The organism is Actinomyces sp. S4-C9 (assembly GCF_000758775.1).
GTDB lineage: Bacteria > Actinomycetota > Actinomycetes > Actinomycetales > Actinomycetaceae > Gleimia > Gleimia europaea.
Window position 1 is genome coordinate 115,343 of the sequence record NZ_JRMU01000004.1, and the last position, 48,657, is coordinate 163,999.

The window sequence follows — 48,657 nt, forward strand, 5'->3', positions numbered from 1 at the left end:
CTTCTGCGAGCATGCCTTTCACTGACCTTTACCGCAAGATGAAACACCAAATCCACAAACAACGCCAGCAAAATCACCAGGATAGCGCCGCCCAGCATCTCGTCATAACGCCGAGCCGACAAGCCCGAAAAGATGAACCGGCCCAAACCCGCATCCGCCACGTACGCAGCCAACGTTGCCGTAGCCACCACCTGTACCGCCGCTGAGCCAACACCGCCCATAATCACCGGGCTAGCCAACGGTAGCTCAACCTCGCGCACAATCTGCCACTCCGACATGCCCAGCGCGCGAGCCGCCTTCACCGCAGTCACATCAACATTTGCCACACCCGAATACGCGCCAGCCAACAAAGGCGGGATAGCCAGCACCACCAACACAATCACCGGCGCCTTCAAACCGATTCCCATCAAAAGGCCGAGCAGCGTCAGCAAACCGAGAGTTGGCACCGCCCTAGCAGCGCCGGCAATCGCAGCCACCACGCCCTGTCCCTTGCGCGTATGCCCCACTGCCACGCCTGCCGGCAGAGCCACCGCACTAGCAATCAACAGCACCACGAGCGCGATAGCCAGATGTTGGCCCAGGCGCACCCAGATCCCGGACGCACCCAACCAGTTGCCCGGATCCGCCACCCACGCAAGCGCATCAACCAACAAGTTCATCGTGCGCCCTCCTCATCGGCCGGCTCATCCTGCGTCACGCCCGCAACCACCAGCGGCCCCGGCCCGGGCCGCTCCGCCCTCTTCCACGGGAACAGTAGCCAACCAGCCAACACCGTCAGAGCATCCAACGCGAGCGCCAGCACAATCGTGAGCAGCAAACCCGTCACGACCTCGGCAATGATTCCACGCTGGAAACCATCCGTGAACAGCGTGCCGATACTTTGGATACCAATCACCGCGCCAACCGTTACCAAACTGACCGTGTTCACCACAACCACGCGCAGGCCCGCAATGATGATCGAACCGGCAAGCGGCAACTCAATACGCCAAAACTTCTGCCAAGATGAATAACCCATGGCCGTGGCGCTATCCAGCACTTCTTGCGGCACGGCTGCGAAGGCGTCCGCAGCCGTGCGTTGCAGCAGAGCAACGCCGTAGATGCTCAAAACGATCACAACCGCCGCTGCAGACCGGATCGAAACGCCCGTAATCGCCGGAATCACGATAAACATCGGCAAAGACGGCACCGCATAAATCACGCTGATCAGCGCAATCAAAGCCTCGCGCGTCAGCTTGTGACGATTCACCAGCCAACCCACCGGCACCGCGATCAGCACACTAACCAAAATCGCACTCACCGACAGCCACAGATGAAGCCAAACTAGCTGCGCAATCCACTGCGCGTTATTAGCCACCCAAGTCATTCAAGCGCCCCAAGCAGCCGGCCCGTAGCGTCCTCCACAATCCTCGAATCACCCCGCACACGCAACCTGCGCGCACCGGACGTGAGGCCAATAAATGACGCCACAAAATCGCTAGCTGGATTCGTAAGCAACTCATCGGGGGTACCCCGCTGGGCTATCTGCCCGCCCGAGCCCAACACAATCACGTCATCAGCCAGCGTGAACGCCTCGTCAATATCGTGGGTTACGAACAGAACCGTCTTGCCCAGCTCACGCTGCAACCGCGAAACCTCATCTTGCAACTCGCGGCGAACAATCGGATCAACCGCAGAAAACGGCTCGTCCATAAGCAAAATATCGGGATCGGCGGCAAGTGCCCTGGCCACCCCCACGCGCTGCTGCTGTCCGCCCGAGAGCTGCGCCGGGTAGCGATTAGCCAACTGCGCCTCCAGGCCCATCAGATCCATCAGTTCACGGGAGCGCTCATACGCCTTAGAACGAGACACGTCGCCCAGCAATGGAACCGTTGAAATGTTGTCGATGATCGTGCGATGCGGTAGCAGACCGCCCGCCTGCATCACGTAGCCGATAGAGCGACGCAACTTCACCGGATTAACCGTAGCTACGTCAACCCCATCGATAAGAACCCGCCCCTTCGTAGGCTCAATCATGCGATTGACCATCGACAACAGGGTGGACTTACCCGACCCCGATGATCCCACAAGCACCGTGGTTGAATGACTTGGCACAGTAAACGACACGTCAGAAACGGCCTGCGTGCCCCCGGGGTAGGTTTTTGACACGTCGTCGAACTCGATCATCGGTTCTCCTAGCTTCGTTTGCCCTAATCGTATGTAAAACCGCGCCGGACCCTGACGTTGAATCAGACAAACTCTGCCATAAAGCGCCGAAAGTCACATATAGATATCCCGAGGACGCCGCGGGGCATCCTCGGGATTGGTGATAATGCGGACCTGACCGCTAGAAAACCTTCCGGCCCTTCACCCGCGAAGAAGCGTTCTCCATCAGCACCTCTTGAATATCAGTGAGCTTGCGGCCCTTCTTACCGTGCGTGTGACGAACCCAAGAGCCATCGCCGCGCAAATGCCACGAAGTCACATCGTCAGAGGCCTCCGTGCGCAACAACTTCGACAAGTACGCAACCTGGCCCTCATCTGTGATTCGCACCAGGGCCTCCACGCGCCTATCCAAGTTGCGATGCATGAGGTCGGCCGAGCCGATCCACACCTCCTCGCTACCTTCTGGCCCGAAACAGTAGATACGCGAATGCTCCAGGTAGCGGCCCAGAATGGAGCGAACCCGAATGTTTTCTGACAGATCCTTAACACCTGCGCGGATCCCGCAAATACCGCGGACCACCAGATCGACGGGCACACCCGCCCTCGAGGCCCGATACAACGCGTCAATCACGGCCTCGTCAACAATCGAGTTAACCTTGATTCCAATGTAGGCTTCCTCGCCGCGCTTCTTGCGCTCAATCTGTTCATCAATGCGCTCAATCAGGCCCGAGCGGATCGACATTGGAGCAACCAGCAGGCGGTGGAACGTGGTGCGCGGAGCATAACCGGACAGTTGGTTGAACAAACGCGTGAGGTCCTGGCCAACTTCGCGGTCACAGGTAAGCAGGCCCAGGTCCTCATATCCACGAGCCGTCTTGGGGTGATAGTTGCCCGTGCCCACGTGGCAGTAGCGGCGCAAACCATCGGATTCTTCCCGAACAACCATTGACAGCTTGCAGTGCGTCTTCAGCCCAACCATTCCATAAACCACGTGCACACCCGCGCGTTCAAGCTTGCGCGCCCACGAAATGTTCGCTTCCTCATCAAAACGCGCCTTGATCTCCACGATAGCCACAACCTGTTTGCCGGCGTGGGCGGCATCGATTAGGGCCTTCACAATCGGGGAATCACCCGACGTGCGATACAGAGTTTGCTTAATCGCCAAAACCTTCGGGTCGGCCGCAGCGGTAGCCACAAAATGCTGCACCGACGTTGCGAAAGAATCATACGGGTGGTGGAGTAGCACGTCGTGATTGCGGATGGACGAAAAGATATCCCCCGCCCTCGCAGACTCGTATTCCGCCAGCCCCTTCGGCGTTACCGGCACGTACTTGGGATACTTCAAATGCGGCAAATCCAAATCATGCAGGTCGTTAAGCGCGGTCAGATCAAGCGGCTCTGGCAGGCGCAACACGTCTTGATCTGAAATCTCCAACCGGTCGATCAAGAAATCCAGCACCGTCTGCGAAATATCCTCCGCCACCTCCAGGCGCACCACCGGGCCAAAACGACGCCGAAGTAGCTCTTGCTCCATCGCGGTTAGCAGGTTCTCCGCATCATCCTCTTCGACTTCCAAATCCTCATTACGGGTCACGCGGAACGTGTGCGACTCCAGCACCTTCATTCCGGGGAATAGCGTATCCAAATGCGCGGCTATTACCTCTTCGAGGGGAACAAAGTTTGTGCCGGCCTTCGTGGCCGCGAGGTCTTCCGTAGCTACGCCCTCAAAATCTGGCATAACAGACTCGACATTAACAAGGCGCGGCAGCGACTGCGGCACCTTAACCCGCGCGAAATACGTCTTATCCGTGGCTTCGTTTAGAACCACCACAGCAAGGTTCAATGATAGGCCCGAAATGTATGGGAACGGGTGCGAGGGGTCGACCGCGAGCGGCGTCAACACGGGGAAAACGCGCTTTTGGAAGTACTTCGACAATGCGTCTTGCTGCGCGGAATCGAGTTCGCTCCACGAACGCAAGTGCAGACCTTCTTCATGGAGGAGGGGCAGGAGATCCTCGTGGAACGACTTCACCTGGCGGGCTGTAAGCTCACGCGTCAACTGCGTAATACCGTCCAGGATCTGACGCGGGGTCAGCCCCGATGCCGCGACCTTTGCGATGCCTGCCGCAATGCGGCGCTTCAAACCGGCAACGCGCACCATGTAAAACTCGTCTAAGTTCGACGAAAAAATGGTGGAGAACCAGGCGCGCTCAAGTAGTGGGAGTTCGGTGTCTTCAGACTGCTCGAGGACGCGGCGGTTGAAGCTCATCCATGAAAGTTCGCGGTCAGCAAACCTCTCTTTTGGTAACTCATCTACAGCTTCTGGAGCCTTCTTTTTGACGAGCAGGAACATGTCCTTTTGCTCTGCAGATGCGAAAGGCGCACCAGCCTGGTCCGTGTTTTCAAGGGCCTGCGGCTGCCTGCTGGACGAAATGTTTTCAGCCATCGTTTCTCGGTCTCACTTTTCTATTCAGAACCCAAGGGGCATCAGATTAGCCGGCCATTTTCCGATCTTATCGCCGCTTCATCCAGTTCTTTAGCGGTTTCAATCAGGGCGCGAGCACGACGGGTCACCATATTCGCGAGCCTGTCTTTGTCTGTGCGAATCCAGGTGGTGCCAAACGTTGCGCCCGATGCGAGGATCCTCATCACTAGGGCCGCGTCGCGCAAGAGCTTAGATAAATCTGCGCATCCGCCTCCCGTCATCAGCGCATTCAGTCGTTCAAAAAACTCGGCATCATCCGGCATTTGCGGCCGCGGATCTGCGTCATCCACTCCTGCGGTAAACGGGGCATTCAGGCCCTCCACGAACCTCTCGTGAACCTTGATTGAGTCGCGCTGGTACCACTCGTTCAGCAAATACAGACGCCACAGCGCGCCGGGGAGCGTGAACGCGGGGCTGCGTTCCCACAGGTCAGAAACTATGTCCACACCCTCTTCTTGGATTGCCGCAACCAGCTTCTGCACCGCGTTGTCACCAAACTCGTCATCAGCGAGGCCCAGCAGGGCGCGCGCGGACGTCATTGCTACCAAAGCCGCAGCTGCCGGATCTGAATCACCTTCGATTTTCTCAGCGTCTTCGAAACTAAGCATTGCGGGACGGTGGAACCTTGGCTGACTCATGATTTCAACCCCTTACATTAAAAACTGCTAACCCCATTGTCTCGCAAAACTAGCTTTCAAGCGCTCCAGCCGGGAAATAGGTAACAACACCATCCGGCTAGGGTCGCTTGACTCCTGCGCCATTCGTCCATGAATATGCGGGAGCCTGCCGTATACTTGTTTACATGAGTAGTAATGTTCTTAGTTTGCGCCTGCCGAAAGCCACGAAAGAGCGCCTCGACAACCTCAGCGCCCAAACTCGCCGCCCCGCCTCCGTTTACGTTCGCGAGGCGCTCGAAGAATACCTAGATGATCTAGAAGACTACTACCTGGCTGCAGAAGAACTAGAAGCGATCCGTGCCGGCAGGTCGAAGACCTACTCGCTTGGGGAAGTAAAGGCTGACCTTGGCCTGGACGATTAGAGTCTCTAAGGACGCGTTAAAGGAACTACGAAAGATTGACCGCGCCGACTCAAAACGCATCCTGAACTATATGGAGCAAATCAGCAGGCTCGGAAATCCGCACGCACGCGGAAAAGCTCTAACCGGCAACTTCGGAGGACTGTGGCGCTACAGAGTGGGCAACTACCGCGTAATTTGTGACGTGCAATCTGACGTGCTCACGGTACTCGTCCTGCGTGTAGGACATCGTCGTGAGGTCTACAAATAACGCGTTGGATGTCCAGCGTGTCAGGATTCGTAGCTTCGGAACATGCGGAAGCCCCTGCTCTCGCAGGGGCTTCCGACGGGTGGGCCCACCGGGAATCGAACCCGGGACCCACGGATTAAAAGTCCGTTGCTCTGCCAATTGAGCTATAGGCCCGTGCAGATCATTTTAACGCCTAGCAGGGCAACTGCCAAAACCTAAACCCATAACCGCAGCAACAAAAAGAGGAGGGAGCCAGCGGCTCCCTCCTCAACAATGCGAAAACTAGTTCTTCTTAGCCGCGAAGCTCAAGTACAAGCTAATCAAGCCCATCGCAACCAGAATCGAAATGACCCACTCAAGAACAGATCCAACGCCAATCGCACCCGCGATCCAGCCGCCAATACCTGCACCAAGCGCGCCAAGAATAATCGTCCACACAATACCCAGCGGCTGCTCACCCTTCATGAACAAGCGAGCAAGCGCGCCAATAATCGCGCCAACAACGATATACCAAATGATAGCTCCCATTATGGAAAACCCCTTTTCAATGTCTCAACAAGCCTCGCGTACGCCAGGCCTGACACTTTCCAACCTTTCAGAAAGCGCGCCAGACTTCACGCGCTAAACCCAAATGAGCGACGATTCGCACAAAAATAGGGCAACCAAGACTACAGAAGTAATGTTTCAATAAAGGTTCGGTCAGGTTTTCTTAATCTTTAATGCTCTCTTTTGCCTAGGCGTAGGAGGCCTCGACGCCATCCACACGGCAATCGACACAAACACCAAACCTGCAACCGCGGGCCACGCGGGGAACTGCCGCAACACCACAGCCCCCACAACCAAGGAGGTTGCTGGGAGCAATGCGTTTAACAACGCGAATGTTGGCGCATCGATCCAGCTCATAATGACCTGCTCAATGGAATACGGAACCACAGTAGACAAGAACGCTACGCCCACCACCGTCCAAAAGATTTGCGCAGACTCGAACGCCGATAAGAAGTCCCCCGCCACCACCGGGAAATACACCAGCGAACCCGTGGCCGCTGCAATCGAGAGTGAAGTAAGGCCCGACCTTGCCCTCGCGATCCGGCGCCCAATCAGGATATAGCCCGCCCACAAGCCGCCCGCCAACATCGCCCACAAGAACCCGGACACTCCAGCGGAGCTAGTCCTGTCAATACCGAATCCGGAGATCAGCACCACCCCTGCGAAAGCCACCAGGCCCGCAAGTTTACTCAGCCACCCTCGCCCAAAAATCACTGCAACCACCACGGGGCCGAGGAACTCTAGCGAAACAGCAACACCTAAATCTAAGCGAGCTACAGCCTCATAAAACGCTATATTCATTCCGGACATGACCACGCCAAACAGAGCTGACGCGCCCACTTCGCGAGGCGTCAAATGCTCCCGCCACGGCCTGCGCCATGCCAGCAACACCAGTGCAGCAATCGTGACTCGCCACCACGCCACCATCGTGGGAGCCATAACCGAAAACAACACCACCGCAAACGCGGCACCCGTGTACTGGGTTGTCCCGGACGCAATAAACAGCGCCGGCGCTAACGCGCGCCTTCCCGAACTATTCACCCGCAGTATGCTCAAACGAAAGCGACACGGAGTTCATGCAGTAACGCTGCCCCGTAGGAGTCTGCGGCGCGTCATCAAACAAGTGTCCCAAGTGAGAATCGCAATTCGCGCAACGCACCTCCGTGCGTACCATTCCATGCGAAGTGTCCTCAACATACTTCACCGCGGCGTCCTCGGACTTATAGAACGAGGGCCACCCGCATCCAGCATCAAACTTCGTCTGCGAGCGGAACAATTGCGCGCCGCACGCGCGGCAACGGTAGATCCCCTCGCGGTCCTCATTCAACAATTCGCCAGTGAAGGGACGCTCCGTGCCCGCCTCACGCAAGACGTGGTATTCCATCGGATTCAAGATCTCACGCCATTGCGCCTGCGTACGGGCCGCCGCATTCACATCAACCTTAGGAGTTTCCATAACTATTCCTGCTCCTCATCTTGAATCCGCTTCATCTCCGCCTCCACCAACTGCCGGGCAGGCTCATCGCCACCAAGCTTATTGATCGCGGTTTCCTCAGAAATATCACCAAGGCGAAGCGCCCGCAAAGTCTGCGTCTCAACCCGCTTGCGCTGCATCTCTTCGGAGGGGCCCTCCAGCTTCTTCGACCGCGCCTCGGCCTCTTCACTTCCCGAATACAAACGATCCCCAACCGTTGACGTCACCGCGCTATCATCCGCGCCCCGGGCATCATCATTAGCGGGAACTTCCGCGCTCGTGCCCTGCTGGATCGCAAGGAGTTCTGCGGGCGACAACACGCGCGTAGACTCCGGCTCGGCCAGCACTTTCGTAGTCACCTTGCGATCACGCAACCGCTTGCGACGCACCTTACTAGCCCGGTTCTTCGCCGCACGCATACGAGCCTCCTGCTTTGTTTGCGCCGGCGGCTCCTCAGGGTCAGGGCGCACCGCACTCTTCTCTCCCTCACGCTCGATATCGCGCAACTCGTTAGCGAGCTCCACAATCTCACGCTCGGAGCGATCCAGGTTAACTTCAACCACGTCCTCTTTTTGCACGCGAGTACGAGTCAGAGCGTAAGGAGCATTTTGAACCACCCAATCGATCAAATGCTCACGCATATAACAACGCAAATCCCACAGGTCACCAGAATTCCTGGCCGTCAGCGCAACGCGAACGAGCATCCACCCATCTGTTGCATCCGTAACCTGCACGCTAGAACTGCGCCTATCCCACAGGTCCGTTTCCTCAAGCAGCCGCTCAACTTCCCTACGAATCAAAGGAACGGGCGCACGCCAATCCAACTTCAGCTCCACAGTGCCGGCAAGCTTCGTATTAGCGCGCGTCCAGTTCTCAAACTTATTCTGCGTGAAATGGGTGGACGGAACAATGAAGCGCCGATCATCCCACGCCGCCAGCACAACGTAGGTCAGCGTGATCTCCTCAATCGTTCCGAACTGGTCATCAACCACCACCACGTCGCCCACACGAATCGCGTCTGTAAACGTGATCTGCAAACCCGCGAACGTGTTCGACAGCGAATCTTGCGCCGCAATGCCAGCGACCAAAGAAATCACACCGGCCGACGCCAAAATCGAGCCCATCGCTATTCGAGCCGACGGGAACGTCAAAATCACCGCAACCGCACCCAAAATCACGACAATCAACTGCACGAATCGGCGCAACATCTGAGCCTGCGTAGCTAGACGACGCGAGCCCGTTGCCTCCTTACGCTGCTTCGCGATGTCCTCAATCACGTACGCACTGGCGTAACACATCCAACTGACCATCACGATTGTGATAATCAGCAGCGTATGTTGCAGGGGCGGGATCCATGTAGCCGCATCTGTTGGAAGCACCTGCACCGTGTAATTCAGGCCAACCCATGCGCCCGCAACCAAGAACAGCGCGAAGAACGGGATCTTCACACGTCTTGCAAGCCAAGCAAAGTTCTCCGACTTGCGCGACACCACCCGCAGCGCGGCCCACGCCAGCATCGCTATCACCAGCGAAACCAGCACGCCAACCGCCACACCCGCAAAAAGTTGGAGTAGGTTCAGCGCATCCTGCACAGCTTCTTCAGCGTTACCATCCATACTTAAAGAGTAGGGGCTGGGGCGGACATTTTCTTTTCGGCGCGGCATACCCGCAACAACTTGATCGCCGGTGAGAGGCTTCACAACTTCACACTTTGCCAACATGAAGGTAAGTCGCGTAGACTTTGACGAGTCTGATCGCACGCATTGCGAGCAGAGGCCCCCATCGTCTAGCGGCCTAGGACACCGCCCTTTCACGGCGGCGGCACGGGTTCGAATCCCGTTGGGGGTACGTTGGCCCCGTAGCGCAGTTGGTTAGCGCGCCGCCCTGTCACGGCGGAGGTCGCCGGTTCGAGCCCGGTCGGGGTCGCTCGGTCAAGGAATCTTGACCAGAGCCTCTGTAGCTCAGTTGGTAGAGCGTTCGACTGAAAATCGAAAGGTCACCGGATCGACGCCGGTCGGAGGCACAGGTAACCCTCGGAAATCCGAGGGTTTTTCTGTACTCAAGCCTCTAGCGCTAGCACTAAATCAGAATCAGCGTGAATGGATATTCGCGTGCACATCGCAAACCGCGACCATTTCAACGACAATAGACACATGAGTGTACTCCAAGCCCTAACCACACCCACCGAACCCGCCATCATTGCCCGCGGCCTCACCAAAACCTACGGCAAAGGCAACGCCGCCGTCACCGCCCTCAAATCCGTAGACGTCACCATCGGACGCGGCGAGTTCACCGCCATCATGGGCCCATCCGGATCAGGCAAATCCACACTCATGCACTGCCTAGCCGGCCTCGACTCCATCACAAGCGGAGACGTAACCCTGGACGGCAACACGATCTCTAACATGTCCGAACGTAAACTCACCAAACTACGGCGCGAACAAATAGGGTTCATCTTCCAATCCTTCAACCTCATCCCCACACTCACTGCGCGAGAAAACATCACTCTGCCAGCAGACATCGCCAAGAAGACCGTCTCCAAAGAACGCTTCGACACCATCGTTGACGCCGTTGGCCTGCGCGACCGCCTGACCCACCGGCCCGCCGAAATGTCTGGTGGACAACAGCAGCGCGTTGCCTGTGCCCGCGCCCTCATTACCGAACCAACCGTTGTGTTCGCCGATGAACCAACCGGAAACCTAGACTCCAAATCTTCCACTCAAGTACTCAAATTCCTGCGTGAAGCCGTGGACGCCTTTGAGCAAACCGTCGTCATGGTCACCCACGACCCAACCGCCGCGTCACACGCCGATCGCATCCTCTTTCTTGTAGACGGACGCATCGTTGCCGAACTGCGCCAGCCCACACCTGGCAGCGTTCTAGATGCCCTGCGCGAACTCGACACCCTGCGTGAAACCGATCCGCAAGACGAGGACAACCCTGGCGCGTACCCCGTGCCGAGCGAGGATTCCACCCCCGCGCCCGAGCCTGCGCCCGGCGAGCACGAAGCGGTCCTCGAAAATCAAACCACGCCCGCCAAATCCGAAAGCTTTCAAGACGCCGAACGCCAACCCGGCGAAACCCTCGATGAAGCGCTACGGCGCATTGCTCCAACCGGTGAACTCGACGCCGAAACGCAAGACCTTCTTATCCGCGCGCAGAAGCTGCTGCATGACCTTCCCGGATCCGTCATTCCCGAGGACGACCTCGAACTGACCGGCCAAATCCCCATCGTCAAACGCGTTAAACCCGAACAAAACAACGCGCAAAACGGCAAGGAGCAGGCGTGATCAAAATAGCCCTGCGCGACGTCTGGGCGCACGCCACCCGGTTCCTCATGACAATCTTGTCAGTGGTGCTCGGCGTTGCATTCCTCTCCGGCACACTCGCCCTGCGAACCAGCCTCGAAGACACTTTTGTGCAATCCTTTGCCTCCACCACATTCGGCACCATTCAGGTGGAAGGCAACCCGATCTCCGACGACTCGAGCCAGCGCGCGCGAATCGACGTCGGTGCGGCTGACACAATCCGAAGCATTAACGGCGTTAAAGACGCCCAGCCCGTGTACATGAGTCCCATCACCGTGCTTCAAGACGGATCACCCGCCACCGGCGTAGGCACCGTCACCCTTGCCACCGGCGCGCTCACCGGCTTCACCCCCTGGACGATTGAAGGCAAAACACCGCGCAGCGAAAACGAAATCGCGTTCGAAGCAGCCGCCTTGAAACGCTACGACCTTGCCGCTGGCGACCGGATCGAATACATCGCCGGGGGCGAAAAGCACCACGCCCAAATCGTAGGCATCGTGCACCTGGCCGCGGAAGTCTCGCCCATCAACATCATTGCTTTCGACCAGGAGACCGCGCGTTCGCTCAGTCAAACGCCCGAGCTGGTGAATGCCATCGCCGTACAAACCGAAACCGACACGGACCTGGGCACCGCCATTCGCGACATCAAGAACAACCTTGGAGCGGACTACACCGTCAGGTCCAGCGATGACGCGATCGAGGAAGCCGCCGACAATGTCAAAGACACCCTTGGATTCGTCACCACCTTCCTGCTCGTATTCGTTGTTCTTGCCCTCGGCGTCTCCACATTCATCATCGCCAACACCTTCCACATGGCCGTTAAAGCTCGGCAAAAAGAGTTTGCCTACCTGCGTGCCGTTGGGGCCTCTCCCCTGCAAATCTTCCTCCAAGTTGCCATCCAGGCCCTAGTTATCGGGATCGTTGGATCCGCGCTCGGAATCGCTGCCGGCACCGGCCTACTAGCCCTCGCATCATTCGGTCTCCTCAAAGCCGGAATGGTCACCTCCCTTATCACCGCGCTGCCCCGCGACGTCATCATTACCGCGCTGATTGTGGGCATCGCAGTAACCCTTGTTGGAGCGATCCTTCCCGCCCGCGCCGCCGCGCACACCCCGCCAGTAGAAGCCATGCGGGAAGTCTCCGGCGTGCGTGAAGCACCGCTTTGGCCGCGCGCTCTCATGGGCGGCGCACTCATCACAGGCGGAGCTGTAGGCGTCTACCTTGGCGCGAAGCAGGTCGTTGACTGGGCGGGCACCTCCCTAGGACTTGGCGCCGGGGCCGTAGTCATTGGCGCGCTCATTGCCTCGCCAGCCCTCGCCAAAGGGATCCTCACCCTACCTGCCCTCGCGTTGCGCAAAACCCGGCTCGTAGCGCTGCGCATCGGCACCAAGAACGCCGTTCGCAACCCGCGACGCACCGGCGCCACCGCCGGCGCCCTTATCATCGGCATGGGCCTCGTAACCCTTGGAACCGTACTGGCATCGTCCGTGCAGGCTTCCACCACCGAAGCCATCCAATCCGAGCTACACGCCGACCTCACCATCACCCCCATCAGCCCCGGAGAATCCATCACCGATGAGGCCATCGCCAAAATCCGAGCCACCAAGGGCGTGAAATCCGTAGGGGACTCCTACACCAGCGCATTCGCGCCCACCACCGTAGATGGCGAAACCTTCCCCCTTGCGCTCACCACCGTGGACACCACCCGCCTCGCCACAGACTTCAAAGTACCCATGGCCAGCGGCGGCCTCTCTAACATAAACCGCGGCCAAATCCTGCTATCCAAGAACAGCGCGCAAGCACTGGGCCTAACCGTTGGCGACGAGCTCACCGTCCTTGGCAACCTTGGGCCAAAAACCATAACCATCGGCGGAATCCACGACTCCACAATCCTCACCACGACCTCCCTAATCTCACCCGATACACTCGAGGAACTGGGCCTGACCGCACTGGGGCGTTCCTTCGTCACCGTCTTCAAAACCGACCTGCCCCTAGACGAAGTGCAAGAAAATGTTCGCGCGGCTCTCGCTGACCAACCCACCATCGCCGTATACACCAAAACCGACCTGGTCTCCGAGATCGGTAACACCATCAACACGGTGCTTGCCATCCTCTACGCCCTGCTAGGCCTCTCCATCGTCGTGGCAATCGTCGGCATCATCAACACACTCGGACTGGCTGTCAACGAGCGCACCACCGAAATCGCACTCATGCGAGCCATCGGCACCAGCAAACTCCAAATCGCCGGGACGATCATCACCGAAGCGATCCTCACCTCCCTATACGGCACCATCATCGGCATCCTCATCGGGCTTGGCACAGGCATCGGCCTGGTCGCCTACACCAAAGAAGTAGGCATCTCCGTTCTCTCAGTCCCCTGGGCAACCCTGCTTGCGCTACTCACCGGAACCATCATCATTGGGATCCTCGCCGCCGTCGGCCCCGCCCGGCGCGCCGCACGTGCACCAATTCTCGAATCTATCGCCTCCGAATGAGCATGTGAGTTTTAGCTAGAAAGCACCGCTATTTCAAGCGACCAACACCGTTTCGTGACAAACTAGGAGCAGTGTGCCCTGCGCACAAGTATTCGCAGCCAACAAGGCCGCAACACAACCGACCCACTCGAGGAGTTCAAGATGGCAGTCGACAGGTCCAAACCGGCCACGCCAGTAATTGTGGAGACAACGCAGTCTCGCCCCAACACAAGCATCGGGCAGCTAGTCAACGAACTGTCCAACCAGATCACCACCCTGATCCGCGGCGAGATCGAACTAACCAAGGTCAAAGCAACCACGCTTGCCAAGAAAGCCGGCGTTGGCGGCGTCCTCCTTGCAGGTGCGGGCGTATTTGCCCTCTACCTACTCGGATGGATCTTCCGCACCATCGAGCTTGGCTTCGCAAACGTTGTAGCGCCCTGGCTTGCAGCCCTCATCACCGCGGGCATCCTCCTGCTCATCGTTATCATCCTGGCAGCAGTTGGAGCCCTCCTCCTCAAGAAAGGCCTGGAAGACAAGCCGAACCCGGGCGACAACATGAAGCTAAACGTCGCCGCAGCAAAGAAGGGATTGAAAAAGTGAGCGAAACCCCTCGCACCGTCGAAGAGATCGAAGCTGAAATCCTGCGCACACGCCTTGCGATGCAGTCCACCGTCAACGAGCTCAGCAGCCGCCTAAACCCGCGCGAACAAGCCAAAGCTGTTGCCACGCGTGCCGGCGAAAAAGCCGCTCAGTTTGGTCAAGATACGGCAGATGAAGCCAAAGCTGCCCTCAAGGGTGATCCGCGCGCACTTGCCAAGTTTGCATCGGTTGGCGTAGCGCTCGGCCTACTCGCCGGACTCAAGAAACTGCGCAAATAGATCCACTATTTGAAATCCAAACGCCGAACAACCGCGGAAAACCCGCAGAAAATCCCCAAGACGTTTCTAGACGTTAGGATAATCTGTCCGATTTTCGTTAGAATAGGCGCTTGAAAGACCATTAGACGCTCAGGATTCCCACGGGAATCCGCAAGACACTGTGGAGGGGGTCGACGCCAATGGGGCGCGGCCGTCAGAAGGCCAAGCAAACAAAGGTGGCTCGGAAGCTAAAGTACACTTCGCCCGAGACCGACTTTGACGCTCTGCAGCGTGAACTCGCTGCTGAGCGAGGCGAATCGAACGATCCGTACGGGGATATTCCCCCGGCAACCGACGAAGACAACTGGGATGACTACGACAACTACAAATGAGTCGTAAAACCCAAAACAAATAGTCAAACGAAAATCGGGAGGGCAACAGCCCTCCCGATTCGTTATGCTTCAGCCACCTGTGAGCAGGCAGTTTCTAGAGTCGATAGCTTCCCGTCAGCAGAGCCGCTCCCGCCTGCACTCCCTTAGCGCCCTGTACCAAGCGATCCGAATCCGCTACCCGCAGCGAGGATGAAGAGAGCTCGACCTCGCCCAGCACCCACGGCTCGCCGCCAATAGCCATCAAGAATCCCAGCGCTTCATCAGCTGCGGCCTCATCCACAATCGCGACCATGCCAACGCCCAAGTTGAACGTCTGCTCCATCGCGTCCCAACTTACTCCGCCCAGCTTAGAAAGCGTTGAAAATACCGGCGGCATGGCCCAAGATGAACGATCCACTCGCGCAATAAAACCAGTAGGGATAACGCGCGAAATGTTCGCGCCTAAACCGCCACCCGTAATGTGGGACAAAGCCTTCACCCCGCCGCGAGGAAGCGACTCGATCATCGATAGCATCTGCTTGGTGTACAAACGTGTGGGCTCAAGAAGCTCCTCGCCGAGCGTGCGGCCAAACTCCGGCACTTCCCGATCAAGCTTCCACGTAGAATCAGCCACAATCTTGCGAACCAGCGAGTAGCCATTCGAATGCAATCCCGAAGACGAAATACCGATCAAGACATCGCCAACCGTCACGCGGTGAGCGCCAAGCATCTCATCCGCATCAACCACGCCCGTTGCGGCTCCCGCAATGTCGTAGTCCTGAGGATCCATCAAGCCGGGATGCTCCGCGGTCTCGCCACCAATCAAGGGGCAATCCACCTGCGCACAAGCCTGCGCCACCCCGCGTACGATATCTGCAATCTTCTGCGGCTCCACACGACCCGTTGCAATGTAATCCGTCATCAGCAACGGCCTCGCACCCATCACCACCAGGTCATCCACAACCATCGCCACAAGATCCTGACCGATCGTGTCATGGATCCCCATTGCTTGCGCGATCGCGATCTTTGTTCCAACGCCGTCCGTAGACGAGGCGAGCAGGGGCCTCTTCATCCCCTTCAACGCCGACGCGTCGATCATCCCGGCGAAACCACCCGATTCACCAAACACCGTGGCATTATGCGACTTTGCAACAGCGGCCTTCATCAGCTCAACCGCGCGGTCACCCGCCTCAATATCAACACCCGCAGCAGCGTAATCAACCATCAAAACCTCACTTAGTCACGCCAGGTGTACCCGGAATCGGAGTTCCCGGCGGAACCGGCACCGGATACTGTCCATTAAAACAAGCCAAACACAAGCTATCGGCCGGCTGCCCCGACGCGGCAACCATGTCTTCCAGCGACAGATACCCCAAGGAATCCGCGCCAATCCACTCACAAATCGCATCTACGTCCATAACCGAAGAAATCAGTTCCGCCCGCGTTGGGAAATCAATGCCAAAGAAACACGGCCAACCCACCGGCGGCGATGAAATACGCACGTGAATCTCGCTTGCCCCGGCCTCGCGAAGCATCCTCACAATCTGCCTTTGCGTATTGCCCCGCACAATCGAATCATCCACCACAACCAGGCGTTTGCCCTGCACAATGTCGCGTAACGGATTCAACTTGAGCCGAATACCACGCTGACGCAAACTCTGCGTAGGTTGAATAAACGTGCGGCCCACGTAACTGTTCTTCACAAAACCCTGCGCGTACGGGATACCGGACTGTTGCGCGTAGCCAATCGCTGCGGGCGTGCCAGACTCTGGCGTTGCAATCACATAATCGGCATCCACAGGATGCTCACGAGCCAGCGCCGCGCCCATCTCTTGACGCGCCAAACTAATGGATCTGCCCGCAATCCTCGTATCCGGCCTAGCGATATACACGTATTCAAACACGCAGCCGTGCGGAGTAGCCTTACCGAACTTAAACGAGCGCATACCGTCCGAATCAATCGCGATCAGTTCACCCGGCTCCACCTCGCGAATAAACGACGCGCCCACAATGTCGAGCGCAGCTGTCTCGGACGCAAGCACCCAACCCGTATCCAAACGGCCCAAAACCAGCGGGCGTAAACCATGCGGATCACGCGCGCCATACAGCGTGCGCTCATCCATAAACACCATCGAGAAACCACCCTGAAGACGCGGCAACACGTTCTTCGCTGCCTCAATCAGCGAACCGCGTTCAGTTTGTAGCCCCTCCCCCAAATGCTGTTCACAGCCCTTCTCAGTGCCGTACCCACCCAGTAGCGCCGTAATAATCTGCGTGCCCGTCGCATCATCGTCAATCGGGCGATGCGAAACCTTACTTGCCAAATCGCGCAGCTGGGCCGCATTCGTCACGTTTCCGTTATTACCAAGCGCAATCGAACCCGTAGCAGTAGGCCCCAACATCGGCTGCGAATGCCTCCACTCAGCCGCCGCCTTCGTTGCGTACCGCACGTGCCCGATAGCCAGATGCCCCTCAAGCGTTGAAAGAGCCTCGTCATTAAACACCTGCGAAACGAGCCCCATGTCCTTATAAACCATGATGCTCTTACCATCGGAAGCAGCAATACCCGCCGACTGCTGACCCCTATGCTGGAGGGCGTACAACCCGAAATACGTTAAGCGAGATACTTCCTCGCCCGGCGCCCACACCCCAAAAACGCCACATTCATCTTTAGGTTTATCCGAATCAGAAACGTCTGCATCCAGCAGTTCATCTTCACGCACGCCCTCATCATTACACATTCATAAAACGAGTTGCGGGGCGCTTCAAAAAATGGACTCAACCGGCCTCAGTTGTGGACGAATCCAAATCTGGATAATCCCTTGGCCTAGCAAAACCATCGCGCGAACGCGGGTGCTTAATCGCGATTGCCTCCGCCTGCTCGTTATCAACCAGCAACTCATCAACCACCAGGTCAGCTGCCTCAAACTCCTGATTGCGATACGTTGCGCGCGCCATCAACTGCGAACCGATCGGCGACGACACCGTCTGCAACGCAACAATCAACAACGCCGCCGCAACCCACTGCCACGAACGCATCGACACAGCCGCACCCGCAGTCATCAAGAACACGCCCAACCACTGAGTTTTTGCCGAAGCGTGCATACGCGAATACGTATCGCGCAAACGGAGCAACCCCACGCCACTCACAAACATGAACGAAGCACCGCCGAGCAGAAGCAATGCGCCCAGCAGATCCCACACGGCCTCGAGACTAATCATGCTTCTCACTCGCCTTCTTCGATGCCTTCTTCGCGCGCTCGCCCGCATCGGCGATGCTCTTAGCCGACTGTTTCGAAGCCTGCGCCTCGCGGGCCGCCTTGATTGCCTCACGCTCCTCCGCGTGTAGCTCGCTTTGCGCCTCACGCATCAAACGCGCCTCCTGCGCGCGCAACTGCTCCGGCGTAGTAGCGGCGTCCGTAGTATCGCGCGGGCGCTCCGAAAAACGTCCCAGCGTTACCGAATACATGAATCCAACCATCGAGAACATGATGGCGAGCACCAGCACATCCGTGCGATCCGTTCGCACCGCAAGCACCAGCGTTATTCCTGCAGCCGCCACCGCAAGCACATCCGAGGCAACCGCCCGATCCATAATGCTCGGCCCCAATGTCAGCCGCACCAGAGTCATAAACGCGGTTGCAATCATTGCCATCAGAGCAACAAACAAAATCACCGTTATCAAAGTGCTCACAGCTTCACCCCCACGGTGTCCAATGTCTGCGCAGAAGCCAATGCCTTCAACACGCGTTCCTCCTGCGCCAGAGAAGCCTCCCTCACGCCTTCAACGCCGCCCTGGGCCTCAAGATCGAACACGTGTAGGTAAATGATGCCCTCGCGGCGTTTCAACTCAACCACGATTGTGCCCGGCACCAAATTGATCATCGCCGCGGTAACCGCCATCGTAATATCCGCGCTACTGCGCAAATCGATTCGCACAACCCCACACTCATAATCGCGACCCGTCACAACTACGCTTGCAACGTGAACAGCCGCCTTCACCATGTCCGCCAAGAACACGCCAGCAAGAATCAAACCCTGACGGAACCGGAAATGCTCGAAGAACCGCGAGCGCGGCAACGGGAAAATCAGCTGGATGAAGAGCGCTACCAGCAGGCCGCTCAGCAACACCAGCGGATCAAACTTCGCGAACAGTAACGTCCACAAGACCAGCAACCATAACGTCATAAACAGCGACAGCCGCCTCGATACGAAAGCTTTCACCCTACTCATGTGCCAGCCCCGTCCTCGGGAACGCGGCCGAATAATCCCGCGCCAACTTCATACCCAAAATATGGCTTTGAATGTGCTCATTATCCTCGTCAAAAATGAACGGCGCATGCCACTGGTAACGCCATAGCTCCTGTCCGGTCTGGCGCTTCTCTGGCTCCAGCTCGCGCCCGTCACGGCTGTAGTCCCGAATCAAATCCTCCTGCGCCGACTTCGCATAATCTTGCAAAATCTTTGGCGCATCCGCGGCGGCGAACTTCGACTTACCTGCCCCGCGGCCATCGTCTTGCAATACCGCGTGCAAGTAGGCGGAGCGCTCCATCTGATCAAGCGCAGCATTCGAAGCATACGCGTAGATCGGACCCGCCCCCGCAGTCATCGCAAACATAACCAAGATTAGCGAGGCCGCCGAGGCATACATCAAGCGCGTAACAGCCGACCCCTCCATCTCTCTTCGGGTACGAGAGTGGACCTGCATGCGGTCATCTGAATCAGCAATCCGCGAGATGGCTTCGGCAGCCCGTAGCGTTGCCCTCTGATACCTAGCTCCGCGCACTTGAGCAAAATCCGTATCTGTCACGTGCGTATCTGACTTGGGCTGCCAAAACGCGAAATTCCACACCTTAATAAGCGCATACAGTGTCAGGAACGACGTGATGATTCCGGCGGCGAGGAGCGCGTAGCCCTCCCACTGGCCCTGCAACACCGACGACTGCGCAAGCCCCACCTTGCCAATGAAACCCGTAAACGGAGGCACGCCCACTAGGTTCAGCCCCGCAATCATGAACATGATCGCAAGCATCGGATGAGTTTTTGCCAGACCCCCAAGAGCGCGCAAAGACGTGGTGCCCTCGTGACGCTCAATCAACCCGATAATCAAGAACAGCGTGGTCTGAACCAAAATGTGGTTAGCCGCGTAGAAGATCGCCGCCGCAAGCCCCACCTTGTTCACCACAGCCAGGCCCCAAATCATGAAGCCAATGTGAGACACCAACACAAACGACAGCAAACGCCTCATATCGTGCTGCGCGATCGCGCCCAAAATACCGACGATCATTGTCGCTATACCCACGACCATTAGGAGCACCGACACGCCCTCGCCGGGGAACAACAACACCTGCAAACGAATCAGCGCGTAAATGCCCACCTTGGTTAGCAAGCCCGCAAACACCGCGGTTACCGGCGCTGGAGCCGTCGGGTACGAATTGGGAAGCCAAGCGGCCAGCGGGAACACTGCCGCCTTAATCCCAAACGCCACCAGCAAAACCAGCTGGATAGTAAGTGCAACGCTTGGATCGATCTCGCGAAGCCTCGTGGAAAGCTGCGCCATATTAGCCGTGCCCGTAGCCGCATACGTCAGGCCAATACCAATCAGGAACAGCACCGACGAAACCAGCGAAACCACCACGTACACTGTGCCCGCACGAATACGACCTCGCGTACCACCAATCGTGATCAACACAAAGGAGGCGGCAAGAAGAATCTCAAAACCCACGTACAGGTTGAAAAGATCACCCGTTAGAAACGAGTTTGAAACGCCCGCAATCAAAATCAAATACGTGGGGTGGTAGATCGCAACCGGCACATCCGGATCTTCATCCGCAAGATTCTGCGCCAGTGAATACACAAGCACCGCGAGCGTCACGATCTGCGAAACCACGAGCATCAGCGAAGACAAGCGGTCTGCCACCAGCGTAATACCCACAGGCGCCGCCCACGAACCCACGTCGAGCACCACCGGACCGGAGTTTGCCGCTACCGCTAGCATGATGCCAACCACCAGCACCGTTGTCAGCGTCACCAGCGAAATCAGCTGCTGCAACTTCGGGCGGCGCACAAACACGAGGGCAAAGCCCGCCGCCAATAGCGGCAGCAACACGGGGATAGGGAGCATCCAGTTCATCGGGCGTCCTCCCCTCGGCTAGGTCCGCTCTCAGACGCCTGCGCGGAGTCCTCTACGGCCTCCGCATCGTAGAAGCGATGCGGATCTTCCTCGCCGGTAACCTCATCTACCCCGTACTCATCCACGCGGTCCTTCGCCAACCTGCGCGCAAGCCGGCGATCCTCAACGTCATCAACAACCTCGTCATGGCCAGACAAACGCCACGACCGGTACGCGAGCGCCATGCCAAACGCAGTAGTACCCAGGCCAATCACAATCGCGGTCAGCATCATCGCCTGCGGGAGCGGGTCTGCCATGATCGTTGGATCCACGTCCTCGCCAAGCAAAGCCGGACGCGCTGAACGGCCACTCGCCGCGAGGAACAGCACGTTCACGCCGTGGCCCATCAGTGCCAAACCAATCAGGATGCGCGTTAGCGTGCGCTCCATAACCAGGTAAGCGCCCACCGCAACCAGCACGCCCGCAAGAATCACCACAACCAGGGAAGGAGTGCTCACTTCGGCTCCCTCCTCACGTCGCTAAGCGCGCCCGCAGGCATCTTGTTCTTCACCTGCGCCTGCTCGGTCTCCGCGCGATCCTTATCCACCTGGCCACCAAGGGCCGTCACCAAATCCAAAACAACCGCCACAACCAGTAGGTACACGCCCACGTCCACAATCAGTGCCGACGTGAAGTGAACATTGCCGAGCACGCCGAAACTGAGGTCAATCTCCGTAGACTCCAAAACCGTGTTCCCATATGCCAGCGGCATCACCGCACCAACCGTTGCAGTGAACAAACCAAAGCCCAGCAGCGCACCTGGATTCACGCGGCTGGCCTCACGCAGCTCGAACCGGCCTCCTGCCATATAGCGCAACGTGAACGCAATGCCTGCGAGGACACCGCCCGCAAAACCGCCACCCGGATTGTTGTGGCCCACCCAGAGCAACCACAGGGATGCGACCAGCATCGTGGGGAACAAAACCCGCGTGCCAACCTCTAGAAGCAGCGAGCGCGAACGCGCGGACAGCATCGAAATTGCCGGCAACCACGCGCCGGGCGTCTTAGGCCTCTCGCGTTCCAGCGTTGAGCTACGACGCACCAGATAAATCATCGACGCCACACCCGTAGCGGTCACGAGCAGGACCGAAAGCTCGCCAACCGTATCCCACGCGCGCGTGTCCACCAAGATCACGTTCACCACGTTCTTACCCGCACCAAACGAGTAAGCTTCCGCAGGAATCAAGTTAGAAATAGGCTCCGCAACGCGGGCCTGAGTAGCCACGATAGTTGCGCCCGTGACCACGATTCCCAAAACGCCGGCCAGACCTATGCGAGCCCAACGGGAAATCGCGAACGAACGCACCGAGAAGTTCTGCGGCAAGGAACGCAACACCAGAACGAACACAACCAGGGAGACAACCTCGACCAGCATCTGCGTAAGCGCCAAATCCGGGGCGCCATACGTCATGTAAAGCAGCGAAATCGCGGTGCCCACCACGCCGAGCGCCAACACCGCGTTAATACGCGAACGCGACCTCGCCGCCACAAACGCAGCCACACCTGCGAGCGCCACAATTCCGACCTGCGTAGCCGAATCCCATAAACGCAGATTGAGTTCGGACTGGCCCACCTCGACCAGGCCAAAACCAACTGCCGCTGCGAATACCGCGAAAATCGTGGTTATATCCCACGGCAAAGAACCGCGGTGGAACAAAGAGGTGATGAGCGACGCGAAGTGTTCCAACTCCAACATTAGCCACCTGTAGATTTCGCTAATATGCAGGTGCTTAGGAGCCAGACGCCTCTGAATACGGGCAATGCGGGGACGTTGCCATGCCATCCACACACCTCCGGCCAGAATCACGGCCGTTATCAGTGCGGCCCCAGGCCCGGACCAGAGCGCGATGTGTGGCTCGCCCACTCCTCCCTCGGTAATGTACTCCGTCAAAGTCTGGAGCCACGCCGGCTGGATTGCGGCGAAGGAAGCCACCGCCAGCCCCACCACCGGGATCAGCGTGAGGGCGGGTAGCTGCGAGTTATCCATCTCAATCTTGATACGTTTGCGTCCAAATGCGCCCCACCAGTAGCGCCACGAGTACGCGACAGTAAGCACCGAACCGAGCGTTAAAATCACCAAGGCAGCAACATCAAGGCTCGCTCCTGCCGAATGAGGCGCGAGGCTTGCAGCCCAGCCGGCACCAGTTCCCTCAAACAAACTGGTAATAAACGCCTCTTTACCCAAGAAACCCAGCAGAGGCGGCACGCCAGCCATTGAAAGCGCGAGCACCGCGGCGGACGTTGCCAGCACCGGCTGATGCTTGTACAGACAGTTAAGCTCACGCAAATCGCGCGTGCCCGTGGCCTTCTCTACCAAACCAACGCTCATGAACAACGCCGACTTAAATACGGCGTGCGCCACCAACATCGCAATGCCCGCCGCGTAAGTTGCGGCCGTGCCGTAAGCCATTGCCGCGCTCATCAAACCCAGCTGAGACACCGTGCCATAGGCCAGCACCAGCTTCAGATCGAACTGCCGCAACGCGCGATACGAGCCAAGGAGCATAGTGGCAAGACCGAGCGCCACTATTATCGGGGACCAGCCCGGCACATTTGTAAAGCCCGGCGTCAAACGCGCAATCAAATACACGCCGGCCTTCACCATCGCAGCCGCGTGCAAGTACGCAGACACAGGCGTGGGGGCTGCCATCGCGCCCGGGAGCCAAAAATGATGCGGCACCAATGCCGACTTGGTGCTCGCACCCAAAATGATCAGCAAGGCAGCCACAATCACCTGTGCCGAACCGACATCGAGCACACCAGTGCGAGCATTTTCTACCAGCACGTGAACCGCGTAAGAGCCACCCGGGGCCTCTGCCACCATCACAAAACCGGCAAACATCGCGAGGCCGCCAAAGCCGGTGACTTGAATAGATTGGCGGGCAGCCGCACGAGCGGGACGATTATCAAAATGGTGACCGATCAGCAGGTAAGAAAATACCGTGGTCAGTTCCCAAAATAAATAAATAATAAGCAAGTGGTCAGCCGTCACAAGGCCGAGCATCGCCGCCGCGAACGCTGTGAAAATCGCAGAAAAGCGGCCCAAACTAGCCGCATTAGAACTGAAATAACGCGCCGCATACAGCATCACCAGCGTGCCAACGCCGCTCACAATCAGCGTCATCAACCACGACAGTGGATCCAGCCTGAACACCACTGCCAAAGAGAGCTCGCCCACCCAATTCCACACAAACTGCGGAGGAGAAGTGAACACCTCCCTCGTGTACGAAAGCGCCCACACCACCGCACTAAGCGGCGCCAAAGCGGTTAGGAACAGGACATTTCGCCCCAACTTTCGCCCGAGCAACGGGGCAAGACAAGCCGCCAACGCATGAAGAAGCAAAATCGTGACCAAAACTGTCCTCACTCGCAACGAAAGCGGCTAACTGGCTTACAGCCAGAATCAGACTAACGAATTTTTGAGACGGCGGCGCAATAAAGCGATAATACGGACAGGCCCTAAACCGTGAAGGAGCGAAGGCCATGACCCCTGCAACCTTGCGCGTAACCCTTTTTGCGATCGCCGTCATCGCGACCATCGTCGCGATCTTGACCTTCGTTCGCGCCCTCATAGTCATGTACCAGCGCGTTGCCACCGGTCAGAGCGCACCCGGCCGTCTCCGCCCGATTGGCCCGCGCCTGTGGATGACCATCAAAACCGTGCTGAGCCACCGCGAGTTCCGTGGCCGGCCCGGCGTTCGCATCGCGCACTGGTTCGTCATGCTCTCCTTCCCTATCCTGGCGCTCACTCTTGCTACCGGCATGGGTAAACTTCGCGCACCCGCATTCTCCTTGGGCGCAATCGACCATTTCCCCCTGTGGGAATGGATCGTTGAACTGTTCGCGTGGACCAGCCTCATTGGCATCATCGGCCTTATCACCTTGCGTCTTGTGTCCGGCTCCGGCCGTAAAAAGGAAGCCGAAGGCGAAACCCGCACCGGCCGAGCCACCTCACTAGCATCGAGGTTCCTTGGATCCACGCGCTGGCAGGCATACTTCGTTGAGTTAGTAGTGCTAACCGTAGTGCTGGCAGTTATCGGACTGCGCGCCCTAGACTACGCGGCCGCAATCAACGGCGTAACCGACGAGGGCGGCCAACTAATCCTGAACCCCGCCTACGCCACGGCCCTGCACTACCCCACCACCGCATGGCTCGGAAACGCCCTGGCCGGCATGTCCAGCGCCGCCCTCCTCAACTCGATAGCCGTACTGTCATTCCTCAAAGTCATGATCTCCATGGCGTGGATGACCGTAGTTGGCGTGCAGACCAGCATGGGCGTGGCGTGGCACCGCTTCCTCGCCCTCATCAATATCTATGCGCGCCGCAACGTCGACGGTTCCAAAACCCTGGGTGTGGCTTCGCCACTCATTGTGGAGGGGGCTCCGCTTCTGAGCGAAGAACAGCTTGATGAGCTAGATGATGACGCGACGCTCGGCACCGGCACTCTTGCAGACCTAACGTGGAAGCAGCGCCTAGACTTCATGACCTGCACCGAATGCGGCCGCTGCCAAGAGCTTTGCCCCGCGTGGAACACCGGCAAACCCCTATCTCCGAAGCTTCTCACCCTGTCCCTGCGCGACCACGTGGCCGCCGTCGAACAGATGGAAGCCCTAGGAGACAATGCCTACACAAAAGACGAGGAAGGCAACGTCCTCGTCAATTCAAACGTTCCCAACACCGCGCACACCCCCGACGTTTTAGAAGCCCTAATCGCGTCTGGAAACACGGGCGAAACCGGCGTTTCAATGGAAGCCGGCCCGCTGGTTGGCGACGTAGTTTGCGAGGACGCGCTGTGGGACTGCACGATGTGCGGCGCGTGCGTAGACCAGTGCCCCGTTGACATTGAGCACCTCGATACGATCCTGGGAATGCGCCGCCACCAGGTGCTGATGGAATCTGCCTTCCCGCGTGAACTCGCGCGCCCGTTCCGTTCGCTAGAGACTAAGGCTAACCCGTACAACCAAGCGCCGCGCAAGCGCCTGGAATGGGCTAAGGACCTAGAGTTTGACGTGCCCGTCATAGGCGAGGACGTGGAGGACGCCAGCGAAGTTGACTGGGTATTTTGGGTTGGTTGCGCGGGTGCCTACGACTATCAGGCGAAGAAAACCACGCGAGCAATCGCAGAGCTGCTGCACGTTGCGGGAGTAAAGTTCGCGGTGCTAGGAAACGCGGAGACGTGTACGGGCGATCCGGCGCGCCGAGCCGGCAACGAGCTGCTGTTCCAAATGCTCGCGCAACAGGCTATCGAGACGCTTAATGAGGCTAACGTGAAGAAAATCGTGGTCTCTTGCGCGCACTGCTTTAACACGATCGCTAACGAATACCCCGAACTTGGCGGCACATTCGAAGTTGTACACCACACGCAACTGTTGAACCGCCTGGTTCGCGAAGGCGCCCTCACTCCCGTGCCGCCAAAGCCGGGCGAAGAAAGCCGCAAAATCACCTATCACGATCCATGCTTCTTGGGCCGTCACAACCAGATTTACGAGGCGCCGCGCACTCTTCTCGGTTCTGATCCCGCTCTTGAGATGGTGGAAATGCCGCGTTCGGGCGAGCGCGCAATGTGTTGCGGTGCGGGCGGCGCCAGGGCATGGATGGAAGAAACCCGGGGCGTGCGTATCTCGCAGGCGCGCGTGGACGAGGCCGGGCAGACGGGTGCAGAGGTTATTGCGACGGCATGCCCATTCTGTTCACAAATGCTGGGCTCCACACCCACTCCCGCAGGCGCACAGCAGGGCATTGAGATTAAGGACGTTGCTGTGCTGATGCTAGATGCCGTGCGCAGGGGCGAGACCGAAGAGGCGACCAAGTAACCTCGCCCGCGAGCGCCCCTATTCGCGAACGCCCCTACTCTGGGTCGGAGATCAAGAACTGGTCTTCGTCCAGCATGTATCCGGCAGTAGACCTTGCGATAAGGCTGGCGATCAGCTCAATCTGGTCCTTGACGCGGTTGCGTTCAAAGCGTAGCGCGCGGCCAGGTCGCATGAGTTTATCCCGGTAAACCTCGGGCATGATCCAGCGGACCCCGTACTCGATGGCGTTGCCCTGCGGCCACTGCTCAAAGCGCAGAACGGAGGGCGTGAAGTCTGCGGGTGCAACGGTAATGTGCACTCGCGAGGTATTCCCCACGGATGCAATCAGCGAGTACCCGCGCACAACAAACCCCTCGACCGCAGCCTTACTATCGGCTTTCTGCGCGATTTCAGCGATGCGCACCAACTCGTCTTCAGAAATGTTGATCTTTTTCGCGATTTCTTCCCGCGTTTGCACGCGCTGCGCCGAATCGATGGGCGCCAGCTTCGCTTCTTCCAACCCGTTCACGATGTCGGGCAGATACGGACGCAGCAGCGCGGTGAGGTCTTCCTCATCCACCCACCTGGGCGCGTAAACCATCATGTCCACCGCACTGTCCGCGTCAGGTTCGATGTTGATTCGCGAGGGAGCGGCGTTCACAGCTCCGGCAAGGCGCCTGGCGATGCGGATAAGACCGGCGAGAACCTCGAACTCTTTACCCGCCGGCATGCCGTCCGGGAAGGCGCGCGCAAGTGGGTCCGTGTGCATGAGGAAGTCCGGGGCGGCGCTGGTGCGAACAGCGGGCACGTCTACGATCCACGCCTGCTCCATGCGGGCGGGCGTGTTAAGCAGTGCGCGTTCTGTTTTGGTGATGCGCCAGGGGCCTGCCAGGGTGGCACCTTCGGTGAGGCGGAGCAGGCCGGGCGCAAGCCAGCCGGCATCCTCGGAAATAGAAACGGCTAGGGCCTCAAGCTCGCGCGGGTCCACGTCATCCCCGGTGACCAGAAGGTGTTTGCCTTCCGCGTCTTTGGGGCTCAGGATTTTGGCGTCCTCGAACGTGATAACAGGCATGTCAACGGATGCGCCGTGTTCGACGGCGTTGAGCTCGCCCGCCGCCGTGACGGTTAGGGCGCGGGCCCGTGTGGCGTTCACTTGGGTGGCGAGGTCTGGCATTGCCTGCGTGGCAAGGGAATCCGCCGACGTGGGTTTGGTTTCGCGCGGAAGCGTGTTGGATTGGTTTAGTTGCGCGAGCCGTTCGGCGATTGGGACACGCTCAGACTTGCTCATAGAACCTGCACGTCCCCTTCAATGTGGGGGCTTTGCGCGATCTGCACGCGTTCGAAGTTTTTATGCGACCGGGAGGCGGTGGGGCCGCGCTGGCCCTGGTAGCGTGATCCGCGTGCGCCCTTGCCGTATGGGGCTTCGGCCGGCGAGGACAGTTGGAAGAAGCAGAGTTGGCCAACCTTCATGCCCGGGTAGAGCAGGATAGGCATGGTTGCGGTGTTGGAAAGTTCCAGGGTGACGTGCCCGGTGAATCCGGGGTCGATGAACCCTGCTGTGGAGTGCGTTAGCAACCCCAGGCGGCCAAGTGATGATTTGCCTTCGAGACGTGCGGCGATGTCATCGGCAAGCGTGACCTGCTCGTAGGTTGCGCCAAGTACGAATTCGCCGGGGTGGAGAACGAAGGGCTCGTTACCCACGTCCACGAGGCTGGTGAGCTCCGATTGGTCTGCGGCCGGGTCGATTACCGGGTACTTGTGGTTGTTGAACAGCCTGAAGTAGCGGTCCAGCCGAACGTCGATGGAGGCTGGTTGCACCATGTTTGGGTCCCACGGGTCGAGGGCAATTTTGCCGGCGTCAATGTGGGCTCGAATGTCGCGATCACTTAGCAGCATGCGTTCATTTTCCCATGAAAACGAGGCGGCGTGGTAGCACTTAGATCTTCTGCGCCTTTTGCCGGGTGGAACTAGGATGTATGGTGTGTATTTCGTTACAGTTTGAGTTGAAGGAAGGGATAGACGATGACTGAGTACGCTGGCCAGTTTGATGATCAGGGCAAGAAGCCTTACGTGATCGATATTGAGAAGGAAACTCTTGATAACACGAATTTCCGCACAACCATGTGGACGGGTGAGCACATTCAGCTGACCGTCATGGAGATTCCGGTTGGCGGCGACATTGGCCTTGAAGTTCACGAGGACACGGACCAGTTCCTGCGCATCGAGCAGGGTAAGGGCCGTTGCGAGATGGGCCCGTCCAAGGACGACCTGAACTTTGTGAAGGAAGTTGAGGACGACTTCGCGATTTTTGTTCCGGCAGGAGCTTGGCACAACGTGACAAACATTGGCAAGGAGCCGTTGAAGCTGTACACCATTTATGGCCCGGCAGATCATTTGCCCGGTACGGTGCACAAGACGCAGGCGGATGCCGAGGCGGATCCGCACGAGCACTGAGTTGATTCGTGAGGACGTTGGTAACGCTTGATCGTTTCTGTTGAGGGGCGCGGACCCAGTTTTGGGTTCGCGCCTCGCCTTTTCCTGGCAACGCGGCGGGACATTCCGTAAGAATCGCTTTTGCAAGCTCCTGCTTATGCGCGTACAGATTTCGTTCGATTAATGAGGTAGACATGACAAACAGCGTCCTTTCGCAAACCTCCACTAGGGCTTCTGAAAACGTCGCCTCCCTGAATCCGAAACTCGCGGAACTCGCTGGAATAGCGGCAGCCAAAGGAGCCACGCTCCTGCGTAACAACGCAGTTTTACCCTTGGAGGAAGGCAAGCCGATGGCAGTTTTTGGGCGCGTGGCCCGCGATTGGATTGCGGTCGGTTACGGCTCGGGCGGCGACGTAAACCCGCCCTACGTTACGAATCTGACGGAGTCGCTGCGCGAACTTGGAGTTGCTGTGGACGCTGACCTGGCCGGCCAGTATGAGGAGTGGTGCACGGCGAACCCCGTAGATCCGGGCGAAGAGTGGGGGAAGTGGCCGCTCTCGTTTGACGAGATGCCTATGTCGGATACGGAGATCGAGGTCGCAGCATCGCACTGTAGCACGGCCCTGGTGGTTATCGGACGCGCAGCCGGTGAGGACCGCGACTCTTTGCTACAGGAGGGCTCCTACTACCTCACTAATGACGAGAGATCCCTACTAGAGCGGGTGAATAAGGCGTTCGCTCGTACCGTTGCAATCGTCGTGACCGGCAACGTCATGGACTTGGCGTGGGCGGAAGAGCTGGATGTTGATGGCCTGCTACTCGCGTGGGCTGGAGGGCAAGAAGGGGCGCGTGCAATCGCGAAAATCTTGGTTGGTGAGCTGGAGCCGGGCGGGCGTCTAACCGACACGATCGCATACCGCTACGAGGACTATCCCAGCCACGAACACTTTGGCGACCTGGATGCGAACACCTACGTTGAGGACATTTACGTTGGCTACCGCTACTTTGAAACGTTTGCCAAAGAAAAAGTGCAGTACCCGTTTGGATTCGGCTTGGGGTATTCACCGCATGAGTATTCCGGCCAAACTGTTCAGATTTGCGACGAGGGCGTGAGCGTATCCGCAACCGTTACGAACACTGGATCAGCGAGATCCTCCGCAGTGGCGCAACTGTACGTGCACAAACCGGGCCTACTGAACGGGGCGCCCGAGCGGGAACTCGTAGGATTTTGGCGCTCCCCCGACCTCGCTCCGGGCGAGAGCGCGCAGTTCACCATCACCGCGGCGCTACGCAACCTCGCGGTTTACGATGACCGGGCGGGCCGGGACACCAGCCACTGTTGGGTTTTGGAGGAAGGTAACTACGCCCTCTTCCTCGGAAATGATGTGCGTGAGGCTCGCGAGATCGGCAACGTGCAGTTCGACCGTAAGGTTTTGGAGCGGTTGGAGCAGGCCGCGGCTCCCGTCGTTGCGTTTGACCGCTACGTTCGCGAGGCGGGCGCGGATGCTGTAAAGTCGGAGCCCGTTCCGATGAGTGAGGTTGATCTGGCCGGACGCATCACGCAGCGATTGCCGAAATCCTCTGGCAATCCCGCGAGCGCCGAAAATGCGCGTTTCGAGGACGTCTTGGCCGGGCGCGTTTCTACCGCTGATTTTGCGGCGTCCCTGTCTAATCGAAACCTCGCTGATCTGACTTACGGTGACGTGACCATGAACTCGCCGCTGGGGGCGCCGGGCAACGCGGGGGCTTTAGGAGGAGTGACGAAGGCTTTGCGCGCTAAGGGCGTTCCTCCCGCAATCACCACGGACGGTCCCTCCGGGCTGCGTTTGAATGCAACCGCCACGCTACTGCCATGTGGGACGGCGCTTGCCTCCACCTGGGATCCGCAGCTGATTGAGCAAATGGCGGCTTTGCATGGCGAAGAAATGGCTCTGTTGGGATCGGACATCATTTTGAGCCCGGGCATGAACATTCACCGCGATCCGCTGTGCGGGCGAAACTTTGAGTACTATTCGGAAGACCCACTGATCACGGGCAGCTTTGGCGCCGCGAATGTGCTGGGTGTTCAAAGTCGGGGACGCAGCGCATGTCCGAAGCATTTTGCGGTCAACAACCAAGAAACTAACCGCATTTACAACGATTCACGTCTGTCCGAACGCGCGCTGCGCGAAATCTATTTGCGCGGTTTTGAGATGGTGGTGAAGGACGCCAGCCCGCATTTCATCATGACGTCCTATAACAAGATCAATGGGGTGTGGGGCCACTACCATTACGATCTGGTGCAGACCGTGCTTTTTGGCGAGTGGGGTTACCGCGGAGCAGTGATGACGGACTGGTGGATGAGGATGGCTCCGGACCCGAACTTTGCGGGCGTGTACGATTCGGCGTATCGCGTGCGGGCGGGCGTGGACGTGCTAATGCCCGGAGGTGACGTGCACCAAGGCACCACGCGAGAGGACTCCCTATTCGAATGCTTGGAGGCCGGTACTATGACGCGCGGTGAGGCCGAACGCAGCGCGGTGCGAGTGCTCGACTTCCTCAAGATGCGTTACGCAACCCTGAGCTCAAAATAGGAAACTCTGTGCCGGCCCCGGAAGTAAGGGCCGGCACAGAGTTTCACAGAACCACCGCAGCCGAAGTTGAGGATCAGCGCAGCCTCACAACCCCTCGCCTACCAATTTGCGTGCAGAGGCGGCAGCCTCTTCGATGGAATCGAACAGGTAGGTGGGCGAGGTTAGCGCATCGATTATGCCCACGCTTTGCGCGGCCTTCAGATGCTCGGGGCGCAGGCCCTTGATCATCGTTGTTATGCCGCGTTCGTTGAGCTCCACGAACACGTCCGCAAGTTGCTTCGCGCCCGACGCGTCCAAAATCCCCACGTGCGACATTGACAAGATCACGACTTCGGTGGAGCGGTGAACGTCGGAAAGCTCGGTGACGATGCGCTCTGCCGCGCCGAAGAACATTGAGCCGTCCAAACGGAAGTAGGCGATCTTGTCATCCACTTGCTGGCGTTCGCCCGGCAGCGGCAACTCCACCACACCCGACAGGCGGGACAGGTGGTAGACCGCCCACAACACCGCGATCGCAACGCCGAAACGGATTGCAACCACCAAGTCGAACACGACCGTGATCAGTGCAGTAATCCAGAACACGAGGCTATCGCCACGCGTTGAGCCCAAAATCTTGCGCACACTGGACGTAGAAACCATGCGGAATGCGATTACAAACAGAACTCCGGCTAATGCTGCGAGCGGAATATGGCTCACGAGGCCAGCCGCGAGATACACCACCGCGCCCAGAACGACGGCATGCACGATTGCGGACACTCGGCTGGTAGCTCCCGACTTCACGTTCACTGCCGTGCGCGCAATCGCGCCCGTTGCCGGCATTCCGCCAAAAATACCCGAGCCGATTGACACCAGCCCCTGGCCCATCAACTCCCGGTCCGGCTGGTACGAGCCCTGACCCGGCATTCCAGCCGCAACACGTGCCGACAGTAGCGACTCGATTGCCGCCAGCATTGCCACCGCGAACGCGGCAGGCAGCAACTGCCTCACCAATGAAAAATCAACGTGTGGAAGGCTTGGCGCCGGGAGGGAACTGGGGAGCTGCCCAATAGTTGGAACCGCAAGATTGCCAAAGAATGCCGCCAGTGACACCACGACCACTGCGACGAGTGAGGCCGGGAAAGTTGTTGATATGCGTGAGGTTCCCACAATCACCAACACAGTAACTAGGACAATGCCCAGAGTGAATGCAGAAACCGCCCAGTCCGCTGCCTGCACGGCCAAGAAAGCGCCATGCAGCGAATTCACGCCCGCCGGGATTTCTACCCCCATCGCCATCGGCACCTGCTGAAGCGCGATTAACGTGGCGATTCCCAGCGTGAAACCCTCCACCACGGACCAAGGGATCAGGGAGATAGCCTTGCCCAGGCCCAACAATCCGAACGCAAACACCATCAGGCCTGCCATCACCGACAGCAACATGATCGAACTTGCCCCATGCTGCGCAACTATTGGCGCCAGGATCACAACCATCGCGCCCGTTGGCCCCGACACCTGCACGTGTGAGCCGCCAAAAACCGCTGCAATCAGGCCCGTAACTATTGCCGTTACCAAACCGGCGGCTGCGCCCACTCCAGACGAAACCCCAAATGCCAACGCCAACGGCAGTGCAACAATACCCACCGTCACGCCTGCAACCAGGTCGCGGCGCCAATTCGCCTCGCGATAATCATCTGCGGACGGTAACAAAAACTTCAAGTGATCAGCTATCGAAGAAGACAACCGCACGTATTTATCCCAACCCGTTCAAGCCAAGAATTTTCATCAACACGCGCGAAATACAAGGAAAAACTAAACGGCGCGTGGACTCACCATGGTATCACGGCACAGAATTGATCTGAGGATACAATCCGGTTCGTATTCCGCACTGGTGAACAGGTGAGTATGGCCTTGAAAGGGTGATGCTCGTATCGGTTTACGTGCACGGTTAGGTACATCTTCCAGAATTTAGATAAGGTTAGCCTTGCCTAATAAGGATGGTGTTTGCATGGACGATAGTGCAATGGATCAGGTTGTTGACGGCGAGTATGGGTCCGCGAAGGAAAAATCTGTCGCTGGCCAGAACGCGATCCGTCAACTATCGCAGCCAGTGAAAGGCAAGCTGTTCGTCGCGCAGGTTTTGGCTTTTCTCTCTGGCGTGTTGGCTATTGCCCCGTATGTGGCTCTGGTGGAGCTTGGCAGAGAACTTATGCAAGACCAGGTGGACCCGGCGCGGGTGAACTGGATCGTCATACTCCTCGTCAGCGCATACATGGCCCGGTTGAGCTTATATTTTGTTGCATTGGGCGTGACGCATTTTATTGACCTGTCGTTGCGTAACCAGATGCGTCGGCAAATTGCCGCCCGAATGTCGGCTGCTCCGCTGTCGTGGTTTACCCGCGAGGGTGAGGGGAAGATCCGCAAGACCATTCAGGATGATACGGCCACGGTGCACACAGTAATCGCGCACGGGCCGATAGAGAAACTGAACGCGATCGTATCCCCGCTCGCCTTGTTGATGTATGCGTTTGTGGTGGATTGGCGACTCGCGTTGCTGTCGATTGCGACGATCCCGCTCTATGTGGGCATGTATGGCATGTCGATGCGTGGGATGAATGAGAAGACCGCGCAAATGGATACCAAGCTCGCTCAGGTTTCGGCAACGATGGCCGAGTTCGTTGCCGGTATCTCAGTGGTGAAAGCATTCGGCAAGGTCGGCCAAGCACATAAAGCCTATTTAGATGCAGCTAACGAGTTTTCTAAGTTCTACCGAGCGTGGTGTATGCCGCTGGTGTCGATGTCGGTCGCCTCATTTTCGTGGGTGTCGATCCCGGTGTTGTTGATCGTGAACCTTGGCGGTGGCGCGTTGATGATGAACGCCGGTTGGGTGAGCATCTACGAGGTGATAACGACGACGTTGATCGCCTTGGTGCTGCCGGGAGCGTTGATGACAGTCGCAACCATCGCCTGGTCTTACCAGCTTGCGGGATCGGCTGCGGTGCGCCTCGTTGCGGTGATGGAGCTACCGGCATTGAGCCAACCCGATGCACCACAGACACCACACGGTCATGATATCGAGATTCGGGGTGTGTCGTATACCTATGACGACACCCAGGCATTAGACGAGGTAAGCCTGAGCATTCCGGCAGGCACGGTGACCGCGCTGGTTGGCCCGTCGGGTGCGGGGAAGTCGACGTTGGCGAGTTTGATGGCCCGCTTTGATGACCCGGACGCTGGCACGATCACCATCGGCGGGGTTGATCTAAAGAGCATTTCCCAGGACGTGTTGTATTCGACGGTCGCATTCGTCCTGCAAGATGCACAGCTTATTCGCGACACCATCCACAACAACATTGCCCTGGGCGCGCCAGACGCAACCTTAGATCAGGTGCGGCAGGCGGCGAGAGCAGCGCAGATCGACGAGTTCATCATGAGCCTGCCAGATGGTTACGACACCGTGTTGGGAGAGGACACCCACGTTTCGGGCGGACAGGCAGCCCGTATCGCGATCGCCCGCGCGCTCATGGTTGATGCCCCAGTGTTGGTGCTGGACGAGGCGACGGCGATGGCGGACCCGGAATCGGAATCGAAAATCCAACAAGCTCTCTCGACTCTTGCCAAAGGCAGAACCGTGATTGTGATCGCCCACCGACTGGCCTCGATCAGGGGCGCGGATCAGATTGTCGTCATGGAACGCGGGCGCATTGCTGTGGTCGGTAAACACGACGAGTTGTTGGGTAATGCGCACTATCAGGCACTTCTTGCCCAAGGTGCATGCGAGGAGATGACACGATGAATCAACTATTGCTGCCACGCTTTAAGCGTTTGATGGAACCCGCCTCGTGGCGAGACCTTTCGGTTGGTCAAGCGTGGGGTGCGGTCTCAGGACTGTGTCACGGCTTTGCCCTGCTGACTCTGCTTCCCGCCGCAAGTGCCCTAGCAACCGGAATGCCGGTGTGGGGGCTGTCGTTTTCGGGCTGGCTCATCGCCTTGGCGGTGATCGCGGTGCTGGGCGTGGGCACGGAGTTTTATGGCATGCGCACCGGCTATATCGGCGCGCTCGGATTCATTCACGACGTCCATCAAGCGGTCGGCAACAAGGTAGCCCGCCTACCGTTGGGAGTGTTCGATTCGGGTAGCTCTGGACGGCTGTCGCGCATGGTCACCCAGGAAATGATGAACTTGGGCGAGTCGGCGGCACATTTCATTTTCTCTCTCGTCCAAAAACTCTCGGCCGTGCTGGTGATCACTGTGGGAACCTGGTTCTGGGATTGGCGACTGGGACTGACCTTGACGATCGCGTTCCCGATCATGCTTGCCTTCCTCCATATTTCCCGTGTGCTTCTTGATAAAGGTAAGCAGGTTTCCGAACCAGCCGAATCGGAGCTGGCGGCTCGCATGGTCGAATTCGCCACCTGCCAAGGCGCGCTGCGCTCCTGCCATGTCGCCGACGACTACCCGGCCCTTGATCAGGCTTTCGACCAGGCTGACCGCAAGGGTCGCAAAGCATTGTGGATCGAAACATTAGCGAACCTGATTAATGGGATGTTCGTTCAAGCGCTCATTGTGGTGATGATCTGGCTGACCGCCCAACTCGCCCTCGGCGGGCAGGTGAGCGCGTTGAACGCTGTGGTCACCATCGGCATGTGTCTGCGGTTCACCACTATGCTCCAAGACATCGGCGGATGTATGTCTGGGCTGGAAGAACGCCGCCAGCAGATGAACCACGTCGACAAGGTCATGGATGCCCCCGAACTGTCCGAACCCGATGCCTCTACACCGATAAACGCCCCTGGTGATGTTCGTTTCGAGGACGTCACCTTCGGCTACGATCCGGACACCCCGGTTCTCCGTGATATTTCCTTCCATGTCCCGCAAGGTGGCATGTGTTCCCTGGTTGGTCCATCTGGGTGCGGGAAGACGACGATCGCCCGGTTGGTTGCACGTTTCTGGGATGTGCAGTCCGGCAGCGTGCGCGTTGGCGGAGTGGACGTGCGCGAGCAGACCACCGAAGATTTGATGCGCCAGGTGTCTCTTGTCTTCCAAGACGTCTACTTATTCAACGACACTCTCGAAGCCAACATTCGCCTTGGCAACCCAGAAGCCACCGATGAAGAAATCAGGTGGGCCGCTGACCTGTCGGGCGTGACGGAAATCGTCAACCGCCTCCCAGACGGCTGGAATTCATTGGCGGGTTCTGGCGGGCGTGCACTGTCGGGTGGGGAACGGCAACGCGTCTCTATCGCCCGCGCTTTGGTGAAGAAGGCCCCGATCGTGCTTTTCGATGAGGCCACTAGCGCGTTGGACGCGGAAAATGAAGCCAATATTGTTGCGGCGATGAATGAGCTACGCAAACACTCCACACTGATTGTCATCGCCCACAAACTTGAAACCATTCGACAAGCTGACCAAATCATTGTGCTCTCCCACGGTGGGCGTATCGCTCAGCGCGGGTGCCACGACGAGCTGGTCAACCAGCCAGGTCAATACCGCGATTTCTGGCAAGAACGCATCAACGCAGCCGGATGGCAACTCGTCTAAAACACAGCACGTATAAGCACATGAAAGGAAAAACTATGTCCACACCCACATCCTCGCGCCTCAACGCGCGCGACTTCATCAACATTGGCGTCTTCACCGCCTTGATGTTCGTCATCGTGTTTGCATTCGGAATGCTCGGGTTCATCCCCGCCGCCATGTATGCCGGTTTCCTGCTTTCTATCCTCGTTAACGGCATCGTCTTTGCGCTGTTCACAGCACGCACTCCGAAGATGGGGGCGTTGACAATCATGCTGATTATCATCGAAATCCTCTTTTTCGTGACCGGCCACTGGGTGGGAGGCATCGCGGTGGCCGCTGTATTCGGCCTGCTCGCCGACCTAGTCATCACCAAGGGACCGAAGAACGTTAAGGTTCGCGTTCCGCTGGCATACGCACTGTTTATTCTGCCGATCTACGTGTCACCGTGGATGCCGCTATTTATGAACCAAGACGCATATATGTCGCAAATCGCCGAACAAATGGGTGCCGAGTATGCCGCCAAGATGGCACAGGTCGTCACGATTCCGATTCTGCTGGGCTTCTTCGGCGTGATGCTCATCGTGGGCTGGCTTGCTGGTCTGTTGGGAACCAGGGTCGCGCGCAAACACTTTGAACGGGCCGGTCTTGTCTAAACTTCCCGACCCGCGCACCATTATCGCAGCGCTCGTCATCGTCTCCACCACGATCTACAGTGCCTACTCGCCGTGGTTCGTGTGTACTCTGGGCGGATTCGCCGCCGTGATGCTGACGAGCGCTGCGATCAACCCCAACACGCTCGTGCGCCCGAGCTGGGTGGCCGTCTACCTGGCCACGTTTGCGGTCCTCAGCGGGCTCGTCTTCGTGATACCACTGGTCTGGAAATCAACAGCCAGCGCGTTCCTCGTGCTGTTTCTGCAGTGGATGTGGCGATTCAGCGTCAGCGCAGGAATGGGAGCCTACGCGATCGGCGTAATCCGACCCGCCACCTTGCAAAAAGCACTCGCCAGCTCACGGATCCCGACCTGTTTCACGATCCCAATCTCGGTTGCCTTACGTGTGCTGCCCGTGATCGGCCACGAAGTTAAAGCGATCTCAGATGCCATGAAACTACGCGGCATGTCCGCGCTTTCCCTGCGTGCGGCGCAATACTTCACAATCCCGCTGCTATCGACCGTGGTACGCAGCGGGGACGAACTGGCATCGGCTGCCCTCGTGCGCGGACTGGGCGGAACCGCAAAGCCCACCTCAGTCACGGTCGTGAAATTCCGTGTGATCGACGCAGTCATTCTGCTCGTCGTTATCGGCTTCGCGATATGGAGAATCGTCCTATGACAATAGCCCAAGCAACTGGGGTCACCTTCACCTATCGAGGAGCAGACCACCCCTCAATCAATGGCGCCAACCTCACTATTTGGCAGGGAACTGTCACCTTGCTGTGTGGCGCGTCAGGGTCAGGAAAAACCACCGCACTACGGCTATTTAACGGGCTCATCCCGCACTTCCACGACGGCGACCTTACCGGAAACGTCACAGTCGACGACATTGACGTGGCACGAGTAGATCTATCAGAGCTTGCCCACCACTGTTCGACAGTGTTTCAAAACCCGCGCACCCAGTTCTACACCACCCACGTGCGCCAAGAACTCGCCTTCGGCCCAGAAAATCTCGGCCGCGACCCGCAGGAGATCTGTGCCCGCATTGACGAGGTTGCAGCCGAGTTAGGTATCGCCGACCTGTTGGAATCCCGCGTCACACAACTGTCGGGTGGGCAGATGCAACGCGTGGCCTGCGCCGTCGCCATGTGCAACAACACGTCGATGATCGTCTTTGACGAGCCAACCGCGAACTTGTCCGCTGACGTTATCGACCAACTCGCCACACTCATCGCCAGGCTCAAAGCTGATGGACACACCATCATCATTGCTGAACACCGGCTAAGTTTCCTTTCCGGGATCGCTGACCGTGTCTACTGTTTCGACAAAGGCAAGATAGCCCTCACCGCAACCGGCGAAGAGTTCTACGCCACGCCAGAGGCGGAACGCAAACACCTTGGACTACGGTCCCTTGTTCCCGTGCCCATTCCACAACTCCCGCCACCGGCAGGGAACGGGCTCACGATCGACAACCTCACCTTTGCCTACCGTCATGGAAACACAGTCCTCAATATTAACCACGTGTTGTTTCCGGCGGGGAAAATCACGGCGCTCCTCGGCCCGTGCGGTTCAGGGAAATCAACTCTGGCACGCATTGTTTGCGGACTAGAAAAAGCCAAACATGCATCCATCACACTCGGCGGACAAAAATTCGCCAGCCGAGACGCATATCTCGTCATGCAAGACCCCACCCGACAGTTGTTCTCAGATACCGTCATCGACGAAGTCACGCTCGGCACGACCAAAGCCGAAAAGCAACACATCGATGCCCACGCGATCCTTGAAGAACTCGACCTTGCCGACCACGAGGCTGATCATCCGCAAGCACTCTCTGGCGGGCAACGTCAACGTCTGGTTATTGCTACAGCGCTTGCTGCGAACAAGAAAGTTTACATCTTCGACGAGCCCACGTCCGGTGTTGGCTACAAACACCTTGTCGCGATTTCCCGAGTAATGCGTAAACTCGCTGACACTGGTGCCGTCGTCATTGTCATCACCCACGACGCTGAACTCGTTACCGAGGTCGCCGACCATAGCGTCCGCCTTGACCAAATCAACGCCTGCTAACGCAAACGCTCACTCAGCCGAAAGAGAGGAAAGTGTTTGTACAGGTCAGAGTTAACGCGCTATACACTCGCTAACGCAAGCGATTTTCTTGGCCCCCTTGGGGCATACTCGCTAACGCAAACGCCTACTTATCATTTTCGACGTCTAAGTGGAGCGGGTGACGGGAATCGAACCCGCGTTCTCAGCTTGGGAAGCTGATGTTCTACCATTGAACTACACCCGCAAGCACCAGAAACCAGGCATATCTGGCGTCTAGTTGCCCGATCAGTATATAGCCGGGCCCTCGCACGCGCCAAAACCATCCAGCCCGCGCGCATACAGTTTGAAAGCAGCCTCCACAATCGGCACATCCGGCTCTATCCACGCGATCTCATGCAAGTCGCTGGCAGCCACCCATCGCGCCTCCAAGTGACCTTCACCCACCTGCGGGGATCCAATCGGGCGAGCCAGCCACACCAGCATTCGCCGCCCGCCCAGAACCGGCCACGCTCCGTCCTCGTCCTCCGACAACACCGGCTGGCCAAGCTCGATGTCGCACCCTAGCTCCTCGCGGATTTCACGAACGAGGGCATCGCTGGGCCGCTCCCCCGGTTCAACCTTGCCGCCGGGCAGCTCAAACAAACCGCGAAGTTCTTGCGGATACGCCCGCGCGGCCGCAAACACCTGCGCCTCGGTACCCTCGCCGCGCATGAAAGCCGCTGCCACTACAAGTTTCTTCACGCCCTCGAGTCTACCCAAAACGATTTTGCGACACTTACGGGAAAAATGTCACAATACATCTATGCCGAAAATCTCTGGGACAAACCTTGCCGAACACCGCGAAAATACCCGCGACGCTCTGTTTGCCGCGCTCGCGTCGCTCATGCGCGAATACTCCTTCGAGCAAATCTCGATCGCCCAAATCTCGCGGCGCGCAGGCATCGGCCGAACCGTTTTTTACAACCACTACGAAGACAAAGAAAGCCTACTGGTGGCACTCACCCTTGAGACCACAAAGCGCTTCACCAGGGCGCTCGGCGAAACTCTCAGCATCATCAACGATCCGATTCAACAGCTGCGCGTCTACATCCGCGCCCAGCTAGAACTTCGAAACCAAAACCACTTCAGCTACCCGCTGCGCATCACCTCGGCAGTGCCGCAGCAGCAGCTCAAACAGCACGCCCGCACAATCCAGCACATCATCTACCAGCTTTTGAACGGCGCATACGAGGCCGGCAAGATCACTCAAAACCCGGACGCCAGCACGGTGCGCCTGGTGCTCTCCTGCCTGTCCAACATTGACCTGCCCGCCAATCCGCAAGAGCGTAGCAACGTCATGGCCTGCACTGAGGCATTCATTTTGCGGGGCCTCGGCGCAGCCGAATCCGATATCAACCACATTGATCCAGCTGTCGCGGACTTGAGGTTCAACTTCTCTATCCTCAACAACCCTGAAAACGAGGCCAAGGATCTTGACCTCGCCAAACAAAGCGCACAGGCACGCTGCCCCGTCACCGGAGCCATGCGATACAAAACCGCGCGCTAACCCCGCGCACCATAGACGCTACAAAAAGGTTCAGGCACGCATATCGCGTGCCTGAACCTTTCACACTTTGGTGTTAGTTGCCTTCCGCACCTTCACCATCAGCCTGCTGGATCTGCTTGCGGACCTCGTCCATATCCAGCTCCTTAATCTGACGGATGATGTCGTCCAGAGCTTCGCCCTGTAACACGCCCGAGTGGCGGAACACCGCGATGCCCTCGCGAAACGCCATCAGAGTAGGAATCGACTGGATCTGCGCGGCAATGGCCAGCTGCTGCTCGGCCTCCGTATCAACCTTCGCGAAAACGACGTCTTCGTGGCGGTTTGAAGCCTCCTCGTAGATCGGACCGAACATGCGGCACGGACCGCACCACGCTGCCCAGAAGTCCACTAGAACAACATCGTTTTCCTCAATGGTCTTGCCGAACTTCTCGAAGTCCACATCAACAGTTGCCATCAGGTAACCCTCCAAAAGTTATTTGCGTTGCTAACACCCTAAACCACAAGCGCTACGAATGTATTCCGTAGCGGCTAGTGATCTAGGCAACCGAGCCGGAAAGCTCCTTGGCAACAAGCTCTGCAACCTGCACCGCATTAAGCGCGGCGCCCTTTCGCAGATTGTCACCCGCAACCACAAACACCAGGCCGCGCCCATCCGGAACTGCCTGATCCTGGCGAATCCTGCCCACTAGCGTTCCATCCATGCCAGCGGCCGCCAGCGGAGTAGGCACATCCACAAGCTGGACGCCAGGAGCCTCCTGCAAAAGTTCCTTAGCACGCTCCACGCTGATCGGCTTCTCAAACTCTGCATGGACCGTGAGCGTGTGACCCGTAAACACCGGCACGCGCACACAGGTTGCGGAGGCAGCAAGCGTTGGAATGCCTAGAATCTTGCGCGATTCGTCGCGAAGTTTCTGCTCCTCATCCGTTTCCAAAGAACCATCATCAACGAGGCCACCGGCAAGTGGCACCACATTGAACGCGATAGGCGCCACGTACGTTTTTGGTTCGGGCAGCTTAACTGCCTTGCCGTCAGTGGTGAGCGCCTGCAAATCCTGCTTCACGCCAGCCTCAATCTGGTCGATGAGCTCACGCACGCCCGCCAGACCCGAACCTGACACGGCCTGGTAGGAGGACGCCATGAGGCGCTTCAAACCGGCCTCTTCGTGAAGAACCTTCAGCGAAGGCATTGCCGCCATCGTCGTGCAGTTCGGATTCGCAATAATACCCAGAGGGCGCGACTTCATAGCCTGCGGGTTGACCTCGCTGACCACAAGCGGCACATCCGGGTTCTTACGCCATGCGGACGAGTTGTCTACAACCACTGCTCCGGCCTCGGCGAACTTTGGCGCGTACTCGCGCGAAGCTGCTCCCCCAGCAGAGAAAATCGCGATGTCGATGCCGGAGTAATCAGCGGTAGCGACGTCCTCGACCACGATCTCTTCACCGCGGTACTGGAGTTTTGTGCCCGCGGAGCGCGACGAGGAGAAGAATCGCACCTTTGCGGCCGGGAAATCGCGTTCGGTTAGGATCTGGCGCATCACGTGACCCACCTGGCCGGTGGCGCCAACAACAGCGAGAGTTAGTTCTTTCATCGTCCCGTACCTCCATAAACAACGGCTTCGGATTCAGTGGAATCAAGGCCAAACGCCGAGTGCACGGCGCGCACAGCCCGATCCAAGTCTTCAAGTTTGGTGACAACCGAGATGCGAATCTCGGACGTCGTAATCATGTCGATGTTGATCCCCGCGTCTGACAGGGAGCCGAACAGTTTGGCGGAAACACCCGGATTGGTCCTCATTCCCGCGCCCACGAGCGAAAGGATGCCAACGCCGGGGCTGTAGCGCAGATCCTGGTAGTCCAGCTCATCTTTGGCCGCCTCGATCGCGGCGATGGTGCGCTGCGCGTCAGCACCAGGAAGCGTGAACGAAATATTCGCCCGGCCCGTTCCCGACGTGGGGATGTTCTGCACAATCATGTCGATATTCGCGCCGGCTGCCGCAACGATTTGGAACAGGCGCGCCGCCATGCCCGGCGCGTCCGCGATTCCAACGATCGTGATCTTATCTTGGCTGCGATCATGCGCGATACCGGAAATAACGGGAGCTTCCACTTGATCCTCCTCTAGGGTTCTTAGGGCTGCATCTGGCACGAGGCCAACAAGTTCGGGGTGCGCGTCAGAGTTCGCGATCCACGTTCCATCCTTATTGGAAAACGAGGAGCGTACGTGAAGGGGAACGTTGTATCTGCGCGCAAACTCGACTGCACGAAGGTGAAGGATCTTAGCGCCGTGGGCCGCAAGCTCGAGGGTTTCTTCTTGGCGGAGCCTGCGCACGCGCCTTGCGGTTGGCACGATGCGCGGGTCTGCGGTGTAGAGGCCGTCAACGTCCGTGTAGATTTCGCAAACATCGGCGTGGAGGGCGGCTGCGAGGGCAACTGCCGTGGTGTCGGAGCCGCCGCGACCGAGCGTGGTGACGTCATCATCGGAGGACAAGCCTTGGAATCCAGCAACGATGGCAACCTGGCCCTCGCGAATGGAACGGGCAACGCGTTCTGGCACCATGCCCGTGATTTGGGCCTTTCCAAAGTGGCTGTCGGTGAGGACGCCTGCCTGCGCGCCCGTGTACGACACTGCGGGCACACCCATTTGATTTATAGCCATGGCGAGCAGCGACATTGAGATACGTTCACCTGCGGATAGGAGCATGTCCATTTCGCGCTGGGGAGCCTCGTCGGTTAGTTGACCGGCCAGGTCGAATAGGTCGTCAGTTGTGTCTCCCATTGCGGATACGACTACTACGAGTTTGTGGCCCGCATGGTGGGTGTCGCAAATACGTTTGGCAACGCGTTTCATTGCTTCCGCGTCTGATACGGATGACCCGCCGTATTTTTGCACTATTAGCGCCACGTCGACCTCTTCTATGTTGTGGGTGGCATTGCCACTGATGTTGTGATCAGTGTAGGCGCGGTAGGGGGAGGCGTGTTTGTTGGATCCACCTTGCGAACATTTTGGCCAAAATTGTGACCTTTTTTACGCTTCTAGAGGGGGTTTTGGTTAGCTTCCGATGGTGCGGCGGCCTTCGAAGGCGCGGCCCAGGGTGACTTCGTCTGCGTATTCGAGGTCTCCGCCAACTGGCAGGCCAAGAGCGAGGCGTGATGCGGGCACTCCCATGGTGTCTAGTATTCTGGCGAGGTAGGTTGCGGTGGCTTCGCCCTCAATGTTGGGGTCAGTGGCGATGATGATTTCGTTGATTTGGTTGGAGGATAGGCGGCTCATGAGGCCGCGGATGCGTAGCTGGTCGGGCCCGATGCCGCGGATTGGGTCGATGGCGCCGCCGAGCACGTGGTAGAGACCCCGGTAGGAGCCGGTGCGTTCGATTACTTCAACGTCTTTGGCTTCTTCGACTACGCAAATGATGGTTTGGTCGCGACGCGCGTCGCGGCAGATGTTGCACGTTTCTTCTTCCGCGATGTTGCCGCAGATGGTGCAAAATCGGACTTTTTCTTTGACTACTTGGAGCGCGCGTGCCAGGCGCATCACGTCTTCACGGTCGGTTCCAAGAATGTGGAACGCTATGCGTTGCGCGGATTTTGGGCCGATGCCGGGGAGCGCCCCGAGTTCATCGATGAGGTCTTGGACTGCACCTTCGTACAAGGCTATTTATTTCCTTCACTCGCGTCTTCGATGATTGTTGCGCCGAACATCTTTTCAACTAGTGGGAGTCCCACGAGGTTTGAGTTTTCAGCGTCGGCGTCGTCCATATTAGCCCCGCCAGTGTCGAAGTCGTACTCCGACTCTTCGGGCTGCGAGGTTGGCACGGTTTCTCGTGACGGTTCGGGGGCGACTTGTGGGTGTGCAGATGTTGGGCTGTGCGGGCGCGAGGATTCCTGTGGACGCGAGGACTCTTGAGGGCCAGCGGTCTCCTGCGAGCGCGCGCTCTGCTGTGACGGTTCTGTGAGGACGTGTGGGCGCGGAGGCTGGTCAGGCTCTGTGGCACCGGACTGGGTCTGTTCAGCGGGCGCGCTCTGTGCACGAGCCTGGCTGTTTAGTTGGCCTTCGATATTGCGGCTTTGCTTGGCAGCCTGCTGTTCTGGGGTGCGCGGCTGGGCGTTCGGTACTGCGCGGACCGCGGGCCACGCGGTACCCTCGTTGTCATCTGGCGCTGATTCGTTTTGAGTAGCGCGGTTTGCCGCGTGTTCGCGCCCATTATTTGCCTGGTTGAAACCCTGCTGGCTACTTGCCCGATTACGGCTCTGCCGGCCATCGCCGTTACCGGGTTCCTGGTTACCGTGTGGCGGCTGCGCGGGAACCGAAGGCGCCGGCTGGCCACCCACTTGAACTTGGATGGTTTTTGATACACCGGTTATTACTTGAATGGCTTTTAGTGCGGTGTCTTGGTGTCGGTTGAGGAACACGTTCGCAAGCCCTTGGTTTGCGAACCCGAGAATAACGGTTGAGGAGTCTTCTGAGATTAGTTTGGCGTGCTCCCCAATCAGGAAGGCCGAGGAAGGCATGATTACGCGCACGGCTTCTACAAACTGATCCCACCTGCCGTGCAGGTTTGCGGTCACGTTGCCCGGCGCGGGCGACGACGCGGCTTGCTTCTGCTCGGCAGGTGCCGTTTCAGGCTTCGACTGTGGCTGAGACTCGGGCTTAGACTCCGGCACTGGCGCATATTGTGAGGTTGGGGCGGGTCCTGGGGCTGGGGCGGGTTCTGGCCGTTGCGGGGTCTGTGCCTGTGGGGCCGCCCCTTGTTGGGGAGCTTGTGTTTGCTCTCCATCTGCTCTTTGTGGCGCTTGCTCTCTCGGGGCCTGCGCGGGTTGCTGGGGCTGGGCAACTGACTCGGGCCTGGATTCTGCACGCTTGGTTTCTGTTTGCGAAGCACCTGCCGGGGTTTGCGAACGTGCAGGCGCATTGGCGCCGGCGGCGGCCTGGGCGGAAGTGTTCGCCTGGTCCTGTGCCCGCGATCGCCTTAGCTTTTCGCGCGCAAGCGCGGCTCCGGTCAGTGGCTTGCCGTCCTCGCCTAGGATTTGCGGCCCATCTTGCGCAGGCCCATTAAAGCCACTGCTTCCACCGAACGAGGGCGCGGCTGAGTGACCTGCCGAGCCGGCCTCGGCCTCACCACTGCTGGGGCGGACTCGAGCGCCGCTTAGTTCAACGAGGATGCGGCCAATCATCAGCTCTAGTTGCAACCTGGGTGAGGTGGCGCCAACCATGGAGCGCAGTGCCTCATCGGTTAGATCTGCGGCCACCGAAAGCGCGGGGGCGCCCCACTGTTTTGCTTGCGCAAACATGCGTTCGCATTGTTCCGCGGAAAGCTGTCCCAAAATGTCTTTTGCTTGCTCGCCCGCTACCGCGATTATCAGTAGATCGCGGAGACGCTGCAGAAAGTCCTCCACAAACCGGCGCGGATCATGGCCGGATTCAACCATCTGCTCAATCGTTGCGAACAAGCCCGCCCCGTCGCGCTTGGCGAGCTGTTCAACCGCGGTGTCAAGCAGATTCGTGTCCGTGTATCCAAGCAGAGCGACAGCAAGGTCATACGGGATCTTCGAGTCAATGCTTCCGGCCATCAGCTGGTCAAGCACCGAAAGGGAATCGCGAACCGAGCCGCCGCCCGCGCGTATAACGAGAGGTAGCACGCCCTCGCCAACCTCAATGCCTTCAGACTCGCAAAGGTTTGCCAAATACGGCAACAGGAGGTCACCGGGCACTAGACGGAACGGGTAGTGGTGCGTGCGGGAACGAATTGTTCCGATCACGCGCTCCGGCTCGGTTGTGGCGAAGATGAACTTCACATGCTCGGGTGGTTCTTCCACCAGTTTTAGTAGCGCGTTGAAGCCCTGGGTTGTGACCATGTGGGCCTCGTCAAGGATGAACACCTTGTAGCGGTCTCGAACTGGCGCGAAAGATGCGCGTTCACGTAGCTCGCGGGCATCATCCACACCGTTGTGCGAGGCCGCGTCAATCTCAACAACATCCAAAGAGCCAGTGCCGCCGCTGGCAAGCTCCACGCAAGATTCGCACTTGCCGCAGGGCGTGTCCGTGGGGCCTTCCGCGCAGTTCAAGCAACGCGCGAGGATACGAGCGGACGTGGTTTTGCCACATCCTCGCGGCCCGGAGAACAAGTAGGCGTGCGTGATGCGGTTGGACCGAAGCGCTGCCTTTAGGGGTTCGGTCACGTGGTCTTGCCCGATCACGTCATCGAACGTGTCGGGCCTGTAGCGGCGATACAAAGCTATGGTCACAAGTGAACTCTATCGTTAAGCACGGACAAAAGTTTGGAAGGAGAGCAAACCGGACGGAATCGCACGTTTATGAGGCGGCGACCACGTCCTCCACCAGTGCCTTCGCAGCGTCCACAAAATCCAGCACGTCCATGCGCAGGGAGAAACCGCGCCGGCCTCCGGACACAACAATCGAGTCTTGATTCAAACAGCTTTGGTCAATGATGACGGGCGCCTGCTGCTTTTGCCCAAACGGAGATATCCCGCCCACAACATATCCTGTGCGGCGCTGCGCCACTTCGGGAGGAAGCATCTGCGCCTTCTTAGCGCCCGCCGCTCGCGCCACTTTCTTGAGAGACATGCGGTGGTCTACCGGCACAACTACGCACACGATCTCACCGTCAGCGTCAACGAGGAGGGTTTTGAACACCTCCGCAGGATCAAAACCGAGCTTTTTCGCGGCCTCAAGGCCGAACCCGTGGTCGAACTCGCTGGAATGTTCGTAGGTTAACTGCGAGAACGGGACTCCCGCCTCCAACAAGTACGCGACCGCTGGAGTAGAAACCGACTGATCCACCACGCCCCCATCCTGAACGCTAAAATGTTGCCTATCTGACAGGTGTCACACTCATGCTAACTCGACTAATGCGCCCGTCATTCGGTAGACTATCGAAGCGTTACCGCGCTCACGCGCGGAAACCCACAGGAGGATTCGCATAGTGGCCTAGTGCGCTCGCTTGGAAAGCGGGTTGGGTGCAAGCCCTCGGGGGTTCGAATCCCCCATCCTCCGCAAAT

General features: G+C 58.3%; 43 protein-coding genes and 6 tRNA genes (1 of these 49 running past the window's edge). 20 read left to right on the forward strand and 29 right to left on the reverse strand.

The genetic code is table 11. From position 1 onward, the window contains the following. The 5 genes from HMPREF1628_RS02120 to HMPREF1628_RS02140 form a co-directional block, all read right to left on the reverse strand. Positions 1-659: the 5' portion of an ABC transporter permease gene (locus HMPREF1628_RS02120; RefSeq protein WP_034507261.1), read on the reverse strand. It extends 16 nt beyond the left edge of the window; only the first 659 of its 675 coding nucleotides appear in the window; its start codon is at positions 657-659; its stop codon lies beyond the left edge, outside the window. Continuing rightward, a complete protein-coding gene (locus tag HMPREF1628_RS02125) occupies positions 656-1,363 on the reverse strand; it encodes an ABC transporter permease (protein WP_034507263.1) in 708 nt (235 codons plus the stop codon). The genes HMPREF1628_RS02120 and HMPREF1628_RS02125 overlap by 4 nt, the downstream gene beginning before the upstream one ends. Then, positions 1,360-2,163 carry an ABC transporter ATP-binding protein gene (locus HMPREF1628_RS02130; protein WP_034507265.1) on the reverse strand — a complete coding sequence of 268 codons (804 nt, stop codon included), beginning with the start codon at positions 2,161-2,163 and terminating at the stop codon, positions 1,360-1,362. Before HMPREF1628_RS02130 ends, HMPREF1628_RS02125 begins: the two co-directional genes overlap by 4 nt. Before the next feature lie 160 nt (positions 2,164-2,323). Beyond that, positions 2,324-4,588: an RNA degradosome polyphosphate kinase gene (locus HMPREF1628_RS02135; protein WP_034507266.1), complete on the reverse strand. Its 2,265-nt coding sequence runs from the start codon at positions 4,586-4,588 to the stop codon at positions 2,324-2,326. Between the two features lie 41 nt (positions 4,589-4,629). Then, positions 4,630-5,265 carry a hypothetical protein gene (locus tag HMPREF1628_RS02140; protein ID WP_034507267.1) on the reverse strand — a complete coding sequence of 212 codons (636 nt, stop codon included), beginning with the start codon at positions 5,263-5,265 and terminating at the stop codon, positions 4,630-4,632. A 164-nt stretch (positions 5,266-5,429) separates the two neighbouring features. Between HMPREF1628_RS02140 and relB the strand changes: the two genes are divergently transcribed. Together relB and HMPREF1628_RS02150 are read left to right on the forward strand one after the other, a co-directional pair. Beyond that, on the forward strand, positions 5,430-5,666 hold the full coding sequence (gene relB, locus HMPREF1628_RS02145) for a type II toxin-antitoxin system RelB family antitoxin (RefSeq protein ID WP_034507268.1): 237 nt from the start codon (positions 5,430-5,432) through the stop codon (positions 5,664-5,666). Next, entirely contained in the window at positions 5,650-5,913 is a 264-nt protein-coding gene (locus tag HMPREF1628_RS02150; protein ID WP_034507269.1) for a type II toxin-antitoxin system RelE family toxin, read from the forward strand. The genes relB and HMPREF1628_RS02150 overlap by 17 nt, the downstream gene beginning before the upstream one ends. Positions 5,914-5,993: 80 nt before the next feature. Here HMPREF1628_RS02150 and HMPREF1628_RS02155 read toward each other — a convergent pair. From HMPREF1628_RS02155 to HMPREF1628_RS02175, 5 genes are all read right to left on the reverse strand, one after another. Next, positions 5,994-6,066, reverse strand: a tRNA-Lys gene (locus HMPREF1628_RS02155). A 108-nt stretch (positions 6,067-6,174) separates the two neighbouring features. Then, positions 6,175-6,420, reverse strand: a complete 246-nt coding sequence (locus tag HMPREF1628_RS02160) for a GlsB/YeaQ/YmgE family stress response membrane protein (RefSeq protein ID WP_034507270.1) — start codon at positions 6,418-6,420, stop codon at positions 6,175-6,177. Positions 6,421-6,591: 171 nt separating this feature from the next. Next, the gene (locus HMPREF1628_RS02165; RefSeq protein WP_034507271.1) at positions 6,592-7,479 is read right to left on the reverse strand and encodes an EamA family transporter; all 888 of its coding nucleotides are present in this window, start codon (positions 7,477-7,479) and stop codon (positions 6,592-6,594) included. Next, positions 7,472-7,894: a peptide-methionine (R)-S-oxide reductase MsrB gene (gene msrB, locus HMPREF1628_RS02170; RefSeq protein ID WP_034500277.1), complete on the reverse strand. Its 423-nt coding sequence runs from the start codon at positions 7,892-7,894 to the stop codon at positions 7,472-7,474. Before msrB ends, HMPREF1628_RS02165 begins: the two co-directional genes overlap by 8 nt. A 2-nt stretch (positions 7,895-7,896) precedes the next feature. Then, positions 7,897-9,633 (reverse strand): mechanosensitive ion channel domain-containing protein, encoded by a 1,737-nt coding sequence (locus tag HMPREF1628_RS02175; RefSeq protein WP_232219353.1) that lies wholly within the window; start codon positions 9,631-9,633, stop codon positions 7,897-7,899. A gap of 54 nt (positions 9,634-9,687) precedes the next feature. Between HMPREF1628_RS02175 and HMPREF1628_RS02180 the strand changes: the two genes are divergently transcribed. The 8 genes from HMPREF1628_RS02180 to HMPREF1628_RS02215 all read left to right on the forward strand — a co-directional run bounded on the left by HMPREF1628_RS02180 (position 9,688) and on the right by HMPREF1628_RS02215 (position 14,946). Beyond that, positions 9,688-9,760, forward strand: a tRNA-Glu gene (locus HMPREF1628_RS02180). A 4-nt stretch (positions 9,761-9,764) separates the two neighbouring features. Continuing rightward, a tRNA-Asp gene (locus HMPREF1628_RS02185) sits at positions 9,765-9,838 on the forward strand. Between the two features lie 24 nt (positions 9,839-9,862). Beyond that, positions 9,863-9,935 (forward strand) — tRNA-Phe (locus tag HMPREF1628_RS02190). 130 nt (positions 9,936-10,065) lie between these two features. Next, entirely contained in the window at positions 10,066-11,202 is a 1,137-nt protein-coding gene (locus HMPREF1628_RS08590; RefSeq protein WP_198030384.1) for an ABC transporter ATP-binding protein, read from the forward strand. Beyond that, positions 11,199-13,715 (forward strand): ABC transporter permease, encoded by a 2,517-nt coding sequence (locus tag HMPREF1628_RS02200; RefSeq protein ID WP_034507272.1) that lies wholly within the window; start codon positions 11,199-11,201, stop codon positions 13,713-13,715. The genes HMPREF1628_RS08590 and HMPREF1628_RS02200 overlap by 4 nt, the downstream gene beginning before the upstream one ends. Positions 13,716-13,856: 141 nt before the next feature. Further along, positions 13,857-14,297 (forward strand): phage holin family protein, encoded by a 441-nt coding sequence (locus HMPREF1628_RS02205; protein ID WP_034507273.1) that lies wholly within the window; start codon positions 13,857-13,859, stop codon positions 14,295-14,297. Continuing rightward, complete coding sequence (locus HMPREF1628_RS09070) at positions 14,294-14,575, forward strand: DUF3618 domain-containing protein (RefSeq protein WP_034507275.1); 282 nt, start codon at positions 14,294-14,296, stop codon at positions 14,573-14,575. The genes HMPREF1628_RS02205 and HMPREF1628_RS09070 overlap by 4 nt, the downstream gene beginning before the upstream one ends. A 179-nt stretch (positions 14,576-14,754) precedes the next feature. Beyond that, positions 14,755-14,946 carry a DUF3073 domain-containing protein gene (locus tag HMPREF1628_RS02215; protein WP_034507276.1) on the forward strand — a complete coding sequence of 64 codons (192 nt, stop codon included), beginning with the start codon at positions 14,755-14,757 and terminating at the stop codon, positions 14,944-14,946. A 94-nt stretch (positions 14,947-15,040) separates the two neighbouring features. Here HMPREF1628_RS02215 and purM read toward each other — a convergent pair whose 3' ends face one another. The 8 genes from purM to HMPREF1628_RS02255 are packed head-to-tail and all read right to left on the reverse strand — an operon-like array spanning position 15,041 to position 24,464. Then, positions 15,041-16,150 carry a phosphoribosylformylglycinamidine cyclo-ligase gene (gene purM, locus HMPREF1628_RS02220; RefSeq protein ID WP_034507277.1) on the reverse strand — a complete coding sequence of 370 codons (1,110 nt, stop codon included), beginning with the start codon at positions 16,148-16,150 and terminating at the stop codon, positions 15,041-15,043. Positions 16,151-16,157: 7 nt separating this feature from the next. Beyond that, complete coding sequence (purF, locus tag HMPREF1628_RS02225) at positions 16,158-17,666, reverse strand: amidophosphoribosyltransferase (RefSeq protein ID WP_052038776.1); 1,509 nt, start codon at positions 17,664-17,666, stop codon at positions 16,158-16,160. 37 nt (positions 17,667-17,703) lie between these two features. Beyond that, complete coding sequence (gene mnhG / locus HMPREF1628_RS02230; protein WP_052038777.1) at positions 17,704-18,147, reverse strand: monovalent cation/H(+) antiporter subunit G; 444 nt, start codon at positions 18,145-18,147, stop codon at positions 17,704-17,706. Beyond that, the gene (locus HMPREF1628_RS08595; RefSeq protein ID WP_052038778.1) at positions 18,140-18,619 is read right to left on the reverse strand and encodes a monovalent cation/H+ antiporter complex subunit F; all 480 of its coding nucleotides are present in this window, start codon (positions 18,617-18,619) and stop codon (positions 18,140-18,142) included. The genes mnhG and HMPREF1628_RS08595 overlap by 8 nt, the downstream gene beginning before the upstream one ends. Continuing rightward, entirely contained in the window at positions 18,616-19,158 is a 543-nt protein-coding gene (locus HMPREF1628_RS02240; protein WP_084703157.1) for a Na+/H+ antiporter subunit E, read from the reverse strand. The genes HMPREF1628_RS08595 and HMPREF1628_RS02240 overlap by 4 nt, the downstream gene beginning before the upstream one ends. Then, a complete protein-coding gene (locus HMPREF1628_RS02245) occupies positions 19,151-21,058 on the reverse strand; it encodes a Na+/H+ antiporter subunit D (RefSeq protein WP_034507278.1) in 1,908 nt (635 codons plus the stop codon). The genes HMPREF1628_RS02240 and HMPREF1628_RS02245 overlap by 8 nt, the downstream gene beginning before the upstream one ends. Next, positions 21,055-21,555 (reverse strand): Na(+)/H(+) antiporter subunit C, encoded by a 501-nt coding sequence (locus HMPREF1628_RS02250; protein WP_034507279.1) that lies wholly within the window; start codon positions 21,553-21,555, stop codon positions 21,055-21,057. The genes HMPREF1628_RS02245 and HMPREF1628_RS02250 overlap by 4 nt, the downstream gene beginning before the upstream one ends. Beyond that, positions 21,552-24,464 carry a Na+/H+ antiporter subunit A gene (locus HMPREF1628_RS02255; protein ID WP_232219355.1) on the reverse strand — a complete coding sequence of 971 codons (2,913 nt, stop codon included), beginning with the start codon at positions 24,462-24,464 and terminating at the stop codon, positions 21,552-21,554. The genes HMPREF1628_RS02250 and HMPREF1628_RS02255 overlap by 4 nt, the downstream gene beginning before the upstream one ends. Before the next feature lie 116 nt (positions 24,465-24,580). Here HMPREF1628_RS02255 and HMPREF1628_RS02260 point away from each other — a divergent pair, with 116 nt between their 5' ends. Continuing rightward, positions 24,581-26,911 carry a (Fe-S)-binding protein gene (locus HMPREF1628_RS02260; RefSeq protein WP_034507281.1) on the forward strand — a complete coding sequence of 777 codons (2,331 nt, stop codon included), beginning with the start codon at positions 24,581-24,583 and terminating at the stop codon, positions 26,909-26,911. Between the two features lie 34 nt (positions 26,912-26,945). On the opposite strand, the gene HMPREF1628_RS02265 is transcribed toward HMPREF1628_RS02260, so the two are convergent. Beyond that, positions 26,946-28,178, reverse strand: coding sequence for a hypothetical protein (locus tag HMPREF1628_RS02265; protein WP_052038780.1), 1,233 nt, complete (start codon positions 28,176-28,178; stop codon positions 26,946-26,948). After that, positions 28,175-28,786, reverse strand: coding sequence for a dCTP deaminase (gene dcd, locus HMPREF1628_RS02270; protein WP_034507282.1), 612 nt, complete (start codon positions 28,784-28,786; stop codon positions 28,175-28,177). Before dcd ends, HMPREF1628_RS02265 begins: the two co-directional genes overlap by 4 nt. 126 nt (positions 28,787-28,912) lie before the next feature. Here dcd and HMPREF1628_RS02275 point away from each other — a divergent pair, with 126 nt between their 5' ends. Beyond that, a complete protein-coding gene (locus HMPREF1628_RS02275; RefSeq protein WP_034507284.1) occupies positions 28,913-29,344 on the forward strand; it encodes a cupin domain-containing protein in 432 nt (143 codons plus the stop codon). Positions 29,345-29,517: 173 nt separating this feature from the next. Further along, positions 29,518-31,896 carry a glycoside hydrolase family 3 protein gene (locus tag HMPREF1628_RS02280; protein ID WP_034507287.1) on the forward strand — a complete coding sequence of 793 codons (2,379 nt, stop codon included), beginning with the start codon at positions 29,518-29,520 and terminating at the stop codon, positions 31,894-31,896. An 84-nt stretch (positions 31,897-31,980) separates the two neighbouring features. On the opposite strand, the gene HMPREF1628_RS02285 is transcribed toward HMPREF1628_RS02280, so the two are convergent. Next, positions 31,981-33,591, reverse strand: a complete 1,611-nt coding sequence (locus HMPREF1628_RS02285; RefSeq protein WP_232219356.1) for a SulP family inorganic anion transporter — start codon at positions 33,589-33,591, stop codon at positions 31,981-31,983. A 289-nt stretch (positions 33,592-33,880) separates the two neighbouring features. Here HMPREF1628_RS02285 and HMPREF1628_RS02290 point away from each other — a divergent pair, with 289 nt between their 5' ends. From HMPREF1628_RS02290 to HMPREF1628_RS02310, 5 genes are read left to right on the forward strand one after another with little or no spacing between them, the layout of a single operon-like run. Continuing rightward, positions 33,881-35,668, forward strand: coding sequence for an ABC transporter ATP-binding protein (locus HMPREF1628_RS02290; protein ID WP_034507289.1), 1,788 nt, complete (start codon positions 33,881-33,883; stop codon positions 35,666-35,668). Next, a complete protein-coding gene (locus HMPREF1628_RS02295; RefSeq protein ID WP_034507291.1) occupies positions 35,665-37,413 on the forward strand; it encodes an ABC transporter ATP-binding protein in 1,749 nt (582 codons plus the stop codon). The genes HMPREF1628_RS02290 and HMPREF1628_RS02295 overlap by 4 nt, the downstream gene beginning before the upstream one ends. A 35-nt stretch (positions 37,414-37,448) precedes the next feature. Beyond that, entirely contained in the window at positions 37,449-38,045 is a 597-nt protein-coding gene (locus tag HMPREF1628_RS02300; RefSeq protein ID WP_016444300.1) for an MptD family putative ECF transporter S component, read from the forward strand. Beyond that, positions 38,038-38,724 (forward strand): energy-coupling factor transporter transmembrane component T family protein, encoded by a 687-nt coding sequence (locus HMPREF1628_RS02305; protein ID WP_016444301.1) that lies wholly within the window; start codon positions 38,038-38,040, stop codon positions 38,722-38,724. Before HMPREF1628_RS02300 ends, HMPREF1628_RS02305 begins: the two co-directional genes overlap by 8 nt. Beyond that, the gene (locus tag HMPREF1628_RS02310) at positions 38,721-40,112 is read left to right on the forward strand and encodes an ABC transporter ATP-binding protein (protein WP_034507293.1); all 1,392 of its coding nucleotides are present in this window, start codon (positions 38,721-38,723) and stop codon (positions 40,110-40,112) included. The genes HMPREF1628_RS02305 and HMPREF1628_RS02310 overlap by 4 nt, the downstream gene beginning before the upstream one ends. A 149-nt stretch (positions 40,113-40,261) precedes the next feature. Here HMPREF1628_RS02310 and HMPREF1628_RS02315 read toward each other — a convergent pair. Both HMPREF1628_RS02315 and HMPREF1628_RS02320 read right to left on the reverse strand, forming a co-directional pair. Next, positions 40,262-40,335: transfer RNA gene (locus HMPREF1628_RS02315), tRNA-Gly, on the reverse strand. A 41-nt stretch (positions 40,336-40,376) separates the two neighbouring features. Continuing rightward, positions 40,377-40,832 carry a (deoxy)nucleoside triphosphate pyrophosphohydrolase gene (locus HMPREF1628_RS02320; RefSeq protein ID WP_084703158.1) on the reverse strand — a complete coding sequence of 152 codons (456 nt, stop codon included), beginning with the start codon at positions 40,830-40,832 and terminating at the stop codon, positions 40,377-40,379. Between the two features lie 61 nt (positions 40,833-40,893). On the opposite strand from HMPREF1628_RS02320, the gene HMPREF1628_RS02325 reads away from it, so the two are divergent. After that, a complete protein-coding gene (locus HMPREF1628_RS02325) occupies positions 40,894-41,637 on the forward strand; it encodes a TetR/AcrR family transcriptional regulator (protein WP_052038781.1) in 744 nt (247 codons plus the stop codon). 73 nt (positions 41,638-41,710) lie between these two features. Here the strand turns inward: HMPREF1628_RS02325 and trxA are convergent, their stop codons facing one another. From trxA to ybaK, 6 genes are all read right to left on the reverse strand, one after another. Continuing rightward, positions 41,711-42,091, reverse strand: coding sequence for a thioredoxin (gene trxA / locus HMPREF1628_RS02330; RefSeq protein WP_034507295.1), 381 nt, complete (start codon positions 42,089-42,091; stop codon positions 41,711-41,713). 82 nt (positions 42,092-42,173) lie between these two features. Further along, positions 42,174-43,229, reverse strand: coding sequence for an aspartate-semialdehyde dehydrogenase (locus HMPREF1628_RS02335; RefSeq protein WP_034507297.1), 1,056 nt, complete (start codon positions 43,227-43,229; stop codon positions 42,174-42,176). Next, positions 43,226-44,542 (reverse strand): aspartate kinase, encoded by a 1,317-nt coding sequence (locus tag HMPREF1628_RS02340; RefSeq protein WP_034507299.1) that lies wholly within the window; start codon positions 44,540-44,542, stop codon positions 43,226-43,228. Before HMPREF1628_RS02340 ends, HMPREF1628_RS02335 begins: the two co-directional genes overlap by 4 nt. 147 nt (positions 44,543-44,689) lie before the next feature. Next, positions 44,690-45,289, reverse strand: a complete 600-nt coding sequence (gene recR / locus HMPREF1628_RS02345; protein WP_034507302.1) for a recombination mediator RecR — start codon at positions 45,287-45,289, stop codon at positions 44,690-44,692. A 2-nt stretch (positions 45,290-45,291) separates the two neighbouring features. Then, positions 45,292-47,883: a DNA polymerase III subunit gamma and tau gene (locus HMPREF1628_RS02350; RefSeq protein WP_034507304.1), complete on the reverse strand. Its 2,592-nt coding sequence runs from the start codon at positions 47,881-47,883 to the stop codon at positions 45,292-45,294. A 67-nt stretch (positions 47,884-47,950) separates the two neighbouring features. Further along, positions 47,951-48,442: a Cys-tRNA(Pro) deacylase gene (ybaK, locus tag HMPREF1628_RS02355; RefSeq protein ID WP_034507307.1), complete on the reverse strand. Its 492-nt coding sequence runs from the start codon at positions 48,440-48,442 to the stop codon at positions 47,951-47,953. 125 nt (positions 48,443-48,567) lie between these two features. Between ybaK and HMPREF1628_RS02360 the strand changes: the two genes are divergently transcribed. Then, positions 48,568-48,652, forward strand: a tRNA-Ser gene (locus HMPREF1628_RS02360). Positions 48,653-48,657 lie beyond the last annotated feature (5 nt).

Excerpts from the sequence above, each read along its gene's own strand:
- HMPREF1628_RS02140 (WP_034507267.1), bottom strand. The coding sequence starts at position 5,265 with ATGAGTCAGCCAAGGTTCCACCGTCCCGCAATGCTTAGTTTCGAAGAC.
- HMPREF1628_RS02240 (WP_084703157.1), bottom strand. The coding sequence starts at position 19,158 with ATGAGTAGGGTGAAAGCTTTCGTATCGAGGCGGCTGTCGCTGTTTATG.
- HMPREF1628_RS02325 (WP_052038781.1), top strand. The coding sequence starts at position 40,894 with ATGCCGAAAATCTCTGGGACAAACCTTGCCGAACACCGCGAAAATACC.
- mnhG (WP_052038777.1), bottom strand. The coding sequence starts at position 18,147 with ATGATTAGTCTCGAGGCCGTGTGGGATCTGCTGGGCGCATTGCTTCTG.
- purM (WP_034507277.1), bottom strand. The coding sequence starts at position 16,150 with ATGGTTGATTACGCTGCTGCGGGTGTTGATATTGAGGCGGGTGACCGC.
- HMPREF1628_RS02160 (WP_034507270.1), bottom strand. The coding sequence starts at position 6,420 with ATGGGAGCTATCATTTGGTATATCGTTGTTGGCGCGATTATTGGCGCG.
- HMPREF1628_RS02205 (WP_034507273.1), top strand. The coding sequence starts at position 13,857 with ATGGCAGTCGACAGGTCCAAACCGGCCACGCCAGTAATTGTGGAGACA.
- HMPREF1628_RS02275 (WP_034507284.1), top strand. The coding sequence starts at position 28,913 with ATGACTGAGTACGCTGGCCAGTTTGATGATCAGGGCAAGAAGCCTTAC.
- HMPREF1628_RS02130 (WP_034507265.1), bottom strand. The coding sequence starts at position 2,163 with ATGATCGAGTTCGACGACGTGTCAAAAACCTACCCCGGGGGCACGCAG.
- HMPREF1628_RS02215 (WP_034507276.1), top strand. The coding sequence starts at position 14,755 with ATGGGGCGCGGCCGTCAGAAGGCCAAGCAAACAAAGGTGGCTCGGAAG.
- HMPREF1628_RS02300 (WP_016444300.1), top strand. The coding sequence starts at position 37,449 with ATGTCCACACCCACATCCTCGCGCCTCAACGCGCGCGACTTCATCAAC.
- HMPREF1628_RS02125 (WP_034507263.1), bottom strand. The coding sequence starts at position 1,363 with ATGACTTGGGTGGCTAATAACGCGCAGTGGATTGCGCAGCTAGTTTGG.
- trxA (WP_034507295.1), bottom strand. The coding sequence starts at position 42,091 with ATGGCAACTGTTGATGTGGACTTCGAGAAGTTCGGCAAGACCATTGAG.
- HMPREF1628_RS02335 (WP_034507297.1), bottom strand. The coding sequence starts at position 43,229 with ATGAAAGAACTAACTCTCGCTGTTGTTGGCGCCACCGGCCAGGTGGGT.
- HMPREF1628_RS02290 (WP_034507289.1), top strand. The coding sequence starts at position 33,881 with ATGGACGATAGTGCAATGGATCAGGTTGTTGACGGCGAGTATGGGTCC.
- HMPREF1628_RS02245 (WP_034507278.1), bottom strand. The coding sequence starts at position 21,058 with ATGAACTGGATGCTCCCTATCCCCGTGTTGCTGCCGCTATTGGCGGCG.
- HMPREF1628_RS08590 (WP_198030384.1), top strand. The coding sequence starts at position 10,066 with ATGAGTGTACTCCAAGCCCTAACCACACCCACCGAACCCGCCATCATT.
- HMPREF1628_RS02135 (WP_034507266.1), bottom strand. The coding sequence starts at position 4,588 with ATGGCTGAAAACATTTCGTCCAGCAGGCAGCCGCAGGCCCTTGAAAAC.
- HMPREF1628_RS02310 (WP_034507293.1), top strand. The coding sequence starts at position 38,721 with ATGACAATAGCCCAAGCAACTGGGGTCACCTTCACCTATCGAGGAGCA.
- HMPREF1628_RS02280 (WP_034507287.1), top strand. The coding sequence starts at position 29,518 with ATGACAAACAGCGTCCTTTCGCAAACCTCCACTAGGGCTTCTGAAAAC.
- HMPREF1628_RS02295 (WP_034507291.1), top strand. The coding sequence starts at position 35,665 with ATGAATCAACTATTGCTGCCACGCTTTAAGCGTTTGATGGAACCCGCC.
- relB (WP_034507268.1), top strand. The coding sequence starts at position 5,430 with ATGAGTAGTAATGTTCTTAGTTTGCGCCTGCCGAAAGCCACGAAAGAG.
- msrB (WP_034500277.1), bottom strand. The coding sequence starts at position 7,894 with ATGGAAACTCCTAAGGTTGATGTGAATGCGGCGGCCCGTACGCAGGCG.
- HMPREF1628_RS02175 (WP_232219353.1), bottom strand. The coding sequence starts at position 9,633 with ATGTTGGCAAAGTGTGAAGTTGTGAAGCCTCTCACCGGCGATCAAGTT.
- HMPREF1628_RS02265 (WP_052038780.1), bottom strand. The coding sequence starts at position 28,178 with ATGAGCAAGTCTGAGCGTGTCCCAATCGCCGAACGGCTCGCGCAACTA.
- dcd (WP_034507282.1), bottom strand. The coding sequence starts at position 28,786 with ATGCTGCTAAGTGATCGCGACATTCGAGCCCACATTGACGCCGGCAAA.
- HMPREF1628_RS02260 (WP_034507281.1), top strand. The coding sequence starts at position 24,581 with ATGACCCCTGCAACCTTGCGCGTAACCCTTTTTGCGATCGCCGTCATC.
- purF (WP_052038776.1), bottom strand. The coding sequence starts at position 17,666 with ATGTGTAATGATGAGGGCGTGCGTGAAGATGAACTGCTGGATGCAGAC.